The organism is Haladaptatus sp. SPP-AMP-3 (genome assembly GCF_049568665.1).
In the GTDB taxonomy this organism is placed as follows: domain Archaea; phylum Halobacteriota; class Halobacteria; order Halobacteriales; family Haladaptataceae; genus Haladaptatus; species Haladaptatus paucihalophilus.
On record NZ_CP145897.1, the window covers coordinates 2,997,992 to 3,054,220 of the forward strand.

56 protein-coding genes and 1 tRNA gene (1 of these 57 running past the window's edge) are annotated in these 56,229 nt (G+C 62.4%); 29 read left to right on the forward strand and 28 right to left on the reverse strand.

Going from position 1 to position 56,229, the window contains the following annotated elements; translation table 11 throughout:
- Window positions 1-40: 40 nt before the first annotated feature.
- Together V5735_RS16340 and V5735_RS16345 are read left to right on the forward strand one after the other, a co-directional pair.
- Window positions 41-289: a hypothetical protein gene (locus V5735_RS16340; RefSeq protein WP_423744475.1), complete on the forward strand. Its 249-nt coding sequence runs from the start codon at window positions 41-43 to the stop codon at window positions 287-289.
- Between the two features lie 58 nt (window positions 290-347).
- On the forward strand, window positions 348-779 hold the full coding sequence (locus V5735_RS16345; RefSeq protein WP_423744476.1) for an NUDIX hydrolase: 432 nt from the start codon (window positions 348-350) through the stop codon (window positions 777-779).
- A gap of 1 nt (window position 780) precedes the next feature.
- Here V5735_RS16345 and V5735_RS16350 read toward each other — a convergent pair whose 3' ends face one another.
- From V5735_RS16350 to V5735_RS16390, 9 genes are all read right to left on the reverse strand, one after another.
- Entirely contained in the window at window positions 781-1,752 is a 972-nt protein-coding gene (locus V5735_RS16350; protein ID WP_423744477.1) for a sugar phosphate isomerase/epimerase family protein, read from the reverse strand.
- Between the two features lie 109 nt (window positions 1,753-1,861).
- Window positions 1,862-2,935: a Gfo/Idh/MocA family protein gene (locus V5735_RS16355; RefSeq protein ID WP_423744478.1), complete on the reverse strand. Its 1,074-nt coding sequence runs from the start codon at window positions 2,933-2,935 to the stop codon at window positions 1,862-1,864.
- Window positions 2,936-3,062: 127 nt separating this feature from the next.
- Window positions 3,063-3,266: a hypothetical protein gene (locus tag V5735_RS16360; RefSeq protein WP_423744479.1), complete on the reverse strand. Its 204-nt coding sequence runs from the start codon at window positions 3,264-3,266 to the stop codon at window positions 3,063-3,065.
- 1 nt (window position 3,267) lies between these two features.
- Window positions 3,268-4,455, reverse strand: a complete 1,188-nt coding sequence (locus V5735_RS16365) for an ABC transporter ATP-binding protein (protein ID WP_423744480.1) — start codon at window positions 4,453-4,455, stop codon at window positions 3,268-3,270.
- 6 nt (window positions 4,456-4,461) lie between these two features.
- Entirely contained in the window at window positions 4,462-5,397 is a 936-nt protein-coding gene (locus tag V5735_RS16370) for a carbohydrate ABC transporter permease (protein WP_423744481.1), read from the reverse strand.
- A 1-nt stretch (window position 5,398) separates the two neighbouring features.
- Entirely contained in the window at window positions 5,399-6,391 is a 993-nt protein-coding gene (locus V5735_RS16375; RefSeq protein WP_423744482.1) for a carbohydrate ABC transporter permease, read from the reverse strand.
- A 2-nt stretch (window positions 6,392-6,393) separates the two neighbouring features.
- Window positions 6,394-7,851: a substrate-binding domain-containing protein gene (locus V5735_RS16380; protein ID WP_423744483.1), complete on the reverse strand. Its 1,458-nt coding sequence runs from the start codon at window positions 7,849-7,851 to the stop codon at window positions 6,394-6,396.
- Between the two features lie 332 nt (window positions 7,852-8,183).
- A complete protein-coding gene (locus V5735_RS16385; RefSeq protein ID WP_423744484.1) occupies window positions 8,184-9,170 on the reverse strand; it encodes an aldo/keto reductase in 987 nt (328 codons plus the stop codon).
- 60 nt (window positions 9,171-9,230) lie between these two features.
- Window positions 9,231-10,646 carry a DUF6498-containing protein gene (locus tag V5735_RS16390; protein WP_423744485.1) on the reverse strand — a complete coding sequence of 472 codons (1,416 nt, stop codon included), beginning with the start codon at window positions 10,644-10,646 and terminating at the stop codon, window positions 9,231-9,233.
- Window positions 10,647-10,808: 162 nt separating this feature from the next.
- Here V5735_RS16390 and V5735_RS16395 point away from each other — a divergent pair, with 162 nt between their 5' ends.
- The gene (locus V5735_RS16395) at window positions 10,809-11,609 is read left to right on the forward strand and encodes a hypothetical protein (protein WP_423744486.1); all 801 of its coding nucleotides are present in this window, start codon (window positions 10,809-10,811) and stop codon (window positions 11,607-11,609) included.
- 13 nt (window positions 11,610-11,622) lie between these two features.
- Here V5735_RS16395 and trmB read toward each other — a convergent pair whose 3' ends face one another.
- On the reverse strand, window positions 11,623-12,684 hold the full coding sequence (trmB, locus tag V5735_RS16400) for an HTH-type sugar sensing transcriptional regulator TrmB (RefSeq protein WP_423744487.1): 1,062 nt from the start codon (window positions 12,682-12,684) through the stop codon (window positions 11,623-11,625).
- 637 nt (window positions 12,685-13,321) lie between these two features.
- Window positions 13,322-14,068 (reverse strand): proteasome assembly chaperone family protein, encoded by a 747-nt coding sequence (locus tag V5735_RS16405; RefSeq protein WP_423744488.1) that lies wholly within the window; start codon window positions 14,066-14,068, stop codon window positions 13,322-13,324.
- Window positions 14,069-14,179: 111 nt separating this feature from the next.
- On the opposite strand from V5735_RS16405, the gene V5735_RS16410 reads away from it, so the two are divergent.
- Complete coding sequence (locus tag V5735_RS16410) at window positions 14,180-15,169, forward strand: mechanosensitive ion channel family protein (protein ID WP_423744489.1); 990 nt, start codon at window positions 14,180-14,182, stop codon at window positions 15,167-15,169.
- Window positions 15,170-15,171: 2 nt separating this feature from the next.
- Here the strand turns inward: V5735_RS16410 and V5735_RS16415 are convergent, their stop codons facing one another.
- Window positions 15,172-15,570: a universal stress protein gene (locus V5735_RS16415; RefSeq protein ID WP_423744490.1), complete on the reverse strand. Its 399-nt coding sequence runs from the start codon at window positions 15,568-15,570 to the stop codon at window positions 15,172-15,174.
- Window positions 15,571-15,605: 35 nt separating this feature from the next.
- Window positions 15,606-16,967 (reverse strand): bifunctional metallophosphatase/5'-nucleotidase, encoded by a 1,362-nt coding sequence (locus V5735_RS16420; protein WP_423744491.1) that lies wholly within the window; start codon window positions 16,965-16,967, stop codon window positions 15,606-15,608.
- Between the two features lie 82 nt (window positions 16,968-17,049).
- On the opposite strand from V5735_RS16420, the gene V5735_RS16425 reads away from it, so the two are divergent.
- From V5735_RS16425 to V5735_RS16440, 4 genes are all read left to right on the forward strand, one after another.
- Window positions 17,050-17,289 (forward strand): DUF5816 domain-containing protein, encoded by a 240-nt coding sequence (locus V5735_RS16425; RefSeq protein WP_423744492.1) that lies wholly within the window; start codon window positions 17,050-17,052, stop codon window positions 17,287-17,289.
- A 42-nt stretch (window positions 17,290-17,331) separates the two neighbouring features.
- Entirely contained in the window at window positions 17,332-17,871 is a 540-nt protein-coding gene (locus V5735_RS16430; RefSeq protein ID WP_423744493.1) for a hypothetical protein, read from the forward strand.
- Between the two features lie 88 nt (window positions 17,872-17,959).
- Complete coding sequence (locus V5735_RS16435; RefSeq protein WP_423744494.1) at window positions 17,960-18,283, forward strand: DUF7116 family protein; 324 nt, start codon at window positions 17,960-17,962, stop codon at window positions 18,281-18,283.
- 106 nt (window positions 18,284-18,389) lie between these two features.
- The gene (locus V5735_RS16440; RefSeq protein WP_423744495.1) at window positions 18,390-18,878 is read left to right on the forward strand and encodes a DUF309 domain-containing protein; all 489 of its coding nucleotides are present in this window, start codon (window positions 18,390-18,392) and stop codon (window positions 18,876-18,878) included.
- Between the two features lie 28 nt (window positions 18,879-18,906).
- Here the strand turns inward: V5735_RS16440 and V5735_RS16445 are convergent, their stop codons facing one another.
- A complete protein-coding gene (locus tag V5735_RS16445) occupies window positions 18,907-19,239 on the reverse strand; it encodes a HalOD1 output domain-containing protein (RefSeq protein WP_423744496.1) in 333 nt (110 codons plus the stop codon).
- Entirely contained in the window at window positions 19,223-19,672 is a 450-nt protein-coding gene (locus tag V5735_RS16450; RefSeq protein WP_423744497.1) for a DUF7344 domain-containing protein, read from the reverse strand. Before V5735_RS16450 ends, V5735_RS16445 begins: the two co-directional genes overlap by 17 nt.
- A 319-nt stretch (window positions 19,673-19,991) precedes the next feature.
- On the opposite strand from V5735_RS16450, the gene V5735_RS16455 reads away from it, so the two are divergent.
- A complete protein-coding gene (locus tag V5735_RS16455; RefSeq protein ID WP_423744498.1) occupies window positions 19,992-20,798 on the forward strand; it encodes a M99 family carboxypeptidase catalytic domain-containing protein in 807 nt (268 codons plus the stop codon).
- Here V5735_RS16455 and V5735_RS16460 read toward each other — a convergent pair whose 3' ends face one another.
- A complete protein-coding gene (locus V5735_RS16460; RefSeq protein WP_423744499.1) occupies window positions 20,799-21,248 on the reverse strand; it encodes a UPF0179 family protein in 450 nt (149 codons plus the stop codon). It abuts the gene before it with no gap.
- Window positions 21,249-21,301: 53 nt separating this feature from the next.
- Window positions 21,302-21,688 carry a DUF5820 family protein gene (locus tag V5735_RS16465; RefSeq protein WP_423744500.1) on the reverse strand — a complete coding sequence of 129 codons (387 nt, stop codon included), beginning with the start codon at window positions 21,686-21,688 and terminating at the stop codon, window positions 21,302-21,304.
- 531 nt (window positions 21,689-22,219) lie between these two features.
- Between V5735_RS16465 and V5735_RS16470 the strand changes: the two genes are divergently transcribed.
- Genes V5735_RS16470 through V5735_RS16485 form a run of 4 tightly spaced genes read left to right on the forward strand, consistent with a single transcriptional unit; the run spans window position 22,220 to window position 29,858 of the window.
- The gene (locus V5735_RS16470) at window positions 22,220-24,292 is read left to right on the forward strand and encodes a PrkA family serine protein kinase (protein WP_423744501.1); all 2,073 of its coding nucleotides are present in this window, start codon (window positions 22,220-22,222) and stop codon (window positions 24,290-24,292) included.
- Between the two features lie 3 nt (window positions 24,293-24,295).
- Entirely contained in the window at window positions 24,296-26,581 is a 2,286-nt protein-coding gene (locus tag V5735_RS16475) for a PrkA family serine protein kinase (protein WP_423744502.1), read from the forward strand.
- A complete protein-coding gene (locus V5735_RS16480) occupies window positions 26,572-27,879 on the forward strand; it encodes a YeaH/YhbH family protein (protein WP_423744503.1) in 1,308 nt (435 codons plus the stop codon). The genes V5735_RS16475 and V5735_RS16480 overlap by 10 nt, the downstream gene beginning before the upstream one ends.
- Window positions 27,876-29,858 carry a SpoVR family protein gene (locus tag V5735_RS16485; RefSeq protein ID WP_423744504.1) on the forward strand — a complete coding sequence of 661 codons (1,983 nt, stop codon included), beginning with the start codon at window positions 27,876-27,878 and terminating at the stop codon, window positions 29,856-29,858. Before V5735_RS16480 ends, V5735_RS16485 begins: the two co-directional genes overlap by 4 nt.
- Here V5735_RS16485 and V5735_RS16490 read toward each other — a convergent pair.
- The 3 genes from V5735_RS16490 to V5735_RS16500 form a co-directional block, all read right to left on the reverse strand.
- Complete coding sequence (locus tag V5735_RS16490) at window positions 29,850-31,061, reverse strand: DUF7504 family protein (protein ID WP_423744505.1); 1,212 nt, start codon at window positions 31,059-31,061, stop codon at window positions 29,850-29,852. The genes V5735_RS16485 and V5735_RS16490 overlap by 9 nt on opposite strands.
- 414 nt (window positions 31,062-31,475) lie before the next feature.
- A tRNA-Glu gene (locus V5735_RS16495) sits at window positions 31,476-31,550 on the reverse strand.
- Between the two features lie 120 nt (window positions 31,551-31,670).
- On the reverse strand, window positions 31,671-33,638 hold the full coding sequence (locus V5735_RS16500) for a 3-hydroxyacyl-CoA dehydrogenase NAD-binding domain-containing protein (protein ID WP_423744506.1): 1,968 nt from the start codon (window positions 33,636-33,638) through the stop codon (window positions 31,671-31,673).
- A 115-nt stretch (window positions 33,639-33,753) separates the two neighbouring features.
- Between V5735_RS16500 and V5735_RS16505 the strand changes: the two genes are divergently transcribed.
- From V5735_RS16505 to V5735_RS16520, 4 genes are all read left to right on the forward strand, one after another.
- Window positions 33,754-34,908, forward strand: a complete 1,155-nt coding sequence (locus V5735_RS16505; RefSeq protein ID WP_423744507.1) for an acyl-CoA dehydrogenase family protein — start codon at window positions 33,754-33,756, stop codon at window positions 34,906-34,908.
- A 150-nt stretch (window positions 34,909-35,058) separates the two neighbouring features.
- On the forward strand, window positions 35,059-35,352 hold the full coding sequence (locus tag V5735_RS16510; RefSeq protein WP_423744508.1) for a DUF7344 domain-containing protein: 294 nt from the start codon (window positions 35,059-35,061) through the stop codon (window positions 35,350-35,352).
- Between the two features lie 229 nt (window positions 35,353-35,581).
- Entirely contained in the window at window positions 35,582-37,039 is a 1,458-nt protein-coding gene (locus V5735_RS16515) for a S8 family peptidase (protein WP_423744509.1), read from the forward strand.
- Window positions 37,040-37,154: 115 nt separating this feature from the next.
- Window positions 37,155-38,624 carry a S8 family peptidase gene (locus V5735_RS16520; RefSeq protein WP_423744510.1) on the forward strand — a complete coding sequence of 490 codons (1,470 nt, stop codon included), beginning with the start codon at window positions 37,155-37,157 and terminating at the stop codon, window positions 38,622-38,624.
- A gap of 101 nt (window positions 38,625-38,725) precedes the next feature.
- Here the strand turns inward: V5735_RS16520 and V5735_RS16525 are convergent, their stop codons facing one another.
- Both V5735_RS16525 and V5735_RS16530 read right to left on the reverse strand, forming a co-directional pair.
- Entirely contained in the window at window positions 38,726-39,343 is a 618-nt protein-coding gene (locus V5735_RS16525) for a DNA-3-methyladenine glycosylase family protein (RefSeq protein WP_423744511.1), read from the reverse strand.
- Window positions 39,344-39,435: 92 nt separating this feature from the next.
- Window positions 39,436-40,794: a RimK family alpha-L-glutamate ligase gene (locus V5735_RS16530; protein WP_423744512.1), complete on the reverse strand. Its 1,359-nt coding sequence runs from the start codon at window positions 40,792-40,794 to the stop codon at window positions 39,436-39,438.
- Window positions 40,795-40,928: 134 nt separating this feature from the next.
- Here V5735_RS16530 and V5735_RS16535 point away from each other — a divergent pair, with 134 nt between their 5' ends.
- The 5 genes from V5735_RS16535 to V5735_RS16555 all read left to right on the forward strand — a co-directional run bounded on the left by V5735_RS16535 (window position 40,929) and on the right by V5735_RS16555 (window position 45,733).
- Window positions 40,929-42,005, forward strand: coding sequence for a succinylglutamate desuccinylase/aspartoacylase family protein (locus tag V5735_RS16535; protein ID WP_423744513.1), 1,077 nt, complete (start codon window positions 40,929-40,931; stop codon window positions 42,003-42,005).
- Window positions 42,006-42,255: 250 nt separating this feature from the next.
- A complete protein-coding gene (gene sdhC, locus V5735_RS16540; RefSeq protein WP_423744514.1) occupies window positions 42,256-42,648 on the forward strand; it encodes a succinate dehydrogenase, cytochrome b556 subunit in 393 nt (130 codons plus the stop codon).
- The gene (locus V5735_RS16545; RefSeq protein WP_423744515.1) at window positions 42,649-43,014 is read left to right on the forward strand and encodes a succinate dehydrogenase; all 366 of its coding nucleotides are present in this window, start codon (window positions 42,649-42,651) and stop codon (window positions 43,012-43,014) included.
- Entirely contained in the window at window positions 43,015-43,881 is an 867-nt protein-coding gene (locus V5735_RS16550) for a succinate dehydrogenase/fumarate reductase iron-sulfur subunit (protein WP_423744516.1), read from the forward strand.
- A 16-nt stretch (window positions 43,882-43,897) separates the two neighbouring features.
- Entirely contained in the window at window positions 43,898-45,733 is a 1,836-nt protein-coding gene (locus V5735_RS16555) for an FAD-binding protein (RefSeq protein WP_423744517.1), read from the forward strand.
- A 531-nt stretch (window positions 45,734-46,264) separates the two neighbouring features.
- On the opposite strand, the gene V5735_RS16560 is transcribed toward V5735_RS16555, so the two are convergent.
- Complete coding sequence (locus V5735_RS16560) at window positions 46,265-46,468, reverse strand: XapX domain-containing protein (protein ID WP_423744518.1); 204 nt, start codon at window positions 46,466-46,468, stop codon at window positions 46,265-46,267.
- 42 nt (window positions 46,469-46,510) lie between these two features.
- Window positions 46,511-46,633 (reverse strand): DUF7556 family protein, encoded by a 123-nt coding sequence (locus V5735_RS16565; protein ID WP_007977558.1) that lies wholly within the window; start codon window positions 46,631-46,633, stop codon window positions 46,511-46,513.
- 353 nt (window positions 46,634-46,986) lie between these two features.
- Here V5735_RS16565 and V5735_RS16570 point away from each other — a divergent pair, with 353 nt between their 5' ends.
- Window positions 46,987-48,009 (forward strand): DUF1616 domain-containing protein, encoded by a 1,023-nt coding sequence (locus tag V5735_RS16570; protein WP_423744519.1) that lies wholly within the window; start codon window positions 46,987-46,989, stop codon window positions 48,007-48,009.
- Window positions 48,009-48,590, forward strand: a complete 582-nt coding sequence (locus V5735_RS16575) for a metal-dependent hydrolase (RefSeq protein ID WP_423744520.1) — start codon at window positions 48,009-48,011, stop codon at window positions 48,588-48,590. Before V5735_RS16570 ends, V5735_RS16575 begins: the two co-directional genes overlap by 1 nt.
- 20 nt (window positions 48,591-48,610) lie before the next feature.
- On the opposite strand, the gene V5735_RS16580 is transcribed toward V5735_RS16575, so the two are convergent.
- The 3 genes from V5735_RS16580 to V5735_RS16590 are packed head-to-tail and all read right to left on the reverse strand — an operon-like array spanning window position 48,611 to window position 51,521.
- The gene (locus tag V5735_RS16580) at window positions 48,611-48,847 is read right to left on the reverse strand and encodes a zinc ribbon domain-containing protein (protein ID WP_423744521.1); all 237 of its coding nucleotides are present in this window, start codon (window positions 48,845-48,847) and stop codon (window positions 48,611-48,613) included.
- Window positions 48,848-48,894: 47 nt separating this feature from the next.
- The gene (locus V5735_RS16585) at window positions 48,895-49,911 is read right to left on the reverse strand and encodes a lipid II:glycine glycyltransferase FemX (protein ID WP_423744522.1); all 1,017 of its coding nucleotides are present in this window, start codon (window positions 49,909-49,911) and stop codon (window positions 48,895-48,897) included.
- Window positions 49,908-51,521 (reverse strand): alkaline phosphatase family protein, encoded by a 1,614-nt coding sequence (locus V5735_RS16590; RefSeq protein WP_423744523.1) that lies wholly within the window; start codon window positions 51,519-51,521, stop codon window positions 49,908-49,910. Before V5735_RS16590 ends, V5735_RS16585 begins: the two co-directional genes overlap by 4 nt.
- Window positions 51,522-51,833: 312 nt before the next feature.
- Between V5735_RS16590 and V5735_RS16595 the strand changes: the two genes are divergently transcribed.
- The 3 genes from V5735_RS16595 (at window position 51,834) to V5735_RS16605 (ending at window position 54,621) form a co-directional block, all read left to right on the forward strand.
- Window positions 51,834-52,778, forward strand: coding sequence for a hypothetical protein (locus tag V5735_RS16595; protein ID WP_423744524.1), 945 nt, complete (start codon window positions 51,834-51,836; stop codon window positions 52,776-52,778).
- A gap of 203 nt (window positions 52,779-52,981) precedes the next feature.
- On the forward strand, window positions 52,982-54,412 hold the full coding sequence (locus tag V5735_RS16600; protein ID WP_423744525.1) for a hypothetical protein: 1,431 nt from the start codon (window positions 52,982-52,984) through the stop codon (window positions 54,410-54,412).
- Complete coding sequence (locus V5735_RS16605) at window positions 54,412-54,621, forward strand: hypothetical protein (RefSeq protein ID WP_007977535.1); 210 nt, start codon at window positions 54,412-54,414, stop codon at window positions 54,619-54,621. Before V5735_RS16600 ends, V5735_RS16605 begins: the two co-directional genes overlap by 1 nt.
- A gap of 9 nt (window positions 54,622-54,630) precedes the next feature.
- Here the strand turns inward: V5735_RS16605 and V5735_RS16610 are convergent, their stop codons facing one another.
- The gene (locus V5735_RS16610; protein WP_423744526.1) at window positions 54,631-55,182 is read right to left on the reverse strand and encodes a DUF7344 domain-containing protein; all 552 of its coding nucleotides are present in this window, start codon (window positions 55,180-55,182) and stop codon (window positions 54,631-54,633) included.
- A 412-nt stretch (window positions 55,183-55,594) separates the two neighbouring features.
- Here V5735_RS16610 and V5735_RS16615 point away from each other — a divergent pair, with 412 nt between their 5' ends.
- Window positions 55,595-56,173: a DapH/DapD/GlmU-related protein gene (locus V5735_RS16615; RefSeq protein WP_423744527.1), complete on the forward strand. Its 579-nt coding sequence runs from the start codon at window positions 55,595-55,597 to the stop codon at window positions 56,171-56,173.
- Window positions 56,170-56,229, forward strand: the 5' portion of a protein-coding gene (locus V5735_RS16620) for a DegT/DnrJ/EryC1/StrS family aminotransferase (protein WP_423744528.1). It continues 1,017 nt past the right edge of the window; only the first 60 of its 1,077 coding nucleotides appear in the window; its start codon is at window positions 56,170-56,172; its stop codon lies off the right edge, out of view. Before V5735_RS16615 ends, V5735_RS16620 begins: the two co-directional genes overlap by 4 nt.

Here is a 56,229-nt window from a genome sequence, read left to right on the forward strand (position 1 = left end):
TTAAGCACCTGCCTCACGCTTCCTCTCTCATGCGGGGAGTATGCGCGGGCGACGAGACGCGTTCCGTCCGGACGAGCAGGGGACGATAATGGTCGGACCGATTTCACGGGAGGAACGGTCGGCCGCGATGCTTCGCCTGAAGATAGCGGTCGTCCTGCTCGTCGGCGCGTCGGGGGGCCTCATCGCATTCCACGGCGGCGCGAGCGCCCTCGGCCTCGTCGCCGCAACCGTCGGCGGGTTGGTCGTCGGCGCGCTGTTGACGTGGTACCTGAGCTGGATCGTTCGCTGAACCGCTTCCGTCGCCGATTCGATACGCTTACGACATACTTCCCGACTCTTCACGAACGATGCCCGAAAACAGAATCCGCGTTTCCGCTCGCGGCCTCGTCCGGCGCGACGACGACCTCCTCGTTGCTCGGGAGACGCCCCCCGTCGGAGACACACCGTTTTACTATCCGTTGGGCGGGGGCGTCGAGTTCGGCGAACACAGCGAGGACGCCCTGCACCGCGAGTTCGACGAGGAGTTGGGCGTCTCGCTCTCGAACGTCTCCCATTTCGAGACCTACGAGGGAGTGTTCACGTCCGGCGGTCGACGCCACCACGAAGTGTGGCGCGTCTACGAGGCTGACATCGCGGAGTCGTGGCCGTACGAGCGAGACGGATTCACGGGGTACGAGGTCGAGTTCGACGAAGAAATAGCGTGCGTCTGGAAGTCCGCGGATGCGTTCGGTGAGGGAGACGAAACGCTGTACCCCGAGGCGCTCGTCCCGGACCTCTGAGCTATTCCGCCCAGTACGCCTCGCCGGGCGTGGTTCGGAAGACGGCCCGCTGGAGCAGTTCGACGGCCTTCTCCAACCCTTCGCGCGAACTGGTGAGCGAGTCCTCGTGTTCGATGGAGAGCGCGCCGTCGTAGTCCACGAGGCGGAGGGCGCTCACGATGTCCTTCCAGTGACCCTCACCGTGGCCGTAGCCCACCGAGCGGAACAGCCACGAGCGGTTGGCCTCCTCCGTGTACGGCGTCGTGTCGAGGACGCCCTTGTAGCGGGCTTGGGACTCGTAGACCTTCGTGTCCTTTGCGTGGAAGTGGTGGATGGCGTCGTGTTCGCCGAGGAATCGGATGGCTTCCGGCACGTCGATACCCTGCCAGTAGAGGTGGCTGGGGTCGAAGTTCGCGCCGACGCGCTCGCCCGTCGCGTTGCGGAGTTCGAGCATCCCGGCGGGTTCGTGGACGAGCATGTTCGGGTGCATCTCGATGGCGAGGTTCACGTCGTGGTCGTCCGCGAACGCTTCGAGGTCCCGCCAGTACGGAATGGCGACGTCCTCCCACTGGTATTCGAGCGCTTCCTCGTGCTCCGAGGGCCACGGCGCGGTTATCCAGTTCGGGTATTCGTCGTTCGGGCCGCCCGCGGGCAGGCCGGAGAAACAGGTGACGGTGCCGACGTTCAACTGGTCGGCGAGCCGAATCGCTTCGCGGAGTTCGGTGTCGGCTTCCTCCGCCTCCTCGTCGTCCGGGTGCAGCGGGTTGTTGTGCGTCGCCAGCGCGCTGATTCGCATGTCGTACTCGGCGAGCAGGTCGTGGAGTTCGTCCTGTGCCTCCTCGTCGTCCAGATACTCGTCCCGCGGGAGGTGGGTGTCGCCGGGGTAGCCGCCCACGCCGGGTTCGATGGCGTCCACGCCGATGTCGTTGAGATACGCGAGGGCGTCTTCGAGCGATTCGCCGTACAGTGGTGGTGTGTGAACGCCGATGTCCATGATAGAACCGATTACTCCGTTCGGGAATAAAATTTTGGTGCGATGGATTACACCACCGGTGCACCGAGTTCGAGTCCACCCCCACGAATCCCGTCGGACCCCGACCGCGCTACTCCCGTGACAACTGCACGGCCTGCTCGTCCTGCGAGGAACGGTAGATTGCGTCGATGACGCGCTGGACGGTCAGTGCCTGCTCGATGGTGTTCATTTTCGGCGCGACGCCATCCCGAACCGCCTCGAAGAAGACGCGCTGTTCCGCCTTGTGCGCGTCCTCCTGTCGCGTCTTGACGTGCGAGTCCGAGAAGTGGTCCGCGCCGACCATGCTCGTCTCGTAGATGGTGAGCGAATCGTCGTGTTTGTCGAAACTCGCGCCCGCGTCGGTTCCGCGGACGAAGTACTCCTCGCTCGACGAGCGATTCGCGGCCCACGCGACTTCGAGCGAGATGGTTTTGCCGCCTTCACAGCGGATGAAGGCGGTCACGGAGTCGTCCACGGTGAACGCGCCCGAGTCGGTGTCGTCGCCCCACATCTCGAGGTAGGTGTAGTCGTCGCGGTCGCCGAACTGCGAGCGAACCTCGCCGCTGACTTCCTTCACGTCCGGGAAGTCGTGGAGGTGCAACGCGAGGTCGATGGCGTGGACGCCGATGTCGATGAGGGCACCGCCACCGGCCACGTCACGGTTCGTGAACCACGAGCCGCGGCCGGGGATGCCGCGCCGTCGGATGTAGTTCGCCTCGACGTGGCGCGTCTTTCCGAAGCGGCCTTCGTCCTGATAGCCCTTGATGACCTCGACCGGGTTCCGGAAGCGGTTGTGGAAGCCGACCATACAGAAGCCCTCGGCGTTCCGCGCCGCCTCCGCGATGCGCTCTGCGCTCTCCAACGTGTGCGCGAGCGGCTTTTCGAGGAGCACGTCGAGACCCGCGTCGAGCGCGGAGATGGCGTACTCCTCGTGGAATTTGTTCGGCGTCGTGACGATCACGGCGTCGATGTCCGACTCGTACAGTTCCTCGTAGCTCTCGAACGAGCGGGTGTCGTACTTCTCGGCGAATCGGGCGCGCGCGTCGGGGTTGATATCGACACCGCCGACTATCTCGTGGCGCAGATCAGTGATTCTATCGGCGTGATAATGTCCAATATTTCCGAGACCGACGAACCCAACTCGAACCGGCTCACTGGCACTCATAGTTACCGCTCACCGGTGAGACGGTGTTATTCTTTTCCTTTCGTCGTCCCTCTCGGCCGTGACTGATAAGTCGGATGGCAGTATTTGCCGCGGCCGGGCTGAACTCGGGTTGTCGAACGGGGACACGTTAGTACAACTGCTGTTTCTTCTCGTCGCGTTCGCGCTCACGTTCTTCCTCCGCCTTCTGGGCCTCGCGCTCGGCGAGCATTCCCCGGATGCCGGGGATGATCTTGTTCTTCAGGTCGAGCCCGAACGACACGACGCCGTACGCCCAGAAGAAAAACAGGAGCGTTCCGGCTCCCAGATAGTACCAACCGAGTTCGGTCACCATCTCAGTCGTCCCCCTCCGCTTCGGTGCCCGTGGGTTCGGTTCCGACCGAAGAGAACTCCAGTCCGTGTGCGATGGCGTCGCCGCTTTGCGTGTCGAACAGGTGAAGGTGTTCCCGGTCGAGGATCACTTCGGCCTCCTCGTCGGTGCTGATATCCTTGTCCGGGTCGACGCTCATCAGCAGTTGGTGGGAGTCGTCGGCCTCCGCGTCGATCTCCTCTGGACTCACGCCGCCCGTGAGCAGGTACACGAATATCTCGTCGCCCATCGGTTCGAGCACGTCCGTCCGGGCGGGGATGGGGTCCGTCGGGGTCGCCACGTCGTCGGCGTCCTCGACGAGATACACGTCCTCCGGACGGACGCCGAGCGTAACTCGGTCGTCCGTGGCGATCCCCTCCACGTGGCCCGGTTCGAACTCGACGTGATAGTCCTCCGTCTGCAGTCCGTTCGAATCTATCGTCCCCTTCACGAAGTTCATGCTCGGCGAGCCGATGAACCCGGCGACGAATCGGTTCGTCGGCTCGTTGTAGCAGGTGAGCGGCGGTGCGAACTGCTGGAGTTCGCCCTGATTGATGACCGCGATACGGTCGGACATCGTCATCGCCTCCGCCTGGTCGTGGGTGACGTAGATGATGGTCGCGTCGAGTTCCTTGTGGAGCCGCTGGAGTTCGGTGCGCATGTGGACGCGGAGTTTCGCGTCGAGGTTCGCCAGCGGCTCGTCCATCAGGAACACCTCGGGTTGGCGGACGATGGCGCGAGCGATGGCGACGCGCTGGCGTTGGCCGCCGGACATCTCGTCCGGCATCCGGTCCAGCATGCCTTCGAGCTGGACGATTTCGGCCGCCTGGTCGACTCGTCGGTCCACTTCCTCCTTCTCGAAGCTCCTGAGTCGAAGCCCGAAGCTGATGTTGTCGTACACGTCCATGTGCGGGAACAACGCGATGTTCTGGAACACCATCGCGATGCCACGGTCCTTCGGGGGGAGCGTCGTCACCTCCCGGTCCGCGATGGAGATCGTCCCCTCCGTCGGAATCGTGAGGCCCGCGATGGTTTCCAGCGTCGTGGACTTCCCACACCCCGACGGACCGACGAGCGTGACGAACTCGCCGTCCTCGATGTCCAGATTCATGTCTTCGACTGCCGTTACATCGTCGTACCGTTTCGAAACGTGTTCGAGGTTAACTTCACCCATTGTGTATCACTCCTTCAGTGCGCCAGAGGTGAGCCCGCTGACGATTTTCTCCTGCGCGATGACGACGAGGATGGCGATGGGAAGGATACCCACGATGCTCGCCGCCGCCATGAGGTTGTAGAACGATGCGTACTGGCCTTGGTAGCCAAGGATGCCCCACAGGATTGGGGCCCAGTGTTGTGCCTCCCCGTCCGTCATCAGGTACGAGAAGAAGAACTCGTTGTACACGTTGATAAACGTTAGCACGCCCGCGGTGGCGACGCCGGGAGCCGACAGCGGGATGATGACGCGGAACAGCGCGCCCAGTCGCGTCGTGCCCTCGATTCGCGCGGCGTCCTCCAGCCCGTCCGGAATCTGGCTGTAGAACGTCGTCAGGATGAATATCGAGAGCGGCATGAACAGGGCGCTGAACGGGAGCAACAGCGCTCCCGGCGTGTTGTACAGCATCGGCGTGCTCAGTCCGAGTATCTCGATGTTCCCCGTGAACAGCCGGAACAGCGGGATGAGGAACGCCGCCGGTGGGAAGTACGAGATGGCGAGGATGAGCAGCATGAGCGGCCCACGGCCCGGGAAGTCGAGTCGCCCGAACACGTAGCCCGCGAGGCTCGCGAGCACCAGCACGATGGCGGTGGTCAACAGCGCGAGCACGAAGCTGTTGAACATGTACACGTGGAACGGTAACCGCTGGAATATCTCCACGAACGCGCCGGGATTGAACCCTTTCGGGAGGAGTCCCATGTTGGAGATCTTGTTGCTCGGCGTCAGCGCGAGGACGAGCAACCAGTACAGGGGGAACAGCGTGGTGAACAGGAAGAACACCATGACGAGGTAGAACAATCCTCGGTAGGTGCTCTCCGGGTCCTGTATCGACCCTTTCGCCCACCGTCGGAACGGACCGAGGTTTTCGTCCGAATCCGACGTGGTTTGTTCTGCTTGCGCCATGTTAGATCGCCTCCGCGCTCTCGCGGAACTTCACGATGTACACCGTCACCACGATGCCGATGATGGCCGCCGTCACGAACGCGATGGCGGACGCCGTTCCGTACCGTCGGACGCTGAACGTCGAAACGACGAGACAGGACAGCGACGGAACGGTCGTACACCCGGACATGGTTTGGATGAGGCCGTAAATCCGCATCGCCGCGATGGTGCGGAACAACATGGCCACCATGACCGTCGGGAAGACGAGCGGCAGCGTGATCATCTTGAACTGCTGCCACTTCGATGCGCCCGCGACCTTCGCCACGTCGTAGAGGCTCCGGTCGACGCTCTGCAGTCCGGCGAGGATGAGCAGCGCCATGAACGCCGTCGTTTTCCACACGTCGGCCACGATGATGATGGACAACGCCTCCGGGCTGTTGACCAGCGGCGTCGTCGAGAACCCGACCACGTTGTGAAGGATGTCGGCGCCGAAACCGATACCCGGTTGGAAGAGCAGGTAGAAGATCATCCCCTGAATGACGATGGGAACCGCCCACGGGAGGATGATGGCCACCCGCACCCAGCGCCGACCGCGGAAGTCCTGGTCCAGCACGAGCGCCTGTCCGAAGCCGATGACGGTTTCGAACAGGACGCTCGCGATGGTGAAAATGAACGTGACGATGAGCGCGCTTTTGAACGGATTACTGAGGTCGATGAACGGTTGCGGTAAGGCGACCGTATCGAGTTTCCCCGTCAACAGGTTCACGTAGTTTTCGAACCCGACGAACCCGCCGATTTGAGCGGGGCCGGTAATGCTGTCGGCGTGCAATGACATCTCGAACGTCCGCAAGAGCGGCCAGAAGGCGATGACGCCGAGCAACAGCAACGCGGGGAGCAAGAGTAGATACGCAAATTGCGTCTCGCTCAGGCTCTCGATCCAGCGAACTGCACCGGCGTAGGCACCCGACTTCGGCTGCTCCCGCAAGCCGTGTTCCGATGGTTCTTCAGTTGCCATGATTATTTGTTGTAGTTCTCGATTTCGGTCAACTCGCTTTTCAACGTGGACATCGCCGATTCCGGTGAGGCCTCGTTGGCGTACGCCGCGTGGACCTGTTGGGCGATTTTACCCGACTCCTGCGGCCAGACCGCCGTGACCGGACGCGGAACCGCGTTCTGTCCGGCCACTCGAAGTTCATCGACGTACCGGCCGATAACCGGGACCTCCCTTGCCTTCTTCGATTTGAGGAGTTTTGGCTCCGGCGGGAGCCAGCCGATGACTTCGAACAGCTTCAGTTTGAACGACGATTGCATCATCGCCCGAATCACCTCGAAGACGGTTTCCCGCTTCGGCGAGTTCGGGTTCACGGTCACGTGCCACCCGCCGAGGGCCGCGGCGGGACCGCCCGTTCCCTTGTACTTCGCTTGACCGGGTTTGACGCCGTACGGAATCGGCATGACGCCGAGGTCCTTGCCGAACACGTCGTCGGCCCCGTTGATGACGATGGAGTACGGCCAGTTCCGGTGCATGACCGCGTTGCCGTTAGTGAACGGGGCACGCGACGTCTCCTCGGACCACGAGAGCACGGCGGTCGGTGAAATACCGCCCTTGTATCCCTGCAGCGTTCCGGGTGCGGAGGAGCCGTGAATGAACGTCCGAATCATCTCGATGGACTTGATGACCGGCTCTTCCGCCACCGTCACCGGACGCTTGCCGATGGGTCCGAACAGGTTATCGTGCGGACCGAAGTACGCGCCGCCCCACGAGGTCATGAACTCGTTGAAATCACAGCACGAGAGTCCTTCGTAGATGTCCGCTTGGAAGGTGAAGCCGTACTGCATGTCGTTTTGCTTTTTGACCTCCTTCGTCACCTCGGAGAACTTCTTCCACGAGATGGATTCCGTTCCCCAGTTTTCCTCGTCGGGTTTGTACCCGGCCTTCTTGACGAGGTCCTTCCGATACTGCATCGTCGGGAAGTCGGGAAAGAGGGGAACTCCGTAGAGGTCGCCGCTGGTGGATTTCGCTGTCTGAACGCTGGCTTGGAAGTAGTCGTTTTCGACCTTCTTTACCAAATTCTGCGGCAGGTTTTCGCTGAGGTTCAGCACTTGCCTCCGAGCGATGAACGTCAGCGCCCACCCGCTGTCCATGAGCAACATGTCCGGCTCCTCCAGGTTGGCCGAGAGCCAGCGCTGGTACTGGGACTGGCGAACGTCCGTGTTGCTCGACCCGGCGAGAATTTCGACGTGGATGTCGTCCGACAGGCCAGCATTGTGAAGTGCTTTATTTATCTCACTTTGTGCGTCCGCCGCGTCCGAGTCGGCGGCGAATTTGATGGTATTCGGGTCCGCGGGCTTTCCTTGACTCGTACAGCCGGCGAGACCGGCGGCAGTGCCGGAGGCTCCGACGGCCTTTACGAAGGTCCGTCGTGAGACGCCGTCTCGCCGACGGCCTCTATCACGTTCGCTAACACCCACCATGGTTTTCTAAGACGGAACTGCCGCATTTATAGCTTTGGTGCGATTGACTACTGCCGTTGTTATATTTTATATACACGAATTATCACGTTCATGTTGGTTGTATCCCGGGTAGGTAAAATCATTTGTGGACGATAACCATCATATATGGGTGTTGTCGTTTGAAAACGGCAGCAAGGATTGACTTTGAGAAATGGAGGAAGTCTTACATGAATTAATTCGCCGCTGGTCTTCGGAATTCCGTTTCGTGCCGCCTTTCGGCCATTATCCCGGCAATTTTGGCCGTCGTTCGGGGTCTCGAACAGGTTTGTTTCATAGATAAAACATCGAAAATATCATATGTTCGCAATATCTCTGGACCAGACTGGTGCTTTCGGTGACTCGAGGCGCTCCAGTTCTTCGTCCGAAAGTGAGATGTCGAGGGATGCGACGTTTTCGACCAAGTGGTCCTCCGTCCGCGGGCCGATGATCGGCGAATCGACGACGGGTTTGTGGAGCAACCACGCGAGACTGACCTGTGCCGCCGAGACGTCTTTTTCCTCCGCGATGGCTCGAACCTCGTCCAACACGGCCCAGTTCTCGTCGGTGAACCGCTCTTCCGTGTACTCGTCGTTGGCCGCCCGCCCCTCCGTTACCTCCTCGTCCCGGTGATATTTCCCGGTCAGAAAGCCACCGGCCAGCGGCGACCACGGGATGACGCCGACGCCTTCCGCGTCACAGACCGGCAGGAGGTTTTCCTCCTCGTGACGGTCCACGAGATTGTACTCCGGTTGCATGCAGGAAAAGCGCTCGTAGTCCTCGATGTCGCTCTCGTACAGCGCCTTCGTGAACTGCCACGCCGCCATCGTGCTCGCGCCGATGTAGCGCACCCGCCCCGTCTCGACGAGGTAGTCGAGCGCGGAGAGCGTCTCCTCGATAGGCGTCGTCTCGTCCCAGCGGTGAATCTGATACAGGTCGATGTAATCCGTCCCGAGTCTGTCGAGGCTCGCCTCGGCTTGGTCCAAGACGTGTTTTCGAGACAACCCCTGCCCGTTCGGATGGTCGCCCATTTTCCCGAACACCTTCGTCGCAATCACGAGTTCGTCGCGGTTGCGCCCCTCGATGGCCTTGCCGACTATCTCCTCGCTTTCACCGTGTGAGTAGACGTTCGCCGTGTCGAGGAAGTTGATTCCCATGTCCATCGCTCGGTCGAGGAGGTCGAGGCTGGCCGCCTCGTCGTTCATCATCCACGGGTGTTCGCTCCCGAAGTTCATGCAGCCGAGACAGAGCCGCGACACTTCCAGACCGGTGCTCCCGAGTTTCGTGTACTGCATTTCCGTCATGCTCGTTGAACACGTTCACGGAGCGGAGATAAAGGGCTGTGGGCGAACTATCGAAGGGGGTCACCAGTTCATCGCGGCGACCCAGAGGAGCGCCCCGAGAACCATGAGGAACGGCCCGCCGAAGAGGAGCGTGAGGATGACGACGCCGCCCGCCCCCATCTCGCCCGAGACGACCGCGCCGACCGGCACCGCGAGGAACGTGAGCGCGATGCCCGCCGCGGCTACGAACATGGTTCTGTCGGGGTCCTTTTGCTCCGCGTCCGTCGCGGATAGGCCCAACCGCTCCGCGACGTCGTTGACCTCCTCGAACGGCCCGAGCGACGGTACGTGTCGTTCTTCGTCGGCGTCCCGCCAATCGAGCGCGATGGTTCCGGTTCCGAGGAATCGGTCCACCACCCGCCGCGGTACCGAGGATTCCTCGATGTCGTCGATGGCGACCCGCCACTGTGGTTCGTCGAGCCAGCGGTCGTATTCGACGAGTTCGTCGCCGTACCGTCGATACTCGACCGTTCCACGGCGGAGGTAGTGACTTCCCAGCTTTCCGAGAACGATGGGCGAAAGCAGCGCCAGTCCGGCCGCCACGACGACCCATTCGAGCACTATCACACCGAACGCGGTGAGGAGGACGGCAAGGTATCCCGTCCGACTCGCCAAGCCGGACATCCCCGGCACGATTCCGTCGGCGACGACGGCACGGGAATCGGGCCGAATTCTCTCGTCCGGCGTCCCGTCGGGCATCGACACCCGCTCTGGCGGGTCTTCGTTGCCGTCCGAGTCGAGCAGTCGTCCGACGATGCCGCCCGGTCGCTCGTCCGCGTACTCCGTTCGATAGTTGTGCACCTCGTGGGCGAGTTTCGCCGCGACGATGACGCCGACTCCGACGAGGCTCGCCGTCCGGGCACTCTCGATTACTCCCGCGACGCCCATCAGGAGCACGAACACCGCCATGTGCCGCGCAGTCGCTCGTTGTGTCGCGCGTGGGGACGTCTCGACGTAGTTCTCCTCGCGGATGTACTCCCGATGGAACTCGACGCCCCGTCCGACCGCCATGCCGACCCCGCCGACCGCAACCGTCCGCATCAGTGCGGACGTCATCCGGTTCTGGAGACCGAGTTGGGCGAAAAGGAAGGCACCCAGAACGAGCCACACCAACAGCAGGATGTTCACCTGTGCGGCGGCGAACGGAACGTTTCGAACGTACGCCGGTGGGCCATCCCACCAGAGGGATTTGCCGCCGCGTTTCTCCCGCAGTTCGGACAGCGGGAGGTGCTGGTGCCCAACCTCGGGCGACCGTCGTTGCGCGAACAGCACCTTCGGCACGGACCAGCAGGTGACGATTCCCATCTCGACCCAGTACAGCACGAGGACGGCGACAGGCGTCCAACCGAACGACAGGACGCCGACGACCGGGAACAGGTTCGCTCCCAGCAAGGGAATCACGGTGGCGACTCGTCGGAGCGCATCGCGGTCGATCATGTATTCAGCGGTTCGAAGGGTATCCGACACGACCCGATGTGATGGCTGGAGGGCATTTCGACCGATACTTACCAATCGAGCGACGTATGGGTTGTGTTCGAACGGTCGTCGAATCGCCCGTCTCCCGAAGTTTCAACCTCCCGGCGTCCGAACTCCCCGTCAATGATTGACGGGATTCGAAAGCCGGAGTACACGGGTGAAAACCGCTGCTGGCCGTGTACCGTACTGAACACTAGTATTCTTCTTCTCGCGTGCGCGAGCGTGACTCGATTGTTGTCCGGAAGCCGTTCGCGTCGCCTCGGGGTCGCCTCGACGCTCGGCGTCGTCGGCGGAGTGGGAATCGCGCTTCGAGGCTATCTCGTCCCCGGAACGCCGGAGTTCGCGCCCAAACTCGCTTCGGCCCTCTCCCCGACGCCGCAACGACTCCAGTCACCCGCGGAGCCGGGGTCGTTGGCCGGTGAATCCGACGAGGAGACCGGCGAGCGCGCGCTCTCCGAGCTCCTCGATGCGGGCGTCGTCCACGCCGTCGGCGAGAGCCTCCAACTGGACGAACGGTTTCGAACCGACTGGCGCGGGGAGATGGAATCGGTTCGGGAGGGCGACCTCGCGTCGGCGGTTCGCGCCGTGTCGTCGTCCACCGTCACCGTAAAATCTGTCGATAGCGGTGCGTACATCGTCGTTGCCGCCGGTGGCGTGGAAACCGAACGCTGGCTCTCGCGACCGGTCGCCACCGCGGACGTCGCGGCGGTGCGGACGCTGGCCGAGTTCGACATCGACCGCGACGTCCGCGTCCAATCGGCGTCGGCGCTCCGCGCGTTCTGCCGTGACTGTCCGGTGTGCGATACCCCGCTCGAAGAAACCAGCGCCGACAATTGTTGTGGCAGCGGGAGTTCCGCCCCCCTCGATGCGCCCGACGACGTGCTGGCCTGCCCGGAGTGCGACCAGCGCGTTTTCACCTTCTAAGTTCGCGTCCCGCTCACCGCTCGTAGGCCGGTGGTTCGTCCGTCCCGATTCGGATTTCGTGCGCTTCGATGTCTTCGAGCGCGGCGACCTGCCCGCCCACGGTGACCGTTCCCGTCTCGGTTTCGACCGACATTCCCGCGACGCGCTCGCCACCCTCGAAGGAGAAGCCGACGACCCTTCCGCGAACGATTCGGTCGTTCCCGGATTCGATGTCGCGGCCCTTGATGGTCGCGTAGAACTCGCCTTCCATCCCCTGAATCTCCTTGACGCACCGACGAATGGAGGCGTACCGGCGCGGGAACGAACGCTTTTCCGCGTCTTCCGAGAGGGTTCGCTCGGCGGTCGTCCAGAGCACCGTGCCGAAGAAGCCGGACACGAGGAATCCCAGCGCGGAGCGGTTGAAGATGACGCCGTACCGGTCGCGGTCGTCGCGGAGGGCGTCCTGCGTCGCGTACATCGAGTATTCGCCGTCCGCCACCGCGATGACGGGCGTCGTGATTCCGCGGCGCGCGCGGGCGGTGGTTGCCACGGCCCCGTAGTTAAACTCCGTCGGGTCGGGCGCTTCCGAGGCGGGCGTGACGAGCAGTTCGGTGCTCACGCCGGAGTCGATGGCCGCCGAGAGGTCGTCGGCGAACCGTTCGAGGAGGTCGGGCGTCAGCGACAGCGCGAGTTCGTACTCGGCCGCCTCGATGACGTCTTCGAGGTAGCGGAGGATGGTCGAGCGCGATTTGACCAGCGAAACGGCTTCCGTATCCCGCGCCGGGGCGGTGTAGCGCTCTTCGAGTTCGGTTATCATCTCGCCGAGCGACGATTGCACGTCGGAGAAGGCTTCTTCGGGGTCGATTGCGATGACCTTCATGGGTCGTGATTCGCGGAGTTCGACCAGTCCGCGGTCGCTCAGACTGCGAACGGTATCGTACACCCGCGGTTGCGGAATGTCGGTGTGGTCCGCGATTTCGCTCGCGGTCAGTCGTCCGTGTTCGAGTACCGTGAGATAGGCGTCGATCTCGTACTCCCCTAAGCTGAACCGTTCTCCGACTCGTTCGAGTGTCAGATAGAGGTCGTCGGAGCTCATTATGAAACGGAAATCCACGGAGGACTATAGAACCCCAGCTTTTGCTTCCACCTTTTACGACGGTCACAGGCCAGAGCGATGGCACTCGCCATCGCTCTGGTCGGTTCCCTGTAAAAGCTGGACCAAAAGCACCACGTCACCCCACTTCCGTCGCTCCTTTCAGTCGCTCCGTCGGGGGTTCCTCGGCCCGCTCACGGCTTCGCCGTTCGCGGAGAGGACGTTAGCGCCCTGAAGGGACGGGTAGCCTATCGCTTCGCCGGTCGCTAGATTTCGGCGATCGACCGAAGGGAGCGGTAGGCCGGTTACACAACCGACGGAAGTCCGCAATCGACACAATTGCCGAAAATCAGCCGATGACACAACCGCCAGAATGTCAGCAACCGATCAACCATCGAAAATCGGCGATTGAGACGACCACCAAACTTCCACTGGTAACACAGCCGCCAGTCGCTAGTACGCTCTCCGGAAAATCTTCGATTTTCCGGGCCGACGACCGAATGGAGACGAACGACTCGCGCCGCGAGTTGTTCGTCGAAATGAGGAAGGAGTGCTTTTGATGAACGTTTTACGGGGAGGCGTTGGGCGGGCGTGGTGACTCACCACGCCCGCCCGATACCGACCGTCGTAAAACGTTCTGCTACATGTACATCCGGTCGTCCGGTCGTTCTCTGTCCCCGGCCGACTCGACACGCTGGGCGAGTTCGGCGTAGTACTCGCCGACTTCCTCGGCGAACGCTTCGAGCGGATCCGTGTCGATGGTCAGTCCGTACACGTCACGGACGGCATCGATGAGGCGGAGCGCGGCCTCGACGTCCGGCGTCTGTGCGTGGACGGGGGTGACGAACACGCCGGTCGCCAGCGACGTGTCGAGGCCGCGGGCGACGAGGGTCGCGTTCACGCCGTCGAGGAACCCGCGACCCATGCCCGGGATGTCAGTGCTGTCGAGTCGCTTCTCGTGGAAATCGTCGGTGGCGATGGAGAAGACGCGGTGTTCGTCGGGACCGTGCGGGACGGGAATCCCCGACAGGACGGCTATCTCCTCGACCCCGTGCTCCACCGTCCAGTCGAGAATCGCGGTGGCGAAGGGGTCGGCGGCCCAGACGGGAACGAACAGTTCGCCGACGAGGATGGTCAGGTCGAGGTCCGACCGGGAGAACAGTCGGGTGTGGTGGCGCGGACGCCCGTTCTCGAACGGCGTAATCGCGGGCAGTTGCTCGGCCGTGATGTGACCCGTCTCTTCGAGGTCGAGTTGCTCGACGAGGTAGTTCACGGCGGTCAGTCCGGCGAGACCGAACTCGGAAAACCCGGCGAGGAGGGTGCCGCTCGGCTCCTCGTGGTGGCTGATTTCGAACGTAGCCCGGGGGCGATGTGATTCGGACGTCATACGTTCGAATTGTCGCGACGTGACTTAGTTTTCGACACTATTCTTCCCGGGAACGACACGTCAAGCGTCGAAATGCGGGGGTTTTACTTGGTCGGGTGAGACGGAAGACTCATGCCGACGACCGGTACAGCGATTGATGGTATTCTCCGTTGGTTCGGCACCATCGGAGCGTTCGAAGTCGCCACGAACGTTACCGTCACGGACGTCCTCCTCGCGGCCCTGTTCGTCGTCCTCGGTTGGTACGTCTCGCAGTTGGTAGTCAGCCTCGTCGGTCGGCAGGTCGCGCGGCGATTCCGAAGGCCGAGCATCACGAAGACCGTTCTCCGCGGGATTCGTGGCATCATCCTGTTCATCGCGGTCGCTACCGCCGCCGCACAGGTCGGCTTAGGAGCGTCCAACCTCCTGCTCTCGGTCACTGTGTTCTCCGCCACGGTCGGTCTCATCCTCGCACCCATCATCGGGAGCGTCATCAACGGACTGTTCCTGCTGGCCGACCAACCCTACGAAATCGGCGACCTCATCGAGTTGGTGGACACCAGCACCCCGGAAGGGGGAACCCGCGGCTACGTCGAGGACATCACGCTCCGCTACACGAAGATTTTCACGATGCAAAACACGTTCCTCGTCATCCCGAACGCGACGATGCGCGAGCGGGACGTGGTGAACTACTCGGCCGAGGATACGCGTTCGCGGCTTTCGCTCCAACTGCAGGTCACCTACGAGGGGGACCTCGATGAGGCGCGAGCCATCATGGAGCGGGCGGCCCGCAACACGCCGGAAGTCGTCGCGTCGGGGCCGGACATCCGCATCGGGAGCGCCCGCTACCCCAGCGACCCCGTGGCGCAGATACGGGATTACGCCGACCACGGCGTTCTGCTCGAACTCCGCTACTGGGTGAAAGACCCGTACTACATGCGCCGCGTCCACTCACACATCATGGAGCGAATCTGGGAGGAGATACAAGATGCCGACGTGGAAATCGCGTACCCTCACTCGCACCTCGTCTTCGACGATACGAGCGGCGTCGCGCGGGTCGCCGTCGAACGAGAACCCCAGCAGCGAACGCCCCCCTCCCGACCGGTCGAGTTCGACGAACGCTGACGCTATCCCACCGTGATCAGTTCGCAATCCACCTTCTCGCGGAGGAAGGTCTCGATGTCGGGGTCGTCCACCAGTCGGCGAATCGCACGCCGCCACCGACCGACCTGCTTGCGTCCGATGACCACCACGTCGGCGCTCGTCGCGGCGATTTCCTCCAAAATAGTCTCCTCCACGAGAAAGCCGTCGCGGACGACGTATCTGGCGTTCCTGATGCGACCGAAGGCCTTCTCGACGGTTCGTTTCAGGTCGGTGCGTCGTATCTCGCTTCCGCGGTGATACAGATTCACGTGCAATACGGTGAGGTCGGCGTCTCGCTCTTCGGCCACGCGAAGAGCTTCGGAGAGCGTCCGACGCGAGTGTTCCGAAAGCGGATAGCGAACCGGAACGAGGACGCGAGTCATATCGAGTCGGAGGTGGTGCACCCGGGAGAACCTTACTATCTTTGCGCGATGCGACCCTCTATCTCGGGGTCGATGCCGAACCGACGGGCGTAGTCGGCCAGCACCTCGTACTGTACGTCCCCGGTTTCGACGTGGTGGTCGATGTCGAGAGCGGGGAACTCCCGGTCGCTGTGCAGGAGGTACTCGGTCGTCGCGAGGCTGTAGGTCGCGTCGTCCCGAATCTCACGTCCGGCGATGGTCGCGGATTCGAGTGCGTCCTCCGCCCGGTTCCAGACGAGTTCGACCCCGCTCAGGTGGCCGTGCCACCAGTCGTGTTCGGCGAACCCGATGGTCGGGTCGTGGGCCTGCCGGAACACGTCGAGGAGTTCGTCGCCCGAGAGTTCCGCGACGACGACGCGCTCTTGAAACGGCAGGACGCTCACGAGGTCGCCGACCGTCACCTCGCCCGAAAGCGGGTCGCCTTCGCGGATTCCGCCGCTGTTTTGCAGGCCGACGGCCGCGTCGGTCGCCCAGCGGTAGGCGTCGGCGACGAAGTTCCCGATTCGGCTCTCGCCGCGGAAGGTCGTGGTCTTGGTTCGTTCGATGGGGTCGTCCACGCTCGCAACGACCGAACCGAGTCCGGCTTTCTCCTTTCTCTCGTACAGCCGACCGGCCACGTCCTCGTTCCGCGGTGCGTCCGCGACGCGGTGCCGGGTCACGGTCGGTTCGGACCCGCCGTCGAAGGCCACTTCGAGGAGGACGTGGCCGTTGACACCCGGTCGGGTAACGAGCGTCCCGTTCAGCTGTTCCACCCGCTCGGAGTGGACGTGTCCGCCGAGGATGACGTCGATATCCACCGCGTCGGCGAGCGCTTCGTCGCCGCGGCCGAGGTGGGAGAGCGCGACGACGATATCGACGCCCTCGTCTCGAAGACGGGAGACGGTTCGTTCGGCCGCCGCTATCGGGTCGGTGAACGTCAGTTCGCTCGCGTTCGGATTTATCGACGCCGTTTCGGGCGTGGTGACGCCGAAGAACCCGACCCGCGTACCGCCGATATCTCGGGTCGCGGCCGGTGCGGTTCCGGCACCGGCCGCGAACCGGTCGTCCCCTTCGCGGACGTTGACGGTGAGCCACGTCTGGGGGGAGCGCCGGACGAGTTCGCGGGCCCGGTCGATTCCGTAATCGAAATCGTGGTTGCCGAACGTCCCGAAATCGGGGGAGATAGCGTCGAAGAAATCGAGGGCTTGCTGTCCCTCGGTGACGAGCGAGAGGACGCCGGGGGCGGTGTTGTCCCCGGTTCCGACGACGACGGTTCGGTCGTCGCGTCTGGCGTCGATGCAGCCCGCCAGTCGGCCGAGCCGGTCCGGGTCGTCGTAGACGTTCTCGATGTCCGAATAGTGGAGGAGCCGGAGGGTCATTGCCGACGTGTCTCAGGGAGGAGACAAGATACCTTCGATACGTTCAACATCCCTAAATCGATGGGCCGACAAGGGGTGGATAATGACCACAGCGACGACGCAGGATGACGAAACCGTCTACATCAACGAGTCGGAAGGAACTCGCGGGTCGAAAGGTCCGTTTTTCGTCGTCTATCGCTCGCCCGAGCACGAACGGCGCTACGGCTATTTCTGTGCGAACTGCGAGACGTTGGACAACGCGATGGATTCGATGGGGCGCATCGAGTGCAACCGGTGTGGTAACCTCCGCAAAGCGACGGAGTGGGACGCGGCACACGAATAGGTTGGCCGGTTTCTTTACCCGTTCGGCGACGCCAGTCACGGTATGGTCTCGACCGACGAGGAGCTCGTTTCCGAGTTGGAGAGTCAGCGCAAAACCCTCATGTTGGACGAGGCGGTTCGGTTGGTCGAGCAGGCGCACCGGGAGACCGGCGTCGGCGTCGAACGCGAGCGGTTCGAGGCGTACCTCGACGCGATGACGTACGGGCGGGACGCCTTCCCGTCCTCATTCGAGGAACGGCTCACCGACGCGGAGTCGTGGCAAGGCGGCGGCCGCATCTACGAACTCCGGGGGGACCGCGTGAGCTATTACCCGCCGCGGTGGCACGAGGAGCTTCGGGAGACGCCTGACCTCCGCGAGTACCTTCGGGTGATGGGTGCGGACGCCATGGAAACCGAGGGCGGCGACAGGGAAGCGGTGACGGACGACGGTGTACTGAAGGAGATGGTGTTGGACGCCGCGGTCGCCATCGGTGGGATGACCCGCGAGGACGCGCGCAATCAGCTCACGGAACTCAAAGCCGAGGACGAGGTGCGAGAGTATCCGGCACAGCACGCGAACCCGTGGGTGCAACTCGCCCGGTAGGCATTCGTTTCGATATTTTGAATATCGGGTGACATTTGTTCGAATCCGCAAGAACATTTATTACGTATTGTGTGTTACGTTCACATGGATGGCCCCTGTTAGCACACCACCGACCAAGGAGGCCAGGTCGATTTTCAACCGCCTCGGATACGAGGTTTTGGACGACGGAGACGAATTTCGCGCCAGACGAAAGTGGCGCGAGGTACGCGTTTCCGCCCTCGCGGATACCGGGGAGGCTCCGAAATATGGGACGCTACGTTGCTTCGTGACGTGGACGGAGAACGCGACGCGACTGCGAAAGCGGATTCGGGAATCGAACCCGGACTACGAGTGGGCAGTCATCGCGGTCGATGAAAGTGGCGACTACGAAGTCGCGCGAGCGCCGCCGAGCAAAGCGGTGGTTGCGCAGTAGGGACCGAACGAAACGAGCGAAAACGAGTATCGATTTTTCTCGACGCGTCGAGGACGACCAGTACCAACACACAAACCCGTGGCGTGCGAACGATACCGCGACTGCAATGGACGACCACACACGCGACCCGACCGCCGACCCACCACCGACCGGCCGAATCCCGTCGGGATGGCTCCCGGAGCGAGACTGCTGGGAACACGGAACGCTTCGAACCGCGGTGGTTCACGGCGTGCGACTGTTCAACGCCGGGGAGTTCCACGAGAGCCACGACTGTTTCGAGGACGAGTGGTACAACTACGGCAACGGGTCGGTAGAGAGCGCGTTCCTCCACGGGATGGTGCAGGTCGCGGCGGGCGCGTACAAGCACTTCGACTTCGAGGACGACGGCGGCATGCGCTCGCTCTTCGAAACCGCGCTCCAGTACCTCCACGGCGTCCCGACCGACTTCTACGGCGTGAACGTCACCGACGTTCGAACGAAAATGACGAACGCGTTGGACGACCCGACAGTGCTCCACGGGTGGAAAATAGAACTGGACGGGAGACGACCGACGGCGACCGATGTCGATTACGACTACGCTGACGGTCTCGACTGACCGCGGCGACGTCAGGTACCGGCCGACGCTACTCGTACACCGAAATCCAACCGTTGCTGTTGACCGTGATTTGGTAGTCCCCGAATTGGAATTCTACGGTTCCTACTCCGTCTCGACTCTGCCCCGAAATGTTGGGTCCAAAGAACGCGTCTTCCAGCGAGTCGATATCGACGCAATCGTACAGAACGGGGTCTTTCAGGTCCGTGGGTGAAATTCCCCTCGTGTCGGCGATGGCCCCGACTATCATCGTCGTGAGGTCGTGCTTGCCATCCCGTTCGTACCGCGTTTGGTGGACGAGGGTGCGTTGCACATCGTCGCCACGCTCGGCGTTATCGCCGTTGCCCTCACTTGCTCGCGTCATCCATCTCACTCCGTGCGTGTGATTCCTGCCGCATGTCGAGGCTCGCACCCGTGCCCGCCAGCGCCGCCAACACTTGCTGTGCGTTGGGTCCCGGTCGAATCACTTCGGTCGGTTTCTCGAACGTGATGACGCCTTCCTCGACCAGTTTCGGAACGTGGGCGTGGTACAGCGAGGCGTAGGTCCGTTCGACTTCCGCTCCCGAGACTTCGTGTTCCGGCGTGTCCATCTCCCAGGACGCGATTTTCGTGGCGATGTCGGTCAGTTTCCATTCGGTTTTGGATTTCAGCGTGTACACGATATATCGGCGTCGTGACTCTGCGAGCGCCTGAAAGACGTGATTTAGCTCCAGAACGTCTTCGGATAGCTCCGGTAGTTCGGCATCGGAGAATTTTTCCGATGCCGTTTCAGTGTCGTCCGGCGTATTGTCTCCCATGTCGTATAGATATTCGTGAACTGTTGTATAGCTTGTGCGGCGATTGTGACCCCTTACTCGATAAATCGCAAGCGTTGGTGTCGATATCTCAGTAATAACGAAAGGTGATAGAATCGATTAATGTCAGAATGGTTGGAGTAGCTGGTCAAGGGAGATGTACCAAGAAACCGAGCATCGTTCGTTCAGCGCCGCACGTGAATGGCGTCGGACGGCGGCGATGCCCGACGTGCGACGGTAGCTGTCATCCACATCCCTTCCCCTTTTTCCGTAAAATCGCGAGTGTAAAGCGCTTTCAAGCTTCGACACCTGACTTCGGTAAATGCGAATCGAGCAGTTAGGTGAAGGAACGCCGGAAGTGGCAGTCGTCGCCGGGATTCACGGCGACGAGCCGTGCGGTCCGAAGGCGGTGGACAGACTGCTGTTGGAGGACCCGGACGTGGAGCGGGCGGTGAAGGTCGTCGTCGTCAACGAGCGCGCGCTCGAACGCGGCGTCCGGTACGTCAACGAGGACTTGAACCGCGTCTTCCCCGGCGACCCGAACGCGGAGACGTACGAGCGGCGGTTGGCGCACGACTTGGTGTCGGAGCTACGAGACTGTACCGTCCTCTCGCTTCACTCCACGCAGTCGTACGCGAGGCCGTTCGCGCTCGTGGACCGGGTGAACGCAGTTGCGCGGTCCATCTGTCCGTACCTGCCGGTCTCACAACTGGTCGAGACGGACAAGTTCACGAAGGGAAAACTCATCTCGCACCCGCACACGCTGGAGGTCGAGTGCGGCCTGCAAGGGTCTCCCGAGGCGGTCGACAACGCCTACGACCTCGTTCGCGGGTTCCTCGCGGGAACGGGTGCCCTTCCGTTGCCGGAGGGAAAAAATCCGGTCGATGCGGGCGAACAGGACGAGGTGGAAGTGTTCCGGATGGACCAACCGGTGCGGAAAAACGGCGGCACGGAGTTCGAAGTGTTGGTTGAGAACTTTCAGCGCGTCGAGCGGGGAGAGCCGTTCGCAACCGCCGACGAGGACGAACTGGTCGCCGAAAACCCGTTCGTTCCGGTGTTGATGTCGGCGTACGGCTACGAGGACATCTTCGGCTACACGGCGGAGTACATCGGCGTGCTGGGGAACTGATTACTCGTTCGTCTCGTCGAACTCGACGAGCGTCAGGTCGCGGTCCAAGTGGCAGTAATCGTGAGGCGGGTCCCCGACGATTTTCGAAATCCGGTACTCTTCGCCGAAGTCAGCACCGGCGGGTTCGCAGAACTCGTGGCTCGGGCACTCGACGTGCGGGCACGGCCCTTCGAGTTTCGCGTTGCTCCCGGCGTAGGCGTTCCGCGCGGAGACGTTGGCGCGGACGGTCGCCGGTTCGACTTCGACGGCGCTCACGCCGTCGTCGTGGACACCACAGGGGAGCGTCTGTGCTCCCTCCCTGACGTCCGTGACGCGATATTTCACCCCCTCGGAGAGATTGAGACACTGGTTTCTGTAGGGACAGCCCTCGCAGGCGCTGGCTTCGCCCTGATAGACAAACTCCTGACCGACGTCCGCGAGGCGGGTTCCGACGAGCGTGATGGTGGACATAGGCGGGCGTAGGTGTGGCCGCCGGTTAAGCCTCTCGCCACGACGAAATCCCGCTACTCGGTTCGTCCGGTCAACTCGTCCAGTTTGTCGAGGTACGCCTCGCGCGGAACTAGATACCACGACCGGTAGTCCACTTCGCCGCGGTCGAACTCGTCCGCGAGCGCGACGGCGGCCTCCAGTGCTTCATCGCGCGCGGAGAACCGCGGCGTCCGCGGCAGGGCGACCTCGGGTTCGAGGAAGAACTCGAAATACCACGAGTCGGTCGCCCGGCGCTCCTGCGGTGGCCGATTCGGGGTCCCTTGCGTGAGATACAGCGTCGGCATACACTCCGGCGGGAACTGCCGCGTGTCGAACACGTCCGGCCGGTAGGCGAGGATGCACCGACCGTTTGGTTCCTCGTTCCAGACGACCCACGACTCGGGGAGGTTCTCGATGGACACGAACGGCGGTTGGCGGCGGACGGGTGTAAGGGTTGTCAGTCCGCGAGCACCGACCTTGCATATAAAGGGTGAGCGAAGTGTGATTTTTCACAATGGCCGATTTGAACGCTACAGGCCCACTCGTTCGTAACTTCGGCCCTTTCGGATGCTTAATCTATATCAAAAGAATCTTGTGTATGGGCAACAGTTATATATGGCCTCGTCCTATCCATTAAACAGTATCGGGTGGTAGCAGTCCGCACGGTACACGGTCTCGAACCATACGCTTCCGGGTGGATGGGTTTCGCTGGAATACGCCGACTGGTTTCCGAAGCGGTGGATGGCACGCACAATGATCCCGCGATTGACGCAGGAGTTACTGCGGGCGCGCTCGCCGTCGCCCGACAAGCCCCGCCGGAGAGCGATCGCGGTGTTCCGACCGACACAACTTTGTGAATGCGTGTCGACTACGTACTTCCCGCCGGTATCGGGCCGCCCGGTCGGTCTCTCTCTCCCTTGGTCCATACGAAGTCCCAAACAATGCGTGATACAATGAAAGGTGACATCGAAACGCTGGACGACCTCAGCCGCAGTTACCAGGAATCGATGCCGGAAGACCTCCGTGAAACGAAGTCCTTCGACTGGTACCTCCGAGAGGTATACGAAGACCCGAAGGTAGCCAGAAACGCCCACCAGCGAGTCGCCGATATGTTCGACTACTACGGCACGGAGTACGACGAAGACTCCGGCGTCGTCGAGTACCGACTCGCGTCCGAAGACCCCATATTCGACGGGGAGAACACGTTCTACGGGCGTGAAATCCACCGCGCGATTCACGAGTTCGTGAACAAGGTAAAGAGCGGTGCGCGCGGACTCGGTCCCGAGAAACGGATCAAACTGTTGCTCGGGCCGGTCGGGTCGGGTAAATCCGACTTCGACAGACAGGTTCGCAAGTATTTCGAGGACTACACCCTCCACGACGAGGGGCGACTGTACACGTTCCGCTGGACGAACCTCTGTGACGTCATCCCCGACCAAGACCCGGCCGACGACGAGATTCGGTCGCCGATGAATCAGGACCCGCTCGTCCTGCTCCCGCTCGAACAGCGTCAGCGCGTCATCGACGACATCAACGAGGAGTTGGACGCGCCGTACACCATCAAAAACGAGCAGGCGCTCGACCCCGCGAGCGAGTTCTACATGGATTCGCTGCTGGCCTACTACGACGACGACATCAAACAGGTGCTCGAAAACCACATCGAGATATTCCGCCTCGTCGCCGACGAGAACAAGCGCCAGTCCGTCGAGACGTTCGAGCCGAAGGACAAGAAGAACCAGGACGAGACGGAGTTGACGGGCGACGTCAACTACTCGAAAATCGCCATCTACGGCGAATCCGACCCGCGCGCGTTCGACTACTCCGGCGCGTTCTGTAACGCCAACCGCGGCATCTTCAGCGGCGAGGAACTGCTCAAACTCCAACGGGAGTTCCTCTACGACTTCCTGCACGCCACGCAGGAACAGACCATCAAGCCGAAGAACAACCCCCGCATCGACATCGACCAGGTCATCGTCGGCCGGACGAACATGCCCGAGTACCGGGACAAGAAGGGCGACGAGAAGATGGAGGCGTTCAACGACCGGACGAAGCGCATCGACTTCCCGTACGTCCTCGAATACGAGTCCGAGGCCGACATCTACCGGAAGATGCTCCGCAACGCGGACGTGCCCGACGTGCACATCGAACCGCACACGCTGGAGATGGCTGGACTGTTCGGCGTGTTGACTCGCATCGAGGAGCCGGACACCGAGATGGTGGACCTCCTCCAGAAGGCCAAGTCCTACAACGGCGAAATCGAGGACACCGACGATATCGACGTGAAAAAGCTCCGCGAAGAAGGCGAGGACAAGGCCGACATCGGCGAAGGGATGGAAGGCGTCTCCGCGCGGTTCATCGGCGACGAAATCGCGGAGGCCATCATGAACTCGACGCACCGGAGCCGCGGCTTCCTGAGTCCGCTCTCGGTGTTCAACCACTTCGAGGAGAACTTGGAGAACCACGGGTCCATCCCCGAGGAGAACTTCGAGACCTACTACCGCTACCTCGAAACGGTTCGCGGCGAGTACCGCGAGCGAGCCATCGAGGACGTGCGCCACGCGCTCGCCTACGACATCGACGAAATCCAGCGGCAGGGCGAGAAGTACATGGACCACGTGATGGCCTACATCGACAACGCCACCGTCGAGGACGAACTCACGGGCCGCGAGCAGGAACCCGACGAGAGCTTCCTGCGCGCCGTCGAGGAGAAGTTGGAGGTCCCCCGCGACCGCAAGGACGACTTCCGGCAGGAAGTGTCGAACTGGGTGTCGCGGCGCGCCCGCGAGGGGCAGGCGTTCGACCCGCAGGACAACGACCGCCTGCGCCGCGCCTTGGAGCGCAAACTCTGGGAGGACAAGAAACACAACATCAACTTCTCGGCGTTGGTGTCGGCGAACGAAATGGACAACGACGAACAGAACGCGTGGGTGGACGCGCTGATGGAGCAGGGCTACTCACGCGAGGGCGCGAAGGAGGTGCTCGAATTCGCCGGGGCGGAAGTCGCCCGCGCCGAAATGGAGGAGTGACCAGTGACCGAAGGGAGCGACTACATCGACGACGCGAACCGTGAACTCCGCGAGACGTACGAGGAGCCGATGGGCCTCGCGGAGTACGTAGACGCGGCGTTCGAAAACCCGACCATCGCCTCGCACGCGAGCAAGTACCTCCTCGAAGCCATCGAGTCCATGGGGACCCGAACGGTGGTCGAAGAGGGCGAGGAGAAGGAGCGCTACCGCTTCTTCGACGACCCCCACAACGACGGCGAGCACGCCATCCTCGGCAACACCGAGGTGCTCAACGCGTTCGTGGACGACCTCCGTTCCATCGCGGCCCGCCGCGGCAAGGAGGAGAAGATAATCTGGTTCGCCGGACCGACGGCGACCGGAAAGTCCGAGCTGAAACGCTGTCTCGTCAACGGACTCCGCGAGTACTCGAAGACGCCCGAGGGACGGCGCTACACCGTCGAGTGGAACATCGCCACCGCGACGGACGCGCCGGGACTCACCTACGGCGACGACGCGGTTGCGACGAGCGAGGAGAACTGGTTCGCCAGCCCCGTCCAGTCGCATCCGCTGCTCGTCTTCCCGCCGCGGGTGCGCGAGCAACTGCTCGACAGGCTGAACGGCACCATTGACGACCACCTCGACATCCTCGTCGAGGGAAAACTCGACCCGTTCAGCCGGGAGGCCTACGACTATCTGGAAGAGCAGTACCGACGCGACGGTGAAGAAGAACTGTTCTCGGCCATCACCGACCCGGCGCACCTCCGGGTGAAGAACTACGTCGTGGACGTCGGCGACGGCATCGGCGTCCTCCACTCGGAGGACAGCGGTCGCCCGAAACAGCGACTGGTCGGCAGTTGGATGCAGGGGATGCTGCAGGAACTCGACTCGCGCGGGCGCAAGAACCCGCAGGCGTTCAGCTACGACGGCGTGCTCTCGCAGGGCAACGGCCTGCTGACCATCGTGGAGGACGCGGCCCAACACGCGGACCTCCTACAGAAACTGCTCAACGTTCCGGACGAGAAGACGGTGAAACTGGACAAGGGTATCCAGATGGACATCGACACGCAACTCGTCATCATCTCGAACCCCGACCTCGAAGCGCAGTTGAACCAGCACGCGGACGCCGGGGGAGCGGATCCGCTCCGCGCGCTGAAGCGTCGCCTCGACCGTCGGGAGTTCCGCTACCTGACGAATCTCAGTTTGGAGGCCGAACTCATCAGGCGCGAACTCACGAACGAGACGGCGGTGTGGCAGGCGGACGTGTACGACGAACTCGACGCCCGGATTCGAGAACCGGTCGGCGTGCGGGTTCGGGACGGCGACGCCATCAACGAGCGCGAACTCGCTCCCCACGCCATCGAAGCCGCCGCGCTGTACAGCGTGGTGTCCCGACTCGACGCGAGCGACGTGCCCGCCGGACTCGACCTCGTGGACAAGGCCGTCCTCTTCGACCGGGGCTACCTGCTGGACGGCGACGAGCGCATCGAGAAGGACGACTTCGACTTCGACGACGACGCGACGGACGGGTCGGGCGGCATCCCGGTCACGTACACCCGTGATATCATCGCCGGACTGCTCAACGAAATCCGTGACCGCCACCACTCCGACTACGACGTCGAGCAGGTCATCATGCCCCGCGACGTTCTCAACGCGATGGCCGAGAGCATCGGCGACGCGCCCGTCTTCTCCGCGGCGGAGCGCACCGAGTACGAAAACCGCCTCGTGCCCGTGAAGAACTACATCTTCCAACAGCAGGAGGGCGACGTGCTGGACGCCATCATGCGCGACCGACGCGTGGACGAGGAGACGGTCGCCGAGTACATCGAACACGTCTACGCGTGGGCGACCAGCGAGGAGGTCGAAAACGAACGCGGCGAGCGTATCGAACCGGACGCGCTGAAGATGAAGGTGTTCGAGACGGAGCACCTCGGCCGGTTCACCCCGGACGCATACGAGGCGAACCACGAGGCGAGCCCCGCGGTGGCCGAGTTCCGCCGGAACAAGGTCATCACCGCGCTGAACCGCCACGCGTGGGAGAACCGGAACGAGGAGTTCGAAGTCGGCGACATCGACCCGAAGGAGGTTCCGATCATCAAAACAGTGCTTGCAAACAACGACTGGGACGACGTGCACCGTGTCTACGAGGATTTCAACCCGAGCCAGTGGGAGAATCCGCCGAAGAACACCGAGACGGCCGAGGTGAAAGAACAGACCATCCAGAACCTACAGGACCTGTTCGGCTACTCCCCCGCCTCGGCGGAACTGACGAGTCAGCACGTCATGAATCAGGTGAGCTACAAATGGGACTGAGAGACGACCTCGAACGGTACAGCGAAGTCGGCGAGGACCGCCGCGAGGACCTCGCCGAGTTCATCCAGTACGGTGACCTCGGTCAGAGTCTCCCGGACGAGATTCACATCCCCATCAAGATAGTGGATCTACCGGAGTTCCAGTACGACCGCCGCGACAAGGGTGGCGTCGGCCAAGGGGAACCCGACGTGGGCGACCCGGTCGGTCAGCCACAGCCGCAACCCGGAGACGACGGGGACGAGGGCGAACCCGGCGACGAGTCGGACGAACACGGCTACTACGAGATGGACCCGGAGGAGTTCGCCGAGGAACTCGACGACGAACTTGGGTTGAACCTCCAACCGAAGGGCAAGGAGGTCATCGAGGAGATAGAGGGCGACTTCACCGACATGACGAAGACCGGTCCCGACAGCACGCTCGACTTCGAGCGCATGTTCAAGGAGGGGCTGAAGCGCAAGCTCGCGATGGACTTCGACCCCGACTACATCCGCGAAGCGATGGGCGTCGAGGGCTGGGGACCGGACGAAGTGTTCCGTTGGGCACGAGCGAACAACCTCACCGTCTCGAAGCGGTGGGTCGAGGAGAACTACGACGACCTGCCCGAAGACGAGCGCTCGAAGTGGGAGAGCATCGAGGAGATGGAGTCGAACGTCCAGCCGACGAGCACCGCGCAGAAGATTCGGGAACACGGCGTCAAGAATATCCCGTTCCGACGGGAGGACGAACGCTACCGCTACCCCGAAATCATCGAGGAGCGCGAGAAGAACGTCGTCGTCGTCAACATCCGCGACGTGTCCGGGTCGATGCGCGAGAAGAAGCGCGAACTGGTCGAACGGACCTTCACCCCGCTGGACTGGTACCTGACCGGGAAGTACGACACGGCAGAGTTCGTCTACATCGCCCACGACGCGGAGGCGTGGCGGGTCGAGCGCGACGATTTCTTCGGCATTCGGTCGGGCGGCGGGACGAAAATCTCGTCCGCCTACGAACTCGCGGGCCACATCCTCGAAGAGGAGTACCCGTGGGCCGACTGGAACCGCTACGTGTTCGCAGCGGGCGACAGCGAGAACAGCCGGAACGACACCGAGGAGAACGTCATTCCCCGGATGGAGGAGATTCCGGCGAACCTGCACGCCTACGTCGAAACGCAACCGGAGGGCAAGGCCATCAACGCGACCCACGCGGAGGAGGTCGAACGGCACTTCGCCGAGACGGATAACGTCGCCGTCAGCTACGTCAACGGCCCGGAGGACGTGACGAGTGCAATCTACGAAATCCTGAGCACGGAGGCATCATGAACGAGCGAATCGAAACGCAACGCGAGGCGGAACAGGTGCGCGAACCGGTCGTGGAAGCGCGGAAACTCGCGCAGAAACTCGGACTCGACCCCTATCCGGTCAAATACTGGATCGTCGATTACGACGAGATGAACGAACTCATCGCCTACGACGGGTTTCAGGAGCGATACCCGCACTGGCGCTGGGGGATGAAGTACGACCGCCAGCAAAAGCAGGGGCAGTTCGGCGGGGGCAAGGCGTTCGAAATCGTTATCAACGACGACCCGGCTCACGCCTTCCTCCAGCAGTCGAACAGCCTCGCGGACCAGAAGGCGGTCATCACCCACGTCGAAGCCCACTCGGATTTCTTCGCCAACAACCGTTGGTATCGGATGTTCGCTGACGACCTCGACGCGGCGGCGCTCCTCTCGCGTCACGCCGACCGCGTGCGTCGTATCATGGCCGACCCCGAAATCGACCGCGAGGAGGTCGAGAAGTGGATCGACAACGTGCTCTGTCTGCAGGACAACATCGACCAGCATCAGGCGTTCAAACGCCAAGACCGCGACCGGGACGAAGAGCACGAGACGGACGAACTCGCGGACCAACTGGAAGATATGAACCTCAGCGACGAGGTTCGTGATGAGGTGTTCGACGACGAGTGGCTGGAAGCACAGCAGGAAAAGCAGGCCGGAACGCTCGAGGAGCCGGAAAAGGACATCCTCGCGTATCTCCGCAACCACGGTCACGCCTACGACCCCGAGGAGGGCAAGGCGGTCGAGATGGAAGAGTGGCAGACGGAGATTCTGGAGATGCTCCGCACGGAATCCTACTACTTCGCGGCCCAGAAGACGACGAAGGTGATGAACGAAGGATGGGCCGCCTACTGGGAGTCGATGATGATGGGCGAGGAGTGCTTCGCGGGCGCGGACGAGTTCATCGAGTACGCCGACCACCAAGCGCGCGTCCTCGGGTCGCCGGGGCTGAATCCCTACAAACTCGGGAAACAGCTGTGGGAGTACATCGAGAACACCGAAAACCGGCGCGAGGTCGTTCGGAAGCTCCTCCGGGTGAAGGGTATCACGTGGCGGAACTTCCACGACGTGGTGGATTTCGACCGCGTTGCGGACCTCATCGAACCCGACCCGGCGCTCGAAACGATAACCTCCGAGATGCTTTCCGACCTCGAATCGCTCCCGTCCGAGACGGTCGACGCGGGGGCGCTGGAGCGCGCCAAGGAGGGCGAAATCGACGTCGATGCCCATCCGTGGAAAGTGCTCACCTACGAGGGGCTCGCCGAGCGACACTTCTCGCTCTGCAAGCTCCAGAATCAGGGCTTCCTCGAAGCGATCCCGCAAGCGGACTTGGAGCAGTACGCCCGCTACATGATGGACGACGAGCGGTACGAAAGCGTCGAGGAAGCGATGGCGGACGTGGAGTACACCGCCGGGTGGGACCGGATGTACGAGGTTCGGTCCAGTCACAACGACGTGACGTTCCTCGACGGCTTCCTGACCAAGGAGTTCGTGGTCGACAACGACTACTTCACCTACGAGTTTAGTCGAACCACCGGCGACTACCGGGTGACGAGCACGGAGTACGAGGACGTAAAGAAGAAGTTGATGCTCCAGTTCACCAACTTCGGGAAGCCGACGATGGCCGTCTACGACGGCAACTACGACAACAAGAGCGAACTCCTGCTCGGCCACCACTACAACGGCGTCATGCTCGACCTCGACCAAGCGACGCGCACGCTGGAGCGCATCTACGACCTCTGGGGCCATCCAGTGAACCTGAAGACCATCGTGAAGGAAATCGACGAACGCGACGCCGAAATCGCCCGGCGGCGCGACCGCGAACCGGAACCCGAGGAGCAGGGAAAACTCATCCGCTACGACGGCGACGAGTTCGAGATGCGCGACCTGCCGTGGAGCGAAGTCGAGGACATTGCGGCGACGGACGTGGATTACAACACGAAACCGGACGAGTGGCTAGCGTGAGTCGTAGAGTTTGATCTCACCGCTATCGACCACCACTTCGTATCCTTCGTACTCGAACGTCGCGTAGACCGAGATATCGGTGTGTTCGGCGAGTCGCTGCAACGCGTCGATGTCGATGACCTCGGCGAGGACGGGCCGTAGTTCCGTCGCGTGGCTGCCCGAAACGTCGCCGAGTGCCCGCGCGAGCGTCACGACGACCGAATCGGGCGCCGTCCCGTACACCGTCCAGTACGCTTCGCTCGACTCGTCCATCGCCCGGTCGTCGATTCGAACCGGCTCTTGACCCGGAAAGACGGGCGTCGTCCCCGTCGCGGCGTCGTCCGCCGTCAACCGGACGTATTGTTTCACCGTCTCCGCCTCAGCCCTTGCGGAGACGGTCTCCCCGTCGCGTTCGAGAACGCCGACCGCGGCCAACGCTGGGAGATGGACGTGATGAAGGGTAATGTGAACCCGTTCTATCTCGTTTTTACTCGGCGTTCCCGACCGCTCCCACGCGGCGACCTGCTCCGCGATAGCCGAGATGGGCGCGGAATCCACGACTTCGGAGAGGTAACGACAGACCAGTCGGCGACGCGGCGCGCCGAGAAGCGACGAGAGTATCTCGGCCGGGACGGTTTCTTCGACCCCGTTTTCGGAACATCCGTCACCGGAACCGAACAGCGAGCGCAGCATGGCTATCGTCGTCTCGTCGTGCTGGTCCGGGTCGAGATGGAAGTGTGCGACGACATCGCGTTGGCGGAGGAACTCCGTCAGCGAGTGCAGGAATCGAAACGCGGTCGTCCGGTCCACGTGACGAAGCACCGCCGAAATCGAGTCGAAACAGAGTATCGTCGGATAGTCGTTCGCGGCCCACTCGTCCAGATACAGGTAAATCGTGGTTTCGAGTCGGCCGAGACTGGCGGGGTTTGCAAGCGAGACGGCGTTGTCGTCGTCGCCGGGTTGCAATCGATGCGTTCCGGTCCGTGCACCACCGCCACCGACGGCGACGACGCCGAACTCCGTCGCTTCGTCGCCGATGCGCGACTCCCACTCGTTGTACACGACTTCCGGCGCTCGGTTGTACGTCACGATGAGGACGTTTCGGTCGCCCCCGTCGCCGACGGAGAGTTGGCGTACGCAGTCGCTATCGTCCCCTCTCCCCATCGCGGCGGTAAAGAGAAGACCGCTTCCGACGCCGAATGATGAATCGCCTGCTGTGGTCATGTCGTTGGTATCCGCGACTTATTTCCTTCTATCGAACGGCGAACGCATCGTCTGACGTATCATAGAAAGGAATCCGGGAATAATAAAGATATCCGCTAGACTATTTGAACGGTCGAGTACACGTCGTACGTTTTCACGGTTTGTCGGCCGTTTTCTCCGAATTTTGTTGTTTGCTGTCTGCTTTCGTCTCTGATGTTTTGGTGTTCGTGATCGAAATGTCGCTTCAAAACTGATCCTCGTGAGGATGAACGACCACACAGCGGTCGCTTGCGGAACTGAAATCGGGAACAGTGCTCGGTCAGGGATTCGAACTCGCCAAGACGCTTGCTCGCCCTCGGCGAGACTGCCTCTTCCGTACCTCAAATCCCGACGCTGCGCGCGTCTCTCTTCACTCACTTCGTTCGTTCAGAAATATGCTCGGTCAGGGATTTGAACCCTGGTCCTCGGCTCGAAAGGCCAAGATGATTGGCCGGACTACACCAACCGAGCGTCCTACGCTTCTTCGCACTCACTGCTTTCTGTTGGACTAGTTTAAACCTTCCGTTATCGACCGACAGCGGGCGGATTCCGCGTCATTCGGTGCCATCCCTTGTGGGAAGGGATAGCAGTCTACTTTCCTTCGAATTCAGGGTCCTGTTTGCCCATGAAGGCGGTGATACCTTCCATCAGGTCGTCGGTGGCCATCAGGTGACCGAACGCTTGGGCTTCGATTTCGAGTCCCGCTTCCGTGCTCTCCCAGCCCTTGAGCATCGCGCGCTTCGTGAACTTCTGTGCGATGGGCGGGCCGCCCGCGAGGTTCGCGGCGAGTTCGAACGCGCGGTCCTCGAACTCCTCGGTCGGAACGACCTCGTTCACGAAGCCGTAGTCGGCCATCGTCTCGGGCTCGAAGCGGTCCGCGGTGAAGATTATCTCCTTGGCTCGACCCTCGCCGACGATGTGCTGGAGGCGCTGGGTGCCGCCCCATCCCGGCAGGAGGCCGAGGTCGTGTTCCGGCTGTCCGAGTTCGGAGCGCTCGCTGGCGATTCGGAGGTCGGCGCACATGGACAGCTCCATCCCGCCGCCGAGACAGTAGCCGTCGATTCCGGCGACCACCGGCATCGAGCAGGATTCGAGTTTGCCGAACGTCTCCTGACCCTTGCGTGAGAGTTCGATGGCACCAATCGGGTCGGCACCGCCCGCGGCCATACTCTGGACGTCCGCACCGGCGGAGAACGCCTTGCCACCCTCGCCCGTGATGAGGACGGCGCGAACCTCGTCGTCCGCCTCCAACTGGTCGATGGCCTCGGACAGTTCGTCGAGCAGTTGCCCGCTGATGGTGTTCATGCGGTGCGGGCGGTCGAGGACGATTTGGCCGACCATCTCACCCGGCTTCTCGATGCGGATGGCCTCGAACTCGATACCCTCGTCTTCGGTCTGGTCGGCGAAGCCGCCGACGTCGGCGCGCTCTTCGAGGTAGTCCGCGGGTTCGTACCGCGCCGCACCGGTCTCCTCGTGGAGGGATTCGAGCGTCTCGAGCAGGGTGTCCAGTCCGGCGTCGTCGGCCATCCGGGCCGGGCCTTCGGGGAAGCCAGCGCCGAGCATGACCGCCTCGTCGATTTCGTTCGCGGGGGCGACGTCGTTGCCGACGAGGTTCGCGACTTCGTTCGCCATCACGGCCTGCAAGCGGAGTACGATGTCTTCGCTTCCGGCATCGGTCGGGACGTCCACGCCGCCGTTCTCGTAGTCGTAGAAGCCCTCGCCGGTCTTCTTGCCGAGGTTCCCTTCCTCGACCTTCTCGGCGAGGAGCGGGCACGGCTCGTAGGCGTCGCCGAGCACCTCGTGCATGTATTCGAGGACGTGGTAGCCGACGTCGATGCCGACCTGGTCCGCGAGTTCGAAACTCCCCATCGGCAGACCCATGTCGAACTTCGTCGCGCTGTCGACTTCCTCGACGGTGGCGTCGCCGGACTCGACGATCCACGCGGCCTCGTTCATCAGGGGAACGAGCACGCGGTTGACGATGAATCCGGGACTATCCTTGCGCACGCGAACCGGCGTTTTGCCCATCTCCTCGGCTAACTCCTCGGTCACGTCCAGGACGTCTTCGTCCGTGTGTGCACCCGTGATGACTTCGACGAGTTGCATCCGAACCGGCGGGTTAAAAAAGTGCATCCCGCAGAATCGCTCGGGGCGGTTCGTCACCTCGGACAGTTCGGTTATCGAGAGGCTGGACGTGTTCGTGGCGAAGATGGCTCGGTCGGGTGCGTACTCCTCGAGCTCGCCGTACACGTCCTTCTTGATGGCCATCTTCTCCGGGACGGCCTCGATAACGAAGTCGGCGTCGGAGACGGCTTCCTCGAAGTCCACGAGGGGCGTCACGCGGTCGAGCGCGGCGTCGGCCTCCGCCTCGCTGATCTGCTCTTTCTCGGCGAGTTTGTCGAGGCTCCATTCGATACTCTCGTAGCCGTTCTGGACGAACTCGTCTTTGATGTCGCGCAGGTTCACGTCGAATCCCGCGAGTGCGGCGACTTCCGCGATTCCGTGGCCCATGTTGCCAGCTCCGAGAACCGCTATGGTGTTGATATCTTTGAGCTCCATGTAAGAAACCTCGTTACGGGGGTGTTTCAACGTTTCTCTCTCCGAGCTAATAAACTACCTTCCAGTTTATATCCGGTTACAAAACGATTTATTCGTTGCCCCGTAACCCATGTACATGGACTTCGAGCTGACAGACGAGCAGCAAGCCATCCGTGACGAAGTGCGGCGGTTCGCAAAGAACGAGGTCGAACCCATCGCGAAGGAGTACGACCAGAAGGAGAAGTATCCGTGGGAGATTATCGACAAGGCGGCCGAGATGGGACTGACCGGCGCGAACATCCCCATCGAGTACGGTGGTGCGGGCTACTCGCCCCTCGAAGTCGCCATCATCGTCGAGGAACTGTTCGCCGTGGACCCCGGTATCGGTCTCTGCATCACGAGCACGGCCTTCGGCGGCGACGCCATCCGCGAGTTCGGGACCGAAGAGCAGAAAGAGGAGTATCTCGCGCCGGTCGCGGCGGGCGATGCCGTCATGGGAACCGCCATCAGCGAACCCGACACCGGTTCGGACGTTTCCTCCGTCTCCACGACCGCCGAGAAGGACGGCGACGAGTGGGTCATCAACGGCAATAAGATGTGGATCACGAACGGGTCCATCGGCGACTACTTCGTCGTCATGACGAAGACCGACCCCGACGCCGACGACCGCTACGCCGGGTTCTCACAGATTATCGTCGAGTCCGACCGCGACGGATTCGAGGCCGACAAGATAACGGGCAAACTCGGTATCCGCGCCTCCGACACCGCCGAACTCATCTTCGACGACGTGCGCGTTCCCGAGGAGAACCTCGTCGGCACGCGCGGCATGGGCTTCCTCCAACTCATGCAGTTCTTCGACGAAACCCGGACGGCCGTCGCCGCGCAGGGTGTCGGTATCGCTAAGGGTGCCTGTGAACGCGCGCTCGACTACGCCCAAGAGCGCGAGCAGTTCGGGCGTTCCATCAGCGACTTCCAAGCAATCCAGCACAAACTCGCCGAGATGCACACGAAGACCGAAGCCGCGCGTAACCTCACCTACAAATCCGCGTGGAGCGTCGCCAACGGCGACGGGCAGCTTACCCAACTCGCCTCGATGGCGAAGGAGTTCTCCTCGCGCGTCGCGGTCGAATGCGCCGACGAAGCGGTCCAGATTCACGGCGGTTCGGGCTACGTCAACGACTTCGACGTGGAGCGGCTCTACCGCGACGCGAAGATCACCCAGATCTACGAGGGGACGACGGAAATACAGAAGAACATCATCGCCCGCGAACTGCTCGGCAAAGGGTTCTGACGACCCACCGAACCATACCTAGGTGTGTAGGCATCGTTCTTTTGCGTTTCTCTCGTAACAATGCTAGTAACGATGAGTTCCGACTCGACCAGTGTTACGGGTACGAATTCGGAGGATGACTGGGGTAGGCCGGACGAGCTCGATACGATAATGGAGGTCCTCTCCGACCACCGTCGCCGATACGTTCTCTATCACCTTCGGAAGAGCGACCATTCCGTCGAACGCGAGGAACTCGCCGAACGAATCGTCGAGTGGGACGACCGCACGACGGAGCACGACGAGGAGGACGTTCTCACGGAATTGCGTCACAAACATCTCCCGAAGATGGAAGCGGCCGGTGTTATCGACCGAGAGGGTGAGGAAGTCCGGTTCGACGAGCCGAACATGCCGATAGAGTCGTATCTCGACCTCGCGGTCGAGTTGGAACCCTCGGAGAGTTTCTAGTCGCTACCGATACGGCTGTATCGCTCCGACGCGGCGTCGCCACCGCGACGCCGTGAGCGAGGATTCCGATTTCGAACCTCTTTTGGCGGACGACACTCGCGGACGGGAGTGTCGTCCCGTCGTATTCGCTTCCGTCGTCTGGACACGCGTGGTTCCCGTCGTCTAGACGCACGTTATTCGTTGCCGGAATACATACTGTTAAAGCGAGGAACAGTTGATATCTATCGGAATGTCACAAAAACCAACTCGACGTTCCTTTTTGAAAGGTGCAGGGGTGGCCCTCGCAGGGCTGACGATAACGGTGCCGACGGTTTCCGCGAGTTCGTCGGAAGACCGATACATCCTCGACCTCCGGTCCGCGAGCGAAGGCGATTTGGTCGATGTCGAAGTAGTCCATCGGCTCGATCAAATCGACATCGCCGTCGTCAGGGCCGACGACGCGCAGATGAGTGGGACTCGACATTCGAAGGACGTAGAGATGACTGTCACGTTCCCCGAGGTGGAACATCACGGGGACGAACGCGACCGACACAAGCGGATGAGCGACCCGTTGTATCGACTCCAGTGGGACAAACAAGCGCAGGACGTTCCGCGCGTTCACCGCAGGACGCGCGGCGAAGGGACGCGCGTTTCGGTCATCGACTCGGGTGCGTTCGAGGACCATCCGGACCTGCAATCCGCGCTCAACACAGACCTCTCGAAGAACTTCACCGACGACGGCGGTGACTTCAACCCGGTCGAGAGCGACCACGGAACGCACTGCTCGGGCATCATCGCCGCCGACGACCGGAACGGCAAGGGTGTCACCGGCACCGCACCGGGCACCGACCTCGTCGCCCTTCGCGTGTTCTCCGGGCCGACCGCCACCTTCGGCGATATCATCGCGGCGATGGTGTACAGCGGGGATATCGGATCGGATGCGGCGAACATGAGTCTCGGCGCGTATCCGATGCCGAAGGATTCCGACACCGCGGTCGTCCGCGACGCCATCGAGCGCGCGGCCTCGTACGCGAACGAACAGGGAACGCTCGTGGTCGCGGCGGCGGGGAACGATTCGGCCAACCTCGACGCTGACGGCGACGTAATCAGCCTCCCGAACGAGGCCGACAACGTGATGAGCATCAGCGCCACCGGTCCCATCGGCTATCGGTGGGACGACGAGGGGAATGGAAGGGAAAAGCGCAACTACCACGCCGCGCTCCACCACCTCCGTAAACCGACGTACGAACCGGCCTTCTACACCAACTACGGCGCGGAAGCGGTGGATATCAGTGCTCCCGGCGGAAACGCGGACCAGGACGCCATCGGCACCGATTCCAAGTGGTACTACGACCTCGTTCTGAGCACCGTCTTCACCGAATCGGACGGCGAGCGCGTCGCCGACTACGGGTGGAAGGCGGGGACGAGCATGGCGTCGCCGCAGGTGGCGGCGGTCGCCGCGCTCGTCAAGAGCGTCAACCCGGACGCGACGCCCGGCGAAGTGCGCAAGCACCTCGAAGCCACGGCCCGCGACCTCGACGACCCGACCTATCACGGCAAGGGACACCTCGATACCGCCCGAGCGGTTTGGGAGGAAATGGGGGACGACGACCACGGTCACGGTCACGACGATGACCACGATCGCGGTCACGACGGCGACGATGACCATAGACACGATGGCGACCGCGGTCACGGACACGACGACTGAGTTCGTCGCCACCGTATTCATCTGGTTGTAGTATAAAATAAAGAATTATCTCTCAAATTTTTCAACAATAGTAGAGTATTAAGATTAATATATTTGTAATGGGATGTGCAACCGAATGTCACGAAAACCGACGCGCCGTTCTTTCCTGAAGGGCGCTGGGGCAGCACTTGGTGGACTAACACTGACGATACCGACCGTTTCGGCAGAATCGCGGGAAGACCGATATATAGTCGATTTGCGAAATGCCTCGTCGGACATCCTCGACGGACTCGAAGTCGTTCATCATCTCGACCAGATAGACATCGCCGTGGTCAAGGCGGAGAAGAGCGACGTCAGCGGAACGCGCTACTCGAAAGACGTCGAAATGGAACTCAACCAAGCCGAGACCGAACACCACGAGCATCCGGGTCACCATCCCCACGACACGCGCTACGATCTTCAATGGGACAAACAAGCACAGGACGTCCTACAGGTCCACCGCAGGACGCGCGGTGAAGGGACGCGCGTTTCGGTCATCGACTCGGGTGCGCTCGAAACCCACCCGGACCTCCAACACGCGCTCAACACGGACCTCTCGAAGAACTTCACCGGCGACGGCGGGGATTTCAATCCGATACTCAGCGACCACGGAACGCACTGCTCGGGTATCATCGCCGCTGACGGGTCGAACGAGGACGGCGTTATCGGCACCGCGCCGGACACCGACCTCGTCGCCCTTCGCGTGTTCACGGGACCGTTCGCCACCTTCGGCGATATCGTCGCCGCGATGGTGTACAGCGCGGACATCGAGTCCGACGTGGCGAACATGAGTCTCGGCGCGTACCCGCTCCCGAACGATTCCGATACGGCACTGCTACAGGACACAATCGAGCGTGCGTCGGGATACGCGAACGAGAAGGGCACGCTCCTCGTCGCGGCGGCGGGGAACGATTCGGCCAACCTCGACGCTGACGGCGACGTGATTAGCCTCCCGAACGAGGCCGACAACGTGATGAGCATCAGCGCCACCGGTCCCATCGGCTTCCTCTGGGACGACGAACAGCGGAAGAAGAAACACGAGGAGAAACGCGGCCACGGTGGTTGGAATCACGACCGACATCACTACCGGCGGGCGCTGCACCACCTCCGCAAACCGACGTGGGAACCGGCGTACTACACCAACTACGGCGCGGAAGCCATCGACATCAGCGCCCCCGGCGGAAACTTCGACCAAGACGCACCCGAGGACGCCAACGCTCAGTACGACTTGGTGCTGAGCACGGTCTTCGAGTGGGGCGACGACGGGATGGTCCCCGCGTACGGATGGAAGGGAGGAACGAGCATGGCGTCGCCGCAGGTGGCGGCGGTCGCCGCGCTCGTCAAGAGCGTCAACCCGGACGCGACGCCCGGCGAAGTGCGCGAGCACCTCGAAGCCACGGCCCGCGACCTCGACGACCCGACCTATCACGGCGAGGGACACCTCGATACGAAACACGCCGTGTGGCGGCGAATCCGCGATCACGACCACGACCACGGACACGGCCATGGCGACCACGGCCGTGGTCACGGGCATGACGGCGACCACGGTCACGGCCACGACGACTGACGGGTCGGAATCGCGGTGAACGCGACGGAACGACGGCAATCACGTTTTCTCTCCGTTTCAGTTGCGAGCGCAAGCGACCGCCGCATCGGAGCGTTCTCCGCTCAGTCCGATTCGTACTCGGCCCAGATGTATCGCGTTGCGACCGAGCGATAGGGCCGCCACCGCTCGCCGATTTCGCGCATCTCCTCGCGCGTTAGTTCCTCGCCGTCGCCGTACAACTGCTGGATTCCGCGCCGAACCGCGAGGTCTCCGAGGGGAAGGATATCCTCCCGTTCCAGCACGAACAACAGGTACATCCGTGCGGTCCAGTCGCCGACGCCTTTGATTTCGGTCAGCGTGTCCACGACCTCCTCGTTCGAGTGCGCGGCCAGCCCTTCCGCGGTGAAATCGTTCCGCCGGAACGCGCGCGCCGCGTTCTTCAGATACTCGACTTTCGTGCGCGAAAGCCCGGCGTCCCGAAGGTCGGCGTCGGCGGCGTCCAGCACCGCCTCCGGCGTCACCTCGCCGAGCAGGGCGAAGACGCGCTCTTTCACCGCCGCGGCGCTCGCCGTCGATAACTGTTGGTTGATGATGGAGATACAGAGTCGTTCGTACTCCGTCCAGTTTGATTCCGTGTACGGGTCGTGCTTGTCGAGCAGTTCCGCCATCACGGGGTCCTCGCGGAGGACGCGCTCGGGGCTCTCGGCATCCGCTTTTGCCCCGTCACGGGAAGGTTCCATACTGCCCAGCGGTACGAATCCGAGCGTAAAAAACGGCGTGCTTGGCGGCGTCGCGCCGCCCTCGCGTCCACATCGTCCCCGAACGCGGTCGATTACCCCTCCTGTTCTTCCTCTTCTTCCATCTCGGCTTCCTCCTCGCCGTCGACGCGCCGCCGAACGTCCACCTGATAGTGTTCGAGGATGTCGCGGCCGAGGAGGACCGGGTAGTCCATGTGACTTCGGTCCTCGATGCTCGCGGTGACGGTGTGGCGGTTGCCGCCGACGCCGATAACCACGTCGACGACGGGACGCGACTTGCTCGCCTTTCGGCTCCCGGATTTGACGCGCGTCATGCTCTTGATTGGACCGGCACCGATTTGCGCCGCGAGTTTGGTGTCGATGCTCGACCGGGTGGCCCCCGTGTCGGATTTAGCGACGACCGTCTCCGACCCGCTCGTTCCGCTCACCAGCACTTCCTCGGTGTAGCCGATGACGATGGGTTCGGTCGGCTCCGGGCTGCTGCTAACGGGTTTGCACGAGGGGACCGAATCGTCGAGCGTGGCGGTCAGTTCCTCGACGCGGGTGTCGTCCACTTCGCCGCCGCCCGCTTCGATAGCGGCCTTTGCGATGTACGGTGCCGCGCTTCGCCCGGTCGCCTTGTACAGCCCTTTGAACCCGGCCGTCGGATTCACTTCGAGGACGTACCAGCCGTCGTGTCCCTCGATGAGGTCGACACCGGCGTAGTCGAGACCGATGACGTCCGCCGCCCGACGGGCGATGTCCACCACGTCGTCGGGAAGCGCGTCGGTCATATCCTCCACGTCGCCGCCGAGCGCGACGTTGGTTCGCCAGTCGTTCTCCGGCGCGTAGCGGTTCATCGCGCCGACGATTCGGTCGCCGACGACGTAGACGCGGAGGTCCCGGTGTCGTCCCTCGTCGCGCTCGATGAGTTCCTGGAGGAACGCCTGCCGCTCGCCGACGCGCGGATTGACCAACTCTTCCGCGCCGACCTTCCACGTCCCGCCGCCGTGGGTTCCGATGGCGGTCTTGTAGACTGCTTCCTCGCCGTACTTCGCCCGCCCGTCGTTCAGGCGGTCGGTGTCGAGCGCGAGCAGTGCATCCGGGACTTGGATGCCAGCATCCGCGAGACTCGACGCGGTGGAGAACTTGTGAATCGCCGTCATAACCGCGTGCGGTCGGTTGAGAATCGGAACGAGAGAGTCGTAGATGTTCGCAAGTCCGAGGGCTTCGGAGGGTTGTTCCGTATTGGACAGCAACAGCCGGTTCGCAACGACGTCGATGTCGGGTTCGAGCGTGACGTCTCCGTCCTTGATTTCGACCGCCGTGTTCTCGTGGCGAAGCCACTCCGGTTCGTGACCGAGGTCTTCGATGGCGTTGCAGATCGCTTTCGTTTCTTTGCTGTTGTGTAGACTGAGTATCCCTACGCGAACGGGTGAACCGTCAGAAGCCATGTAGGGTACATTTCGTGCGTTCGGTCTTAAATCGTTCCCAGTCGATTTGAAGCGTCAACGGCTCTCACGGAATGGTTTCGGAATCGGACAAGTGTAGTAGTATGTTTTTATGCGGTGGTCCCCGAGTGACGTACATGACCGGGGACGAGGCGGAGCCGTTCACGTATAATGGCGGTATCGTGAAGCCGGGCGAGACGCAGAACATCCGGTACGGAATCAGCGAGACGTATCTCGGTGATCCGGTACGGATACCCGTCACCATCATCAACGGCGAGCATCCGGGGCCGACCATCTTCCTTTCCGCGGCGGCCCACGGGGACGAACTCAACGGTATCGAGGTCGTGCGCGAAGTCGCCTACGACTGGAATCACGAGGAACTCCACGGCACCATCGTCTGCATGCCCGTGCTGAACGTTCCGGGCTTTCTCGCCCAACAGCGATACCTCCCCATCTACGACCGCGACCTGAACCGCTCGTTCCCCGGCCGCGAGGATTCCACGAGCGCGAAGCGGATGGCCGACCAGATATATCGCAACTTCCTCGAACCGTGCGACCTCGGCATCGACTTCCACACGTCCACCCGCGGCCGAACCAACATGCTCCACGTTCGGGCGGACATGCAAGACCCCGACGTCGCTCGGCTCGCACGAGCGTTCGGGTCGAACGTCATCATCTCCTCCTCCGGCCCGTCCGGGGCGCTTCGACGCGAGGCGTCCGAAAGCGGTGCGCCGACGATAACCATCGAGATGGGCGAGGCCCACCGGTTCCAGCGCAACTTCATCGACCAAGCGCTCGAAGGCGTGATGAGCGTCTTCGCGGAGTACAACCTCCACCCGGACGACCCGGTGAAGTGGCCCGGCTGGCGGACCGTCATCGACGACGAGAAGGAAAAAACGTGGCTCCGCGCGGACGCCGGTGGCCTCGTGGAGATGCACTACGACCGCGGGTCGCTCGTCTACGAGGGGACGCCCATCTGCTCCATCACGAACCCGTTCAAGACGGAACGCGAAATCGTCGAGGCTCCCTTCACCGGCCTCCTCGTCGGTGTTCTGGAGAACCCCGTGGTGTATCCGGGGAACCCGCTCTGTCACATCGTCGAACTGAACGCGGACACCCGCCGGGCGCTGAAACGCGACCGGGCACACGCCGAAGCCGAGGGCGACGTCCAACCGCCGGGATACGTGGGAGCACCCGAACTCGGCGAGCAGTGACGAGGCGGTGTCGTCGGCTCGAAAAAAGCGGCAATCCGTGAGTCGGCGAATCGCTGACAGCTATTTTTGCCGCCGGACGCGATCCGACCACGATGCGGGTCGGGATTTCACACGTTAGAGGACCTCTCACACGGAAATGCGAAATCACCGCTCGCCTCCGCGAGAGCTATCAACGCGGACGCAACTTCCCGGAAAGAACGCGGACAGGTAGTAACTTCTATTTGCTCCCAGTACCGACCATCCGATTGGAATGAGTCAATCGTACAACCGGGGCCTCATCGAGGACTTCGGCCGATGGCGCGAGTTTTCGGCCGGGATGTGGGCCTGGATTTTCCACAAATTTACCGGGTGGGTACTCATCGGCTACCTGTTCACGCACATCGCCGTGCTGAGTACCGCCACGGCAAATCCAGACACCTACACCGCAACGATTCGTGGTCTCGAAGGGCTGACCATCGTCCGAATCGGTGAAGTGGGCCTGCTCGCCGTGGCCGTTTTCCACATTCTCAACGGCGTCAGACTCCTCTTCGTCGACTTGGGTGTCGGACTCGAATCGCAGGACAAGAGCTTTTACGCCTCGCTTATCGTGACGGCCGTCATCGTCTTGGCGAGCGTTCCGACGTTCATGGAGGGGGCGTTCTGAATGGCGGAGCGTTACTCCTCCTTCCAGAGCGGAAGCATGTCGTGGTTCCTCCAGCGCGTCACGGCGGCGTTCCTCGTCGTCGTGCTGGCGTTCCACTTCTTCATGCTTCACTTCGTCAACCACGCGTACGAAGTGACGTTCGCGGGCACACATGCCCGGATGTCCCAAATCGGGTACTTCCTCACGATGACGCTGTTCCTCCTCACGGCGGCGTTCCACGGCGTCAACGGCGTCTACGCCGCCCTGATAAACCAGGGTCTCTCGGGGAGTCGAAAGACCGCGGTCAAATGGGTTCTCGTCGTGGCTGGCGTCCTGCTTTCTGCGCAGGGAATCTACGTCGCACTCGTCATGAACGGGTTGATGTAAATGAGCACGCAACTAACCGAAGAATCAGAGAGCGAGACCGAAACCGAGCGCACCGAAACCCCCGGCGACCGCCGACGGGCGGAAAAGAAGGCCCGTCAAGGGCGGTCGTCAGAGGTGCAGGAGCCGACCGAGGCGGACGAGGAGACGGTCCACCTCAAGGTGTTCCGTTACGACCCCGAAGTCGAGGGCAAGACGGACCCCCGCTTCGACGACTTCTACGTCCCCTTCGAGAAGGGGATGACCGTCCTCGACGCGCTGATGTACGCACGTGACCGGTTCGACACGACGCTCACGTTCCGCCACTCCTGCCGACAGGCCATCTGCGGCAGCGACGCGCTGTTCATCAACGGCACGCAGCGACTCGGGTGCAAGACGCAGATTTCGGACTTGGACGGGCCGATTCGCGTCGAACCGCTCCCGCACGCCGAGGTCGTCAAGGACCTCGTTGTCGACATGGAGCACTTCTACGACCAGATGCACTCGGTCGAACCCTACTTCCAGACCAACGACGAGCCGAGCGACGAACTGGAAGAACAGCGCCAGACCCGCGAAAACCGCGAGAAAATCAAGATGTCCACGCGCTGTATCTGGTGCGGTGCGTGTATGTCCTCGTGCAACATCGCGGCGGGCGACAACCAGTATCTCGGTCCGGCGGCGCTGAACAAGGCGTTCCGGTTCGCCATGGACAAACGCGAAGGCGAGGACATGAAGGAACACCGCTTCGAAATCCTCGACCAGGAACACGGCGTCTGGCGCTGTCAGACCCAGTTCTCCTGTACGAACGTCTGTCCGAAAGATATCCCGCTGACCGAGCACATCCAGGAGCTCAAACGAGAAGCGGTGAAGAACAACCTCAAGTTCTGGTAAGGCTAATTCAGACACAATGTACGAACACGACGTAATCGTCGTCGGTGCTGGCGGTGCGGGGCTTCGTGCGGCCATCGCGGCCCACGAGGAGGGCGCAGATGTCGCCCTCGTCACGAAGCTTCACCCCGTGCGAAGTCACACCGGCGCGGCGGAAGGCGGTATCAACGCGGCACTGAGAGAGGGCGACGACTGGGAACTCCACGCCTACGACACGATGAAGGGGTCGGACTACCTCGGCGACGCCCCGGCAATCGAGACGCTCTGTCAGGACAGCCCGAAAGAGACGATTCAGCTCGAACACTGGGGGATGGCGTTCTCCCGCGAGGACGACGGCCGCGTCTCCCAGCGCCCGTTCGGTGGGCTCTCGTTCGCCCGAACGACCTACGCGGGTGCCGAGACGGGGCACCACCTGCTCCACACGATGTACGAGCAGGTCGTCAAACGCGGCATTCAGGTGTACGACGAGTGGTACGTGAGCCAACTCGCCGTCACGAACGAGGACGACCCCGAGGAACGCGACTGCCACGGCGTCATCGGCTACGACATCCAGACGGGCAACGTCGAGGGATTCGTCGCCCGAGATGGCGTCATCCTGACCACCGGCGGTCTCGGACAGGTCTTCGACCACACGACGAACGCGGTTGCCAACACCGGCGACGGTGCCGCGATGGCGTACCGTGCGGGCGTCCCGCTGGAGGACATGGAGTTCATCCAGTTCCACCCGACGACGCTCCCCTCGACCGGGGTTCTCATCTCCGAGGGTGTGCGCGGCGAGGGAGGTATCCTCTACAACAGCGAGGGCGAGCGGTTCATGTTCGAACACGGCTACGCGAACAACGAGGGCGAACTCGCGTCCCGTGACGTGGTTGCCCGCGCCGAACTGACCGAAGTGAACAACGGACGGGGAATCAACGACGAGTACGTCCACCTCGACATGCGCCACCTCGGCGAGGAGCGCATCATAGACCGTCTCGAAAACATCCTCCACCTCGCGGAGGACTTCGAGGGCGTCAACGCGCTCGAAGAACCGATGCCGGTCAAGCCCGGTCAACACTACGCGATGGGGGGCATCGAAACCGACGAGAACGGTGAGACCTGCATCTCGGGACTGTACGCCGCGGGCGAGTGTGCCTGCGTGTCCGTTCACGGGTCGAACCGCCTCGGCGGCAACGCCCTGCCCGAACTCATCGTCTTCGGTGCCCGCGCGGGCCGCCACGCCGCAGGCAAGGACCTCGGCGAGGCCGAAATCTCCACCGGCAAGACCGACGACGCCGAGATGGGCGAGGTCGACACGCCCGTCGAACCCGGCGCGGTCGCGTCGGACGACGACGGTGCAGTCGCCGACGGCGGCGCGACGTTCGCCGACCCGACCCAGACCGTCGAAGCCACGCTGGAAGCCGAACACAACCGCGTCGAATCCCTCCTCGAAAAGGACGACGGCATCCAGCAGGCCGAACTCCGTTCCAAGCTTCAGAAGTCGATGACGGCGAACGTCAACGTCTTCCGAAACGAGGACGGTCTGAAACAGGCGCTCCGCGACATCCGCGAAGTTCGCGAGGAGTATCAGGACGTGTACGTCAACGACCCGTCGCGCACGTTCAACACCGACCTCATCCACACCATCGAGATGCAGAACCTCATCGACCTCGCGGAGGCCATCACGCTCGGTGCGCTGGCCCGCGACGAGTTCCGCGGTGCCCACTGGCGACAGGAGAACCAGAACCGTCGTGACGACGTGTGGCTGAAACACACGCTCCTCTCGTGGGAGGACGGCACGCCGCAACTCTGGTACAAGCCGACCATCCTCGAAGGCGAGAACAAGACGTACGAGCCGAAAGAGCGGTCGTACTAATCCACCTTTTACGACGGTCGAAAGCCAGCGGTCGGGTCGAAACGACCCGACCGCTGGCAGTCTTCTTCACGGCGAAGCCGTGAAGGAACGAGGGAGCTTCGCTCCCTCGCATTTCCTGTAAAAGCTGGACCAAAAGCAGCAGAAGACGTTCCTGCTCGCTTCGCTCCCCGGGCCGCGACTTCCTGGCCTTCGTTCGCTCCGCTCACGAAGACACTCCTCCTTTATCTTCCCGAACGACTCGCCCAGTGAGTCGTTCGGCTCCATTCAGTCGGTAGCCCGGAAAATCTCCGATTTTCCGGTGTCTCACAATCGCGCCGCGGTCGTGAGGGCTCGAAAGACCGGCGGTCTTTCGGTGAGCGATGGACTCCGCGGTTGCGTCTTTTGCTGATCTCTGCTGATTGTGTCACCTGCCGATTCCCGGTGGGTGCGTCGCTCGCCGTTTTCGGTGTCGTCGAGTCGCGTAGGAGGAGTCGGTTCGTGCGCTTTCGTCGGTACGTTCGTCGGCCGGTCCGGTTCGTCAAGTCGTTCGTCTCATCCGGCGAATCCGAGCGTCGTGAGGAGCGCGTTGACGCTCCATCCGGTCGCGTCGACGAGCTTGTAGCCGAGGTAGATTCCGACGATTCCCATGATGCCCGGCAGTTCGGGCGGGGCGGGAATCGGTGCACCGACGAACTTGAACAGTGCGCCGGTCAGCAGTCCGGTCAGTAGCGCGAGCGCGGTCAATGTGTAATTCATCGGATGTGGACTGCGGAGACTGCAGTGAAAAGTAGTTCGGAGTTAGCGACACTGAGAGAGTGTTTGTGCCCCCGCCAGTGGCATAGAAATCCACGCCTCGTCCCGTGTAATGTCTGCGATGATGGCCAACTGATTACCGTCGTCGTCCTCGTCGACGGCGAACATCACGTCGCCGTCGGGAGCCTGTTCGTCCGAGTCGTCGGTTGTGCGTGTCCAATTCAGAGTCGATCACCGTGGTTCGCCCGCCGTTACTGAGCGAGCACAGGGGGTACATCTCATTTCTCCTCCTTTGTTATGGACCCCCTTCGGCGTTACAAGAACCCCTTACCGGGCCGAAAACGTCAGTTTCGCCAGTTCGGACGGTTCGTAGGCGAGGCGAACCACGCCGGGTGGAGGGTACGCGCTGGATAACAAAGTACCAGCCGAGAATACGACCTTCACGGACTGATTTCCATGTCTCCCGGAGAACAACGGACGGACCAGCACCGCACGAAGACAACCCGTGGGTTTCCACCGACATGAGCCACGAAACGAACGACTCGTTGTGGACCCGTCTCACGCGTCCGGTGTTGGAGTTCCCCGTCGATTTGGCCGTGCTCGGTATCGTCGTGATACTCCTGTCGCTTGCACTCGTCCAACCTGTCGTGTACGGGACGCCGCTCGCCGTCGCGCTGGGCCTCCCGCTCGTGTTCTTCGCGCCGGGGTACGCCCTCGTCGCGTTGTTGTTCCCGCAAGTGGGGGCGTCGCAGTCGTCGAAGTGGACGAGTCCGGGTCGCGTCCGCCAACACGGCGTCACGGCGGGCGAACGCTGTGCGCTCTCGTTCGGGGTCAGCGTCGCCTTGCTCACGCCACTCGGCGTGCTGTTCTCGCTCGCCCGTCTTCCCCTCATACCGATGTACGTCATCGGCGCAATCGCCGGTTTCACCCTCTTCGTCTCGCTGTTCGCCGTGATTCGCCGGTTCAACGTTCCGAAGAAGGACCGGTTATCGGTATCCGTTCGCGGCGGTGTGTCGCACCTGTACCGAATCATCTTCCACGAGGACTCGGCGGCCGACGTGGCGCTCAACCTCGCGCTCGTCCTGTCGGTCGTGGTCGCGCTGACGACCGTCGGCTTCGCCGTCGCCGCGCCGCAGGACGGCGAGCACTTCTCCGACCTGTCGCTGTACACGAAAGGGGAGAACGGAAACTACGTCACCGAGGGCTATCCCACGAACATCACCGCGGGCGACTCGAAACCCGTGTTCGTCGGCGTCCAGAACCACGAAGATCGGTCGGTCGAGTACACGGTCGTCGTCCAACTACAACGCGTGGAACAGCGTCCGAACGGGGGTGCGCGCGTCACCGAGCGGACGGAGTTGGGTCGCCTCGACCATCGAATCGATGCGGGCGACTCGTGGCGAACCCGGTACGACATCGAACCGAGCATGACGGGTGAGGACCTCCGTCTCGTGTTCCTGTTGTACAAGGGCGACCCGCCGAGCGACCCCGCGACGAACAACGCCGCACAACAAACCCAGATTTGGATAAACGTATCCGGATAATGTGGCCGTGGGAACATCTCGCGTTCGGCTATCTCGCCTACTCCGGCTACACGCGGCTCCGCACGGGTCGCGCGCCGCGGAGCGATGCGGTCGTCGTCCTCGGCGTGGCGACCCAACTTCCAGACCTCGTGGACAAACCCCTCGCGTGGTCGCTTTCGGTGCTTCCGAGCGGACACTCGCTGGCCCACTCGCTCCTGACCGCGCTTCCGCTGTCGGCGGTCGCGCTCGTGTTGGCCCACCGCGCGAAGCGAACCGACATCGGCGTCGCGTTCGCGGTGGGCTACCTCTCGCACCTCGCGGGCGACATCATCTACCCCGCCGCCGTCGGCCAAACTCCGTCGTTCGACTTCCTGTTCTGGCCCCTCGTCCCCGTTCCCACCGACCAGTCGAGTATGGGATTTCTGGCCCGGTTCCACGAGTACTTCGGGGAGTACCTGACGTACCTCGGCGACCCGGCGATTCGGGGATACATCGCGCTCGAACTCGGCCTCCTGCTCGGAGTGTTCTGCCTCTGGCTCTTCGACGGAATGCCCGGAATACCCCGACGAATCGTCCGTTACGCGCCGGTAATCGGGCGATAAAGTCAATATTCTTCCATTTCTCATTCCTCGGACAGCACCGTTCCGCAGTGGTGACATACGTCGTTGTCGCGGTCGTTTCTCGCGCCGCACGACGGACAGTTCATTTTCTCCGACGGGTCCTTGGATGTCCCGTTCGATTCCGACAGTCCGATGCCGACCAATGCTAATCCCGCGACGATGATACCGACTTGGCCGAAAAAGGATCCGATTCCGAAGAAGACCAGCGCGAGTCCGGCCGTGACGAGCGGATTCTCCATACTTCGACCACCGACGGACGGATGAAAAGTTTTATCAGTCGAACGGTCTATCTGAACCGCTTGTACACGTCCGTCAGCAGGTTCATCATCCGCGTGCCGCGCTCCAGACTGTGATAGCGGACGAGTTCCGGGTTGAACTTCGCCTTGTAGCCACAGAGTCGGCGCTCGTTCGCGCCCACGAGGTCGTAGCGCGGGATTCCCTCGTCCATCGCGTCGCGCATGATGGCCCAGTCCACGAGGTCGTTGATGGGCACGTCGAGGTCGTGTTTCGCGCCGCCCTGCCACCGGTACACCCGTTCGTCGTCCGCCAGCGCTATCATCCCCCCCGCGAACTGGCCGTCCACGTCACAGACGTAGGGTCGGACCGCGCCGTCGGGAAGCAATCGGTAGAGGTCCACGACGAACTGCGGGGAGAGGCGGTACGGTTCGTCCTGCTCGTCGTGGCGGGCTTTCACCTGCCCGATGATTTTACGAATCGCTTCCGGCCCGCCGACGTCGATGTCGTAGCGGTCGTCGTCGGTCCTGATGTTGCTGCGGGCGTCGCCGCTGAAGCTCGCTAATACGTCCTCTTCCCCGGGCGTGAGGTCCACCTCGTAGGTGTGTCGCGGCTGGATTTCGAACTCGTTCCACTCGAAGGGGCGAACGTCGTCGTAGGTCCCGCCCGTCCGAACGTGGACGTATTTCGGCGCGTACTCGCGGTCGAGCCAATCGAGACAGCCGTCGATGAACCGGCGGTGTCGCCGCTCGGCCTTTCGTCGCTTCAGTTTCCCCATGTTCAAGAGGACGGGTCCGAGGTGCGGGAGCCAGAGGTTCGGCGGCGGCGAAAACGCCGTCGTCACTCCCCCCTTCGAGATGGTGAAGGCGGGAAACAGGCCGACCGGTTCCTGTCCCTTGTAGCCCACGAGGGGATGGAAGGTCGCGCCCGTGTGGTCGGCCTGCACTTCGAGGGCCTCCAATCGATGGAAGAGTGCCCCCTGTGGTGACCGCTCCACGAGGTCGTTCCAGCGGTCCGTATCGTTCGTCCGTTCTACCCTGATGCCGTTCTTTTCGATGGTAATACTCATTCGAGATATCCGAGGTCGGCGAGTCGCGTTTCCACGCGCTCGTCGTCGGTTTCGACCGTTTCGCCCGCGTCGAACGCGGGGTAGCTCTGCTCGCCCGCCGACTCGACGACGGGGAGGACGCGCCCGTCCATCCGGTCGCTCGCCGGGATGTCGAAGGTCGCCAGAATCGTCGGGGCCACGTCGAAGAGGTGGGACCCGGCGAGGTTCGCGTCGGGGTCGACGTCCTCGCCCGCCGCGGCGAAAATGCCGTTTCGCTTGTGGTTCCACGGTTCGCGGGGCTTTCCGAACTGCTCGCCCCGGAGTTGGGCGGAGAGGAACTGGTCGAACTCGGCGGGAACGCACACGATGTCCACGGCGTCCGCGCTGTACGGGCCGGTGAAGAACTCCTCGCGTGGGGCGACCGTCTCGAACACGAGGTCGCCGTCGGGCGTCCTGACGCCGCGGAGCTTCTCGATTATCTCCGCGCGAACCGACTCGTACTCGTCGGGTGAGACGACGCCGCTCGGGTCGCGTCCCTCGACGTTGAGTCGGACGCCGCACTCGATTCGGTCGCGCATATACGCGACGGAGTTGGGGAAATCGACCTGCTCGGTCGCCGCGCGGATGAGGTCCTCGGGAACGCGCTCCGCGACGAACGCGTCCAATCCGGCCCGTTCGAGGACAGCGCCGATTCGTTGACTCGTGATGCCGACTTTCGCGGCGAGTGCGAGGCCTCGCTCGGCGACACCCTGTTCGCGCGGGGAACTCTCCTCGCCCTGCTGGAGTTGGTTGCCCGCGATGGTGGACCACGACGGCATCCCTTCGCCGCCGCGGGCGGTTTCGACGTAGCCCTCTTCGCGCAGGAAGTCGTTGACCCGAAATTCGTAGCCGGTGTACTCGCCGATACCGTGGTCGCTGGCGACGACGACCGTTTCGGGGTCACAGGCGTCGAGAATCTTTCCGACCTGCTCGTCCACCGCCTCGTAGACGGCGCGGACGATTTCGTCGTCGCCGGGGTGTTCGTGAAACAGCGTGTCGGTGCTCTGGAACTGCACGAAGCCGAAGTCGGGGTCGAACCGACCCGTGAGGTATCTAAATGCGTCACCGCGCATGCGCGTGAGGCGGCGATACCATTCGACCGACTCGTCCTCGGGAAGGTTCCGCGGGGGATACACGCGATAGCCGCCGATTTCGTCCCGAACGTCGTCGAGGAGTCCCTCCGGGTGACACGTCGGATTCTCGGGTGCCGTGTATCCCGGCAGTATCGCGCCGTCGATTTCGCGCGGCGGGTGCGTGACGGGTGCGTTGACGACGACGCTCGACAGTCCGTGTTGGTCCAACAGTTCCCAAAGGGTGTACTCGCGGACGCGACTGGCGTTTATGACGTCCCAGTCGTAGCCGTCGAAGTGGAGAAAGCCGAACGCGCCGTGTTTGCCGGGGTTGACCCCAGTGTACAGCGACGGCCACGCGCTCGGCGTCCACGGCGGAAGTTGTGATTCCAGTGGCCCGGATGACCCCTCGTCGAAGATCGATGCGAGGTGCGGCAGCGCGTCCTCCTCGAACAGGGGTTCGAGGACGGACCGGCACCCGGCGTCGATGCCGATGAGAAGGGTCTGCATCTGACAGTCCATGCTGTTTCGGGAAACCGCACCTGCGTCCTTTGTTATGCGTAGGTTTCCGGCGGTATAGTCGGGTCGTACTCCCCGAATTCAGCATCAGAGGACGCCCAACAGCGAGCATGCTACTCAATAGCACGTTTCTCCGATTCGGCGACGATTACTCCGATTTCGGTATATAGTCGGACTGCACCGCCCCCGAAAATCGCCCCTATCGGCGGTCCACTCGTCCCCCCACGCGAATCGGCCACTACATTTAAATTCGCAAGCAGGCATTGAGCCGGAATCGGAACGTACTTAAATCAGTAAGATAGCATTGAACCTGCAATGGCACGCGACCAAACGACACACGAGCGAACCGAAACCAGTGAGAAATTCGAGCGTAATCGGCGGTCCTTCCTGAAAGCTGCTGGCGCGACGGTAACGTCCGCTGTCGGTCTCAGCGTGGCGGGTGGCCGCGTCAGCGCGAGCGAGTATGAGACGATTACCGTCCCCGCTGGCCAGACGAAATCCATTACGGTCGGAGATGGGCAGACGTTCGAGAACAAGCTCATCGACCAAAGCGCTCCGGGCGCGGCGGCGACGATCCGCGCCTCCGGGAGCGGCTGGACGATTCGCAACGTCGGGTTTAAAGGCGGTTGTGGCGCGACGAACTTCGGCTTCTTCAGCATCATCCCCAGCGTCTCGTCGGGCGGCAAGGGAACCATCGAGAACGTGTACATGGGCGACGGTGCGGAGACGAACGGCGCCAACGAGGCCCAGCCCGGTGGACTGTGGGTCGACGCGAACACGCCCCACGAGGGCGAGTTGACGCTTCGTAACGTCAACATCCAGAAGTACGCGAACAACGGTCTGTACGGGAGCGGTCCCGGTGCGGCGCACGGGGCCGGGTCAGGCGGTCCCGTCAAAGTCGAAGGCTGCTACTGTGCGAACAACGACATCGCCAACGTCCGCCTCGGCACGCCGGGGTCGTACGTGAAGGACACCGTCATCGAGGACAACGGCGCACCGGTCCACCACCCGAACGGACCGAACAAGCGCGGAATCTGGGGCTGGTACGTCCCGATCACCGTGAAGAACTGCGACGTGAAGGTCACCGAATACGACGCGGTGAACGGCGGATTCCACGGCGGCGAGGTCGAAGTGAAAAACTCGCGGGTCAAAGGCCCGACGAGCGGAAACGTTGCGACGAAGAACGTCGGCGGCAAGCCGAAGACGAAGGTTCCGAAGAAGGTCCCGCGAACTGCGAAGCAAGCTGCGAACGGCAACTGAGCGAACGATTCTAGACGACGATTTGATGTATTTTGGCTGATTTGCTGGCCGTAGCCGCGTTTCTCGCCCGGTAACGTGCCGTTTCCGGGAAGAAACGACGGCATTCTCCTCGCGGATTGCCGACACCAACGACTTTTAAACACACGCTTCTGCATTGAGTCTGAATCGGAATCTATTTAAATTGGTAATGTGGCATTGAATCCATGGCACGCGACGAAGCGGTACGCGATACACCAGACGATAGTCTGTTAAACCGACGTTCGTATCTGAAATTCGCCGGAGCGACGGCTGCGGCGTTCGCGGCGGCTGGCGCGGCGAACGCGAAGCAGTATCGAACCATTACCGTCCCCGCGGGCGACACGAAGGTCATCACGGTCGGCGACGGCGAGGCGTTCGAGAACGTCCTCATCGACATGACGGCGGACGGCGCATCCGCAATGATTCAGACCAGCGGTTCGGGCTGGAAGATTCGCAACGTCGGGTTCAAAGGCACGCACCCCGGCGGCCACTACCTCATGGTTCCCGGCGTTTCCGACGCGAACGGCACCGGACTGGTCGAGAACGTCTACATGGGTGACGGGCAGGTCGCCCGGACGAAAAGCGGCGGTATCTGGGTCAACGCGAACCTCCCCCACCGCGGCACGATAACCTTCCGCAACATCCACATCGCGAAGATGATAGACAACGGCCTGTACGGGAGCGGTCCCGGTGCGCGCGGCTACGGCGGTAACCTCAACGTCGAGTCCTCGTATTTCAAGGCCAACACCATCGCCAACGTCCGTCTCAACGCGAAGGCGCGACCCTGCAACGTGACGAACACCGTCGTCGATACGCGCGGGAACCAAGCCTGCGGCGTCGGCTGTTCCGCCCCCGGTTCGAAGAACACGCGAGGGGTCTGGTCGTGGTACGGCGAAACTCACCTCCGGAACTGCGATATCGTCGGCTCCATCTCGACCGCCCACGGCGGGTCGGTCACCAAGACGAACACGCGAACCGGCAGTAACGCGGACCCGACCCCGCCCAAGGGCGTCCCGATGACCGCGAAACAGGCCGCGAGCGGTGCGGGCGGTAGCTCCGGCAATCGTAAGCAGATGACCACGAAAAAGCAGGCCAAAGCACAGGGCCTCCCGAACGTCATCAGCATCTCCAGTTCGAACTCCGGTGCGCCCGCCTCCTACGAGTTCGAGGTCGCCGGAAAGGTCAAGAAGTCGACCGACCGCGGTGCGTCGAAGGACGACGACGACAGTCTCGAGCACGGTATCGCAAAGGGGTCCGTCGCCGGTGGCACCGACAGTTACCGGTTCTCCGGCACGCTCGCCAGCTTCAGCCTCGACGGCAACGCGACCGTCTTCTTCAACGGCGAACGGGTCACGCCGGGTTCACTCGGCCTGCCGAAAACCATCGTCATCGACGGAAGCGTGAACAACGGTGCCAACAGCTACTCGTTCGACGTCGGCGGAGACGTCACGAAATCTCGCGCCCTCGGGTCGGTAAACAAGCACGACACCGTTCACGGTACCCGCGTGAAGGGCAAAGTGTTCGGCGGCAAGGACGGCTACCGCTTCTCGGGCGACCTCAAGCGGCTTCGCATCGATGGCAACGCGCGCATATCCGTGGGGTCGGGAGGGAACTGATGAACCAGCAGCGTTGGGAACGAGTTCCCGCGGACCCCGACCTCGAAGGAGACCTCGGCTACGAAATGGATGAATGGGACGTTATCCGCGCGCGTCGGGACGGACGCGGCCGTCTCATGTTCCTCCCGAAGGATACGGAGATGCTCCGCGACGACGCGTTCATCCTCGCTGACCCGGACGCCGTTTGCAACGTCGAACACCGACAGTAGACGGCCTTTTCATTGGCTCTCCGCTCGCCGCAGTTCCGGCGGTAGTCCCTGCACGGTTCGGCGTCGGTAGTAGAGGTACTGCCCGATGGCCGAAACCCCGTACGCGATGAGAATTATCATGGCAGTGGCGATGCCCGAAACCAGCGTGAACGGGTAGATGTTGAACCACACGCCGAGAACGAGCAGGATGCTTCCGAGCGAGAGCGCGAGGTAGTACCGGTCCCACGGAATCGCGGGCCGGGAAACGTCGCCGAGGTATGTATCGAGTTCGCGGGCGCGACGCGAGAGCGAAATCGTCCCCGCATCGCGGTCGTACTCGACGATACCCGCGTCGTCCAACTTCGGAAGATGAGTCTGGTAGAGCGAGATGTAGACGCGCTTTCGCTGTTCGCTCGTCAGCCCCGACAGCGTGGTGTCGTTTTCCCACACGGCCACTTGATCGGTCAGGTCGGAGAGGTCGACGACACCTCCTTCCCGCCGCAAGTAGTAGAGCGCGTAGCGCCGTCGTGGACTCTTGAGAACCTCGAACACTTGGTCCTGTGAGAGTCCGGAACTAGCCATTGTGTGAAGACAGCAGTCGCTCGCTCATCGAAACCAATACACCCCCATTCGAGTACGCGACCACCCTGTGGTCACGGATGCCACCACCGCATACACCGGCAATCACCGCTTCCCCACTTTGTTACCACGGTGCTGTTCGGGGGTAACCTCCCCATACAGACCGTCTATTCGTTCATACCGCGCGTTCCCAGAGGCGTAACGCGGATTTCGGCGCGGTAACCGCCCGTGAACGGGCTAGTCCCGAACTACCCGCCGCCAAGGAGCGTATAACAAAGAGGACAGGTAGGGCATGGAGGATAACGCCTGTCCGTCGCGTACGCGGCGGAATCGGGCGATTCACGACCCAACCTATGAACTCACTACCATCCACTGACACGCCCTGTGAATCGTGTCTCCGCTGGGGTGGTCGTCCATGACCGAATCGCAGAGCCACGACCGGACCGTCCACCCGGACGCGACGGTCGGATACGCTTATTCGGACGATTCGACGTCGCCGGTCATCGGCGACGGTGCGACCATCCGGTCGGGAACGGTCATCTACGACGACGTAACTATCGGTGACGACTTCACGACCGGTCACGGCGCGCTCGTCCGGGAAGAGACGACCATCGGCGATGACGTTATCGTCGGCACGAACACGGTTATCGACGGCCAAACGACCATCGGCTCGCACGTAAGTATGCAGACGAACGTGTACGTTCCGACGAACACTACCATCGGAAACCGCGTGTTCGTCGGCCCGGCGGCCACGTTCACGAACGACCCGTATCCGATTCGACGGTCGGCCGACCTCGAAGGCCCGACGCTCGAAGACGACGTTTCCATCGGGGCGAACGCGACCCTCCTTCCCGGCGTCACGGTCGGTGCCGGGTCGTTCGTCGCCGCCGGTGCCGTCGTGACGGACGACGTACCGCCGGAGACGCTCGCGGTCGGCGCGCCAGCCGAAATCCGCCCGCTTCCCGAATCGCTCGCCGGGGGGAACGACCTGTGATTCCCATCGCCGACCCGGAGATGGGAAGCGAGGAGATAGACGCAACCGTCGAGTGC

Bases quoted from the DNA above. Each gene is read 5' to 3' on its own strand.
- V5735_RS16525 (WP_423744511.1), bottom strand. From the start codon at position 39,343: ATGGAACCTTCCCGTGACGGGGCAAAAGCGGATGCCGAGAGCCCCGAG.
- V5735_RS16585 (WP_423744522.1), bottom strand. From the start codon at position 49,911: ATGAGTATTACCATCGAAAAGAACGGCATCAGGGTAGAACGGACGAAC.
- V5735_RS16405 (WP_423744488.1), bottom strand. From the start codon at position 14,068: ATGACGTCCGAATCACATCGCCCCCGGGCTACGTTCGAAATCAGCCAC.
- V5735_RS16615 (WP_423744527.1), top strand. From the start codon at position 55,595: ATGACCGAATCGCAGAGCCACGACCGGACCGTCCACCCGGACGCGACG.
- trmB (WP_423744487.1), bottom strand. From the start codon at position 12,684: ATGAGCTCCGACGACCTCTATCTGACACTCGAACGAGTCGGAGAACGG.
- V5735_RS16370 (WP_423744481.1), bottom strand. From the start codon at position 5,397: ATGGCGCAAGCAGAACAAACCACGTCGGATTCGGACGAAAACCTCGGT.
- V5735_RS16385 (WP_423744484.1), bottom strand. From the start codon at position 9,170: ATGACGGAAATGCAGTACACGAAACTCGGGAGCACCGGTCTGGAAGTG.
- V5735_RS16610 (WP_423744526.1), bottom strand. From the start codon at position 55,182: ATGGCTAGTTCCGGACTCTCACAGGACCAAGTGTTCGAGGTTCTCAAG.
- sdhC (WP_423744514.1), top strand. From the start codon at position 42,256: ATGAGTCAATCGTACAACCGGGGCCTCATCGAGGACTTCGGCCGATGG.
- V5735_RS16410 (WP_423744489.1), top strand. From the start codon at position 14,180: ATGCCGACGACCGGTACAGCGATTGATGGTATTCTCCGTTGGTTCGGC.
- V5735_RS16570 (WP_423744519.1), top strand. From the start codon at position 46,987: ATGAGCCACGAAACGAACGACTCGTTGTGGACCCGTCTCACGCGTCCG.
- V5735_RS16505 (WP_423744507.1), top strand. From the start codon at position 33,754: ATGGACTTCGAGCTGACAGACGAGCAGCAAGCCATCCGTGACGAAGTG.
- V5735_RS16550 (WP_423744516.1), top strand. From the start codon at position 43,015: ATGAGCACGCAACTAACCGAAGAATCAGAGAGCGAGACCGAAACCGAG.
- V5735_RS16535 (WP_423744513.1), top strand. From the start codon at position 40,929: ATGACCGGGGACGAGGCGGAGCCGTTCACGTATAATGGCGGTATCGTG.
- V5735_RS16360 (WP_423744479.1), bottom strand. From the start codon at position 3,266: ATGGTGACCGAACTCGGTTGGTACTATCTGGGAGCCGGAACGCTCCTG.
- V5735_RS16485 (WP_423744504.1), top strand. From the start codon at position 27,876: ATGAACGAGCGAATCGAAACGCAACGCGAGGCGGAACAGGTGCGCGAA.
- V5735_RS16555 (WP_423744517.1), top strand. From the start codon at position 43,898: ATGTACGAACACGACGTAATCGTCGTCGGTGCTGGCGGTGCGGGGCTT.
- V5735_RS16340 (WP_423744475.1), top strand. From the start codon at position 41: ATGCGCGGGCGACGAGACGCGTTCCGTCCGGACGAGCAGGGGACGATA.
- V5735_RS16420 (WP_423744491.1), bottom strand. From the start codon at position 16,967: ATGACCCTCCGGCTCCTCCACTATTCGGACATCGAGAACGTCTACGAC.
- V5735_RS16365 (WP_423744480.1), bottom strand. From the start codon at position 4,455: ATGGGTGAAGTTAACCTCGAACACGTTTCGAAACGGTACGACGATGTA.
- V5735_RS16520 (WP_423744510.1), top strand. From the start codon at position 37,155: ATGTCACGAAAACCGACGCGCCGTTCTTTCCTGAAGGGCGCTGGGGCA.
- V5735_RS16395 (WP_423744486.1), top strand. From the start codon at position 10,809: ATGATTGACGGGATTCGAAAGCCGGAGTACACGGGTGAAAACCGCTGC.
- V5735_RS16510 (WP_423744508.1), top strand. From the start codon at position 35,059: ATGGAGGTCCTCTCCGACCACCGTCGCCGATACGTTCTCTATCACCTT.
- V5735_RS16590 (WP_423744523.1), bottom strand. From the start codon at position 51,521: ATGGACTGTCAGATGCAGACCCTTCTCATCGGCATCGACGCCGGGTGC.
- V5735_RS16450 (WP_423744497.1), bottom strand. From the start codon at position 19,672: ATGGGAGACAATACGCCGGACGACACTGAAACGGCATCGGAAAAATTC.
- V5735_RS16390 (WP_423744485.1), bottom strand. From the start codon at position 10,646: ATGATCGACCGCGATGCGCTCCGACGAGTCGCCACCGTGATTCCCTTG.
- V5735_RS16565 (WP_007977558.1), bottom strand. From the start codon at position 46,633: ATGTTCGCCGTCGACGAGGACGACGACGGTAATCAGTTGGCCATCATC.
- V5735_RS16345 (WP_423744476.1), top strand. From the start codon at position 348: ATGCCCGAAAACAGAATCCGCGTTTCCGCTCGCGGCCTCGTCCGGCGC.
- V5735_RS16455 (WP_423744498.1), top strand. From the start codon at position 19,992: ATGCGAATCGAGCAGTTAGGTGAAGGAACGCCGGAAGTGGCAGTCGTC.
- V5735_RS16600 (WP_423744525.1), top strand. From the start codon at position 52,982: ATGGCACGCGACGAAGCGGTACGCGATACACCAGACGATAGTCTGTTA.
- V5735_RS16595 (WP_423744524.1), top strand. From the start codon at position 51,834: ATGGCACGCGACCAAACGACACACGAGCGAACCGAAACCAGTGAGAAA.
- V5735_RS16515 (WP_423744509.1), top strand. From the start codon at position 35,582: ATGTCACAAAAACCAACTCGACGTTCCTTTTTGAAAGGTGCAGGGGTG.
- V5735_RS16435 (WP_423744494.1), top strand. From the start codon at position 17,960: ATGGCCCCTGTTAGCACACCACCGACCAAGGAGGCCAGGTCGATTTTC.
- V5735_RS16350 (WP_423744477.1), bottom strand. From the start codon at position 1,752: ATGGACATCGGCGTTCACACACCACCACTGTACGGCGAATCGCTCGAA.
- V5735_RS16480 (WP_423744503.1), top strand. From the start codon at position 26,572: ATGGGACTGAGAGACGACCTCGAACGGTACAGCGAAGTCGGCGAGGAC.
- V5735_RS16380 (WP_423744483.1), bottom strand. From the start codon at position 7,851: ATGGTGGGTGTTAGCGAACGTGATAGAGGCCGTCGGCGAGACGGCGTC.
- V5735_RS16575 (WP_423744520.1), top strand. From the start codon at position 48,009: ATGTGGCCGTGGGAACATCTCGCGTTCGGCTATCTCGCCTACTCCGGC.
- V5735_RS16460 (WP_423744499.1), bottom strand. From the start codon at position 21,248: ATGTCCACCATCACGCTCGTCGGAACCCGCCTCGCGGACGTCGGTCAG.
- V5735_RS16500 (WP_423744506.1), bottom strand. From the start codon at position 33,638: ATGGAGCTCAAAGATATCAACACCATAGCGGTTCTCGGAGCTGGCAAC.
- V5735_RS16545 (WP_423744515.1), top strand. From the start codon at position 42,649: ATGGCGGAGCGTTACTCCTCCTTCCAGAGCGGAAGCATGTCGTGGTTC.
- V5735_RS16530 (WP_423744512.1), bottom strand. From the start codon at position 40,794: ATGGCTTCTGACGGTTCACCCGTTCGCGTAGGGATACTCAGTCTACAC.
- V5735_RS16605 (WP_007977535.1), top strand. From the start codon at position 54,412: ATGAACCAGCAGCGTTGGGAACGAGTTCCCGCGGACCCCGACCTCGAA.
- V5735_RS16470 (WP_423744501.1), top strand. From the start codon at position 22,220: ATGAAAGGTGACATCGAAACGCTGGACGACCTCAGCCGCAGTTACCAG.
- V5735_RS16445 (WP_423744496.1), bottom strand. From the start codon at position 19,239: ATGACGCGAGCAAGTGAGGGCAACGGCGATAACGCCGAGCGTGGCGAC.
- V5735_RS16415 (WP_423744490.1), bottom strand. From the start codon at position 15,570: ATGACTCGCGTCCTCGTTCCGGTTCGCTATCCGCTTTCGGAACACTCG.
- V5735_RS16580 (WP_423744521.1), bottom strand. From the start codon at position 48,847: ATGGAGAATCCGCTCGTCACGGCCGGACTCGCGCTGGTCTTCTTCGGA.
- V5735_RS16375 (WP_423744482.1), bottom strand. From the start codon at position 6,391: ATGGCAACTGAAGAACCATCGGAACACGGCTTGCGGGAGCAGCCGAAG.
- V5735_RS16440 (WP_423744495.1), top strand. From the start codon at position 18,390: ATGGACGACCACACACGCGACCCGACCGCCGACCCACCACCGACCGGC.
- V5735_RS16425 (WP_423744492.1), top strand. From the start codon at position 17,050: ATGACCACAGCGACGACGCAGGATGACGAAACCGTCTACATCAACGAG.
- V5735_RS16355 (WP_423744478.1), bottom strand. From the start codon at position 2,935: ATGAGTGCCAGTGAGCCGGTTCGAGTTGGGTTCGTCGGTCTCGGAAAT.
- V5735_RS16490 (WP_423744505.1), bottom strand. From the start codon at position 31,061: ATGACCACAGCAGGCGATTCATCATTCGGCGTCGGAAGCGGTCTTCTC.
- V5735_RS16560 (WP_423744518.1), bottom strand. From the start codon at position 46,468: ATGAATTACACATTGACCGCGCTCGCGCTACTGACCGGACTGCTGACC.
- V5735_RS16430 (WP_423744493.1), top strand. From the start codon at position 17,332: ATGGTCTCGACCGACGAGGAGCTCGTTTCCGAGTTGGAGAGTCAGCGC.